Consider the following 56462-nt stretch of genomic DNA (forward strand, 5'->3'; position numbering starts at 1 on the left):
AAAAGGGTTTTGCACACCGGATAAGCCGAAAAGCGGCTTACCTAAATGGCGCGGGGTGGAGCAGCCCGGTAGCTCGTCAGGCTCATAACCTGAAGGCCGCAGGTTCAAATCCTGCCCCCGCAACCAAAAATACCCCCTCCAAAACATATCACAGCCGACCCGTCATCGACCCACCAAGAATGCTTCTTCGTGGGCCAGGTCTGACCCTCCGTAGCACGACCAGAACCTGACGAACCAACGTCAAAGTCTCGCCCAGAAAACAAAATATCCAAGGAAAGCCCCCAGCGAATGGCTTTTGGCGGGCCTGCCCTTCCCAGAAAAAAACTCGACAGGCGAGACGTCAACCTGGCAGCGCAAAGGGGTTGAAGCCCGTGCAGCGGTAGCCCTCTTCTTCCGCCGCGGCGTCGAGAGCCAGACTTGCAAGATCGTCACCCACCACATCCGATTCACGATTACCCGTAAGCGAAACAACCTTCAGATAGCCGTGGGAGATTAACTCGCGCGCCGCGGGGACCAAGCAACAGAATAGAACTCGCAGACTACAGCAGCGCAGCCCATGCGGCCCTGATAGTTCCGTATGGAAGTCGGTGCATTCAGTGACGGAAATTCGACGAGAGCGCATGAAGCTCCGCGCGCCGCCCTTCCAGGCACAGCGCCGCGCGGTTTCTTTCAGATTTCCCGGATCAGTTGTTCGGCGATACGAACGCTGAGCGCTGCCCCGGTGAGTGTGGGGTTCATGCAGGAAGCCGAGGGCATGACACTTGTGCCGGCGATGAACATGTTGGGATGGTCGTGCGTGCGACAGTCGCGATCGACGACGCTGTCCTTCGGGTCGTCGCCCATGCGGGTCGTTCCCATGACGTGCTGGCGGTTCTGCCACTTCACGTCGGTGGAGAGCACTTCCGCGTCGAGCAGTTCGGCGATCCTGTTCAGGTCCTGCAGGCCCCTGTCGCGGCCGGCGTCCCAGTATTCGGTGACGCTGTAGTAGAGAACTGGAACCGGGATGCCGAGCGCGTCGAATTTGGTCTTGGACGGGGTCACGCGGTTTTCCGGGAGCGGCAGGGGTTCGAAGTCGATCGCCCAGTTGAGCGAACGGGCCGAGTATTTCCGGATCTGTTCGTCGAGCTTGGAGCCGAGAATACCCTTCTTGATGAAGCCCTCGGTCATCTGCGCGGTTGGCACGGTGTTGCGTACCTTGATCTTGTAGCTCGGATAGTCCTTGCGGAATTCACCGTCGCGCTGGTTCAGGTAGACCAGAAGCTCGGTCGGGCCCTCGCCCGGCCACATGTCTTCCTTGGTCAGCATGTTCATGCTGATGCCGGTATGGTCCACCAGGTTGCGGCCGACCTGATCGGAGGAATTGGCGATGCCGTTCGGATATTTGTCGGATGTTGAGATCAAGAGCAGCTTTGCCGACTCGATGCCGTAGGCGGCGAGCACGAAATATTTCGCCGTCAGGCGATGCTCGGAGTTGTCCGGCTTCTTGTACCAGATCGCCGTGATCTTGCCGTCGTCACCGGCCTCGATCTTGTAGACTGGCGAGTTGTCCAGAAGCTTGGCGCCGTGGCGCTCGGCTTCGTCGATATGCATCGAGCCGTCATACTTGGCGCCAATCGGACAGACCGGATTGCAGTTGTTGTTGCCGGCGCAGATCGGGCGGTTGCCATAGGGGCGCGAGGCGCGTCCATGGGGCTCGAGAACAGGATTGAAGCCTCCGACGCCGAGCTTTTCCGCCAGAGTCTGGAACATGTAGCTGGAATTGAGCTGTTTCATGGGGAAGGGCATGGTACGGGGCGGCATCGGACCGCCGCCCTGGCCGCTTTCGTCCTGGCCATCGACGCCGGTGACGCCGAGTTCCAGCTCCGCCTTGTTGTAGAAAGGCTCGAGATCGTCATAGCCGATCGGCCAGTCGCGGCCGCGACCATAGAGAGATTGGATCTTGAAGTCGTTCGGGATCATGCGCCACAGGGCCGAGCCGAAGTGCCAGGTCGTACCGCCGACGACGCGAAGGTATGAGGTATTATACTTTACCGGTCCTTCGAACTGCAGATAGTCGCCATAGGTCGACGGAGCGTGCGGCAGGTTAGGGAAGGGCGAGCCGGCGCCCTGAAGCTTGGAGTTGGCGAGCGAGAGCTTCACCGGAGCGTTGCGGAAGGTTTCCACGATCTCGCGGCGGTTAACGCGCGGGCCCGCCTCGAGCACGATGACCCTCTTGCCAGCCTTGGCGAGATTGGCAGCGATGATGCCGCCCATGACGCCCGAGCCGATCACGATAAGGTCGGCATCATATGTATCGTTAGCCATTGTCTTTATTCCTGTCAGATCTTGCTTCCTGGTTTCGGTCCCCAGGCGTTGGGGCCGGGACCGTAGGTCGGAATGGGAAGGAGGCCCTTGGTCGGGCGATACATCAGCGAGTCGGCATAGGTGATGAGTTCCCGATCCTCCGGCTCTCCGACAACGCCGAGATACCAAGCCGAAACGACTTTGGTTGCCGTCTCCATGAGTGCTGGATCCGTGTCGGTCAGGGCAAGGAAGCCATCCATGTTCGGCACGGCGGATTTCCTGATCAGATCGGAAAGCGCGGCAAGGCTGGCATCAAGACCGGCATCGCGTTTTCTCAAGGCGGTGAGAAAACGGCCGCCGAGGACGGGATCGAGCGAATATCCGGTCAGGAACTCCGACAACTGGGTGAAGGATGTCACCGCATCATCCGCCGCGGTCGTCGGCAACGGACCGGCGATGTCGGCAATGAGCGCGAGGCCGGCAATTGCGACGCTGGCGCGCAGCAGGCTGCGACGAGATAGGTGGTGACCGGGAGCGGTCAGGGAGGAGGGGTTGAAAGGCATCAGGATCTCCGGGGAGCGTTCAATGCGAACGGGTTGGGATGCTGCGGTTCAGCCGAGAACCGGACGCTCGCGGCGTCGGGAAACCAGCCAGGAGAGCAGCGCAACGACGGCAAGCGCGAACACGATCGCAACGGGTGCCGCAAACGGTGCAAGTCGAACGATCAGGGGTTTCTCGCCCCCGTCACGAATGCGGGCCACGTCGGCTTCCGTTACCTTGACGGACGGGTTGCCGTAATGGGTCAGCACGTAGTTGCTGACGTCGGCGATATCCCTGTCCGACAGCCGGTCGGCATAGGATGCGTCCGGGCCGAAGGCGGGCATGAAGGCGACATGATCGCCGACCGTGCGATGAAGGCCATAAAGGATGGTCGAGACCAGATTGTCCGGGCGATCGCCACCGGCTGCGGTGTTGTGGAACAGCGAGGGGTAATGGTCGTTGCCCTGGCCTTCGAGCTGATGACAGGCGGCGCAGCTGCCGCTGAAGACGTGGAAACCATTCTGGTTTTCCGACTGTCCCGGCAGGCCGCGTAGCGAAGCTTCCGTCTCGGTGGAGGGTTTGCCGAAATCCGAGCGGGGGTGAATGTCGCCGGACGATATCGCCGACACATCCTTGAGATAGGTGACGATGGCCTTGATGTCGTCATCGGGCAGATATTGCAGGCTGTTTTCGACGGCCTCCGCCATGGGGCCGGCGGCCTGCGCCTTTGCCGGCGACATGACCTGTCTTGAGATAGCGGGTCAGTTCGTCGTCGGACCAACCACCAATGCCGGATACCGCGTCCGAAGTGATGTTGGGGGCGTACTAGGAGCCGACGGGGCCGCGGCAAGTGACTGGCCGCCAGCTTCCGCCATGAAGAGGTTGCGCGGCGTGTGGCAGGTGCTGCAGTGTTCCAGCGCTTCCGAGAGATAATCGCCGCGGTTCCATTCCGCAGACTTGGCCGGGTTGGGCCCGAAACGATCCTTGTCGAGGAAGGGCAGGTTCCACATGGCCATGGAAGCGCGGATCGAGAAGGGGAAGGGCAGCTCCGTCTGCTGCGGCTTGTGCTTGACCGGCTTCACCTCCGGCATGAAATAGGCGTAGAGCGCCTTCATGTCGTCATCGGTGATCTTCGCATAGGCCGTATAGGGCATGGCCGGATAGAGATGGCTGCCGTCCTTTGCGACACCTTCCCGAACAGCACGGGCGAAATCTTCCTCGCTATAGCTGCCGATGCCATCGGTCCTCGACGGCGTGATGTTGGTCGAGAAGATCTTGCCCAGAGGCGTATCTATACCGTAGCCGCCGGCAAAGGGTTCGCCGCCATGGGGAGCGGTATGACGGGCGGCGCAGTCGGCGGCCGTCGCAAGGTAGCGTCCGCGGGCGACGAGATCGGAAGCATCCTCGGCAAACGCTGCGCCGGCCGTTGCGACCAGCGCGGAAAAACAGAGCAGCGAGGCTGAAACCGGCGCGAAAAACGCGCGGCCGAAGGAGGTGTTGGGCTTAACAGGAGGCGTGAGCATAAATCCCATGCTTTCATCAAACGTGAACAACAGGTGCCAGACCCATCCACGCCTCCCACGTGCAGGGCTGATCCGGATCGTCGCAAACCGGAACGGAACATCGCAAGAATGCCGCCCTCTTCAGAGAATTCCTTGCACAAAACGCCTGATTTTAGGATCTCGAGCCAGATTGAGCGGCGAGCCGATGTGGCCACTATGAAGATGGCGCGACTTGATCTGTGTCATAGCGCCGCAGTTGATGACTTGGGTAGCCAGTTTATTCCACAAGCAGATTTCACCAAAGGCGAACTGTTGGGCGCCATGAAATTCGATCTTGCCGATCTCAGAATCTTCCTTTCCGCGGTTGAAGGCGGCAGCCTTACGGCCGCTGCCGCGCAAAACAATCTCGTCGTGGCGGCGGTCAGCGCACGGCTGCGCAAGCTGGAGGAGGCCTTCGATCTATCGCTGTTCGAGCGAACCGGGCGCGGCATTCGTCCGACGCTGACGGGCGACATGCTGGCGCAGCATGCGCGCCGGGTGCTGGACGACGCGCGGCGCATCGAGGTGGAACTCGGCGATTTCGCCTATGGTCGCCGCGGACAGGTGCGCCTTCCGTCCAACACCAACATGCTGGCCGAGCATATGCCGGTGGTGCTGGGGCGGTTTCTGGCGGCCAATCCGGATATCAGTGTTTCGGTCAAGGACAAGCCGAGCCTGGAAGTGGTGTCGCTTCTGAAGAACGGCGACGCTGATATCGGGATCGTTGCTGCTTCGGCTGATATGACAGGGCTCGAGCGCTGGCGTTTCGTGCCCGACAAGCTGGTTCTCGTGGTGCCGCCGGAAAGCGAATTTGGCGAACTGCTTTCCGGTCCGGTGGAGTTTTCCCGTATTCTCGATTTTCGCCTGATCGGTCTGCAGGAGGAGGTGGCGCTCTCGCAGTTCCTGCAGCGGCATGCCGTCGAACTTGGCCGGGACATGAAGCTTCGCATGCGCATGGACGGGTTCGAAGGCGTCTGCCGCATGGTGGAATGCGGGGCCGGTGTTGCGGTCGTGCCGGATAGCGCCGCTCGCCGTTACCGGCGCTTCATGGATTTCCGCGTTCTGGAGATTGGCGACGGCTGGGCCGATCGCGAACTTTATCTTTGCGTGCGTAGCGAGGCGGAGCTACCGCGGTTCGCGCAAAAACTCCTTGCCCATCTGCGAGCCTATGTCGCGGAAATGGCGGGACCCTGATCTTTCGGCCCCGAACGCCGTCAGTCGCAAACCGCCTCGGCCTCGATTTCCACTTCGTATTCGCCGATCAGATTGCCCGCCTCGATTAGTGTGTTGGCGGGCAGGACCTTCGAAAAGACGCGACCGTGGGCGCGCGAAACCGGTTCCCACTGATTTGCATCGCGCAGATAGACGCGGGTACGGATCACGTCGTCCATGCTGCCGCCGAGAGCGGAGATGGAGGCCGCGATCTTGTCGAGAATATAAGTCGCCTGTGCGCCGGGGTTTCCGGGTGCCACGCAGCGGTCCGTCCCATGGGTTGCCGTGGTGCCCGATACGAGAATCCGGTTGCCGATCCTGACCGCGCGGCTGTAGCCGGCGATCGGTTCCCATACGCTGCCGGAAGAAACCCGAAGCCTGTCGGGCCGTCCCGGCACGGATTTGGCAGTGTAGATAGATGGAATGGCGTCGAGGTGATGGCTGAGGTCGCCGGAGGCCGTGAGGAAGGGCGGCTTGCGGTATTCGTCGCCGCAATCGCCCGGAATGGGACTGGTGGCGGCAAAGGCGTCGTCGAGCAAGGCGTGATCCTCGCCGTCGAGGGCGAAGGAGAAGACCTTCAGATTGTCGTCGCGGTGTTCGCTTTCGCCCAGTCGCGCGCCGATGATGGTGGCGGCGACCGCCTCATGCTCCAGCACCCAGCGGCTCGCGACGTTGGAGATCGAGACGCCATGCTTTTTCGCGATCCGGTCCGCGGCTCCAAGGATGCCCTGAAATGCAGCCCAGCCGCCGGCCGTATCGATGAAACGCTTGTATTTCGAACGGCTCCAGTCGGAGATCTCCGTCGGCTCCGGCTTGCCGATCCACTTTTCCGAGAGAAAGCCACCGGAAAGCGTTCCATAGGCGAGCAGCTTGACGCCGCTCCTGGCGCAGAGATCCGAAAGCGCGCCCGCCGCCCTGCGGTCCACCAGTGAGAAGGACACCTGGTTGGTGGCAATCTCGATGCCATCGGCAAGTGCCACGGCAAGATGGGCGGCGTCGAAATTGGTCAGGCCCAGCGCTTCGATCAGGCCTTCCTCGCGCATGCGCTGCATCTCGTGCAAGGCGTCCAGCCAGGCCGGGTGTTCGAACGTCCACCAGTGGAATTGCAGGAGATCGATCTTGTCGACGGCGAGCCGCTGCAGCCGCTCTTCCACGCCCCGACGAACGACATCGCGGGTCATCGGCCCCGGTTCCGGGCACCATTTGGTGAAGGCGGCGGGGCGATTGCGTGCGTCTGGATAACGGGAGAGCAGACGGCCGGTGATCACCTCGGCCGAGCCATAATGGTCGGCCATGTCGAAGCTGTCGAAGCCGGCCTGTGCATAGGCCTGCAAGGCATCGGCGCCTGTTTCCGGATCGATGATCTCGCCGTTCTTTTCCATATCGGCGACCTGCCACAGGCCGCAAACGAGGCGGCTGATCGAAAGATTGCTGGTGAGCGCGATGCGTTCGGGCGACTGGCTCATGGTAGTCATTCCTAGGATTCGGCCTTGGAGTTGGCCTTGGATTTCATTGTGGCGCGTCCGGTGGCCGAAGATCGGCCTTCGCCAAGAATACCACGGGGACGCAGAAGCAGAATGAGGCAAAGACCGATGCCGATGGCGACGATCTGCAACGAGGCGGCGCGCGCCTGCTGTTCGGGCGGAACGACGGCGGATACTGCCGCTGCCGAAAGCGCCCAGAGGCCCCAGACGAGAATGGCGCCGAGGATCGCTCCGCGATTGCTGCCGGAGCCGCCGACGATCAGCATGGCCCAGACCTGGAAGGTCAGGATGGGCAGATAGTTGTCCGGTGCGATGAAGCCGATGAAATGGCCCTGCACCGCACCCGCCAGACCCATGATGGCCCCGCCGATGGTGAAGGCCTGCAGGCGGAAACGGATCGGGCGCTTGCCGAGCGCCTGTGCCGCCGTTTCATCCTCTCTGATCGCGCGCAACACACGGCCCCATGGGCTCTTGGCGAGATGTTCTAGTGCGAGATAGAGCGCCAGTACCACACCAGCCACCAGCGCCAGATTGGCAAGGCCGAAGCCCAGCGGATTGCCGGCGAGGTTTGCGAAGGGTCGCGGTATGAAGCCGATGCCGAAAGCGCCGCCGGTGAGCGGCTGGATATTCAGCACGCAGAGCTGAACTGAGACCGCAACGCCGAAGGTGGCGATGGCGAGATAATCGGACCGAAGCCGAATCGTCAGCGCTCCGACGAGCCATGCGGCAAGGCCGGCAGCAAGGGCGCCGCCAAGCCATCCGATGGCAATCGGGAGGTCGAAGCCGCCGAAGCGGTCGGGCGTTTCGGGCGTGGTCAGCAATGCCGAGACATAGGCGCCGATGGCGACGAAAGCCGCAATGCCGACATTGAACAGGCCCGTCTGGCCCCACTGCACATTGAGGCCGAGACACATGATGGAGTAGGTCAGCGCCATGGTCAGGAAGAAGGCGCCATAGCCGATGATATCGACGCTCATGCCGCTCTCCCGAACAGGCCGCGCGGCCTGAGCAGCAGGACCACGACGAGGATGACGAAGGAGACGGCGGCTCGCCATTCCGCCCCGACCAACTGCACGGCGGCGGCTTCGGAAAGTCCGACGATCAGGCCGGCGAGCATCGCGCCCGGCACGCTGCCGATGCCGCCGAGGATCGTCGCGGCAAACAGGGGCAGCAGCAGGTCATGGCCGAGATAGGGGCGGATCTGCACCAGCAGTCCGGTCATGATGCCGGCGATGCAGGCAAGGGCGGCGCCGAGAAACCAGACCACCATGACGACCTTGCGCACGTCGATGCCGGCAATGCCTGAAAGCGCCGGGTTCTCACTGACCGCCCGCATCGAACGCCCTATGCCGGTGCGCGTCATCATCAGGTGGATGACGATGACGGCGATCAGAGTGACGCCGAGCGAAAGAAGCTGGTCCGGCGTTGCCCGCAGACCTCCGCCGAGCTGCACCGCGATCTGCAGCGCCTTGGTGTAATAAGCTGGCTTGGAGGTGAAGATGAATTCGAGAAGGCTGCGGAGAGCGAGGGATGCGCCGAAACTCGCCATGACCAGAATGATCACGGCGCTGCCGCGTTTCCGCAACCGGCCGAACAGGAGCGCATCGACCGCGAGCGCCAGAAGCCCGGTCAGCAGGATTGCGAGAACGGCTGACAGAGGAAGCGACCAGCCGAACGAGAAGGGTCCGATCGGCTTCAGCAGTCCCGTCGACAACAGGCCGAGAGCGCCGCTGACCGCCATGGCGAGATAGGCGCCCCAGGACAGGAGTTCCCCGTGGGCGAAATTGGCGAAGCGCAGGATCGAATAGGTCAGCGTCACGCCGATGGCGCCGAGGCCGATCATCGCGCCTGCGATCAGGCCATCCATCACAAACTGAGGGTTCATGGATGCTCTGCCTTTTGGGAGTAGCCAGCGGAATGGCCGGTGCCGAGATAGAGCTTGGCGATCAGCGGGTCGCCGAGCAGGTCGGCGGCAGCCCCCTCATGACGGATGCGACCTTCGACGAGGACGACTGCACGGCTGGCAATCGCCAGCGCCGCTTTGACGTTCTGCTCGACCAAGACGACCGTGACGCCCGTGGCGTTGATTTGCCGGAGCATTTCGAACACTTCGGAGACGATCTTCGGCGAAAGACCCGCCGATGGTTCGTCGAGAATGATCACCGGTGGGTCTATGATCAGCGCGCGAGCGACGGCGAGCATCTGCCGCTGGCCGCCGGACAAGGTGCCGGCCTGCCGCGAAGGCTTGGCCGCGAGATCGGGGAAGCGTTCGTAGAGGGCCGCGATCTTCCCGGACCGGACGGGCTTCGGCAACGCTGCCGCGGCAATCTGCAGGTTTTCGTGAATGGAGAGCGTCGCGAAGATGTTTTCCGTCTGCGGCACAAAGGCGAGGCCTTCGGCGATCTTGCGATGGGTGGGAGTGCGGGTGATGTCGCGGCCGGCAAGCATTACGCTGCCGGAATGGATGGGCACCACGCCGGCAATCGCTTTCACCAGCGTCGATTTGCCTGCGCCGTTCGGCCCGAGAAGAACCAGCAGTTCCCCCGGCGCGACGGAAAGATCGACGCCGCGCACGATCGGCAGATCGGGTTCGTAGCCGGCGACGAGGGCCTGCGCTTGCAGGGCAGGTGTCTGCGAGGCCGGGGCCGTCATATCGTCCCCCCGAGATAGGCTTCGATCACGGCGGGATTGGCGGCGACATTGGTGGGAGAGCCTTCGGCCAGCGGCTTGCCGAGCGCCATGGCCACCACGCGGGTGCAGAGCCTTGAGACCATTTCCATGTTGTGTTCGATCAGCAGGATCGATTTGCCCTGCCTATTGAGCGCGATCACCCGCTCCATGATCGTCTCAAGAAGGGCCGGATTGACCCCGGCGGCGGGCTCGTCGAGCAGGATCGCGGCGGGATCGGCCATCAGGATACGGGCGAGTTCGAGGAGTTTCCGCTGGCCGCCGGAAAGCACCCTGGCCGGCTGGCTTTCCAGCCCTGACAGGGTGACGAATTCCAGGAGCGAGCGCGCCTTTTCTATCGCTGCCTTTTCCTGCCGGCGCACATGGCCGGGGCGGAGGAAATTGGTGATCAGTCGCTCGCCATCCTGTGCCTGAGCGCCGGTCAGCACATTGTCCAGCACGCTCATTTCCAGAAAGGGTCGCGGGATCTGGAAAGTGCGCCCGACGCCGCTTGCGATGCGCCTTTCCGGGCTGTCCTGCGACACGTCGCGGCCGGCGATCCAGATTTCACCGGAGGTGGGTTTCAGCGAGCCAGCGATCAGATTGAACAGCGTCGTCTTTCCCGCGCCGTTCGGGCCGATCAGCCCGACCATCTCGCCAGCACCAAGCGTCAGCGACATGCCGGCAACCGCCGTCATGCCGTCGAAGCGCTTGACCAGATTGCGCGCGTCGATGACCGCTCCGGAGGGCCGCGGGGGGATATCGACTGAATTTGTCAGAGGCGGAGACATTGGCGAAAGAAAGGTTCTTGATTTGATGCGTGATGTTTGATCAAACTTTACTGCCCGAGGAAAAGCAACCCGAAAAAGCAGGTTGAAGCGGAGGAAGTTGATGACGGCCCATGCGCGACAGCCGCAGGAAAGCGGTGACGGTCTGACCGGTCGCGGCGCTCTGTCGCCCGTCGGACGCGAGACGCTGCACGAGCGCGTCTATAACCAGCTTCGCCGGTCCCTGATCAATGGCATGTTCGATGCCGGTGACGTGTTGCGCATCGTCGATCTGGCTGAGCGCCTTCAGACCAGCACCATGCCGGTGCGCGAGGCGCTGGGGCGTCTGGTCTCCGAACAGGCGCTCGAGGCCTTGCCGAACCGCTCGGTCCGTGTGCCGCTGATTACCCGCGAACGGCTGGACGATCTTGCCCGGGCGCGCATCCTCATCGAAGGGCAGCTTGTGGCGCTCGCCTTGCCCAATCTGACACGTGAGGATTTCGAGATCCTCAAGCAGATCAACGTCGATTGCGATGCGGCCTTCGAGCGGCATGGCAAGGACATCGGACAGGTCACCTCCGAGTTTAACCAGCGGTTCCATTTCCATATCTATCGCGCCGCGCGGTCGGCGGTGATGATCCCGATCGTCGAAAGCCTTTGGCTGCAATCCGGGGCGATCATCCGCAAGGCGGCGCACATCCATGACGAGCACGGCGGGCTGGCGGCGACCGATCATCACTGGGCACTGATCGATGCGCTGGAACGGCGCGATCCGGCTTCTGCGCTTGAATCGCTGACCAACGATATCAGCCGCTCCTTCGATCTCATTCGCGGCCGGCTCGATCAGGAAGAAAACGCAGCGGGGCAGGCGGATCATGGCTGAGACGAACGACGGCTTCGATCTCTTCGACCTGCGCGTGGACGTGATCATCCCCGAGGGCGGCGCCATCTATTGCGGCGCAAAGCCGGGCGATCATTTCGAACTGCATGGCGAGATGCTGTATTTGCCCCCCGGGCAGGGCATTTCGATCTACTCGCTTTCCTCGGTGCTGCCGCTTCTGGCGGCCAAGCAGCGGCCGACCCATGCCCATGACTGGATGACCACCGATGCGGAGATCGCGTGCCCGGACCCGAATTGCTCGACCCGGCTCCGGATCAGGCGAACGGGACTGCGCCGTTTCAGCCATGCTGCGACCACGGCAGTTCCCCTTAATCTTTCAGCAGACCCGGCGCCTGTCGCAGACATGGTGCCTCCCGTGAATGACGAATAGGCAGAAAGACATGCAGCGTATCACCATCGCACCCGATTATGAGATATCGCGGGTCATCCGCGGCGGCTGGCAGATGGCCGGCGGCCACGGGCCGATCGATGCCGAAGGGGCGGTGGATGACATGGTCGCCTTTGCCGATGCCGGCATCACCACTTTCGACTGCGCCGATATCTATACCGGTGTCGAGGAACTGATCGGCCGCTTCCGGCTGCGCTATGCAAACCTGCGTGGACAGGAGGCGCTGTCGCGCATCCGCGTGCATACCAAGTTCGTGCCGGACCTCACTATTCTCCCGACGATCAGCAAGGCCTATGTCGAGGGCGTCATCGACACCTCCTGCAAGCGGCTCAATCTCGAACGGCTCGATCTGGTCCAGTTCCATTGGTGGGCCTACGACATCGACGGCTGGCTGGAGACTGCCGGCTGGCTGAAGGAGTTGCAGCAGGCCGGCAAGATCGACAAGGTCAGCGGCACCAATTTCGACACCGATCATGTCGAGGCGATCATTGCCACCGGCGTGCCTTTCACATCGCTACAGCTCCAGTATTCGCTGCTCGACCGGCGTCCGGAAAAGCGGATGGTGCAGCTTGCAGCGGAGAAGAATTTCGCGCTGTTCTGCTACGGTACTGTCGCGGGCGGTTTCCTTGGCGACCGTTGGCTCGGCAAGCCGGAGCCGGAACATCCGCTCGAGAACCGTTCGCTCACAAAATACAAGCTGATCATCGACGACATCGGCGGCTGGGACCTGTTTCAGGCGCTTCTCTCGATATTGCGGAAAATCGCGGACCGGCATCAGGTGGATATCGCCACTGTTGCGAGTGCCGCGATGCTGACCCGGCCGGGCGTTGCCGCCGTGATCGTCGGTGCGCGCAACCGCGAGCATCTGGCTTCAAATCTTGCCATTTCCGACATCCGGCTGACTGATACCGATCGGGCCGAGATCGATAACGTATTGTTCGAGGCCTCGCCGCTCGAAGGGGACGTCTACACGCTCGAGCGGGACCGGGAAGGTCGCCACGGCAGCATCATGAAATACAATCTCAACAAAGGGGAATAACGATGAGGACTTCATTTCTGCTTTCAGCCGTGGTCGCAGCGCTTGCTGCGTCCACCGCGCCGACTTTTGCAGCCGATTGCGACATCACCGTCGGTCTCGTGATGGAACTGACCGGCCCGGCCGGTGAATACGGTCAGGCCGGCGCCAAGTCGGTCGCCATGGCTTTCCGTGACTTCAACGAAGCCGGTGGCGTCGACGGCTGCAACATCGTGGCCGATACCCGCGACAGCCAGAGCCAGGGCAACGTTGCCGTCGATCAGGCGACGCAGCTTGTCAACATCAAGAAGGTGCCGGTCATCATCGGCGGTATCATTTCGTCGGTATCTATCCCGATCCTGACCTCGGTGACGGCACCGGCCGGCGTCGTGCAGGTCTCGCCCGCTTCGTCCTCGCCAACGCTGACGTCGCTTGGCCGCGAAGGCAAGACGAATGGCGTGTTCTTCCGCACCATCACCTCGGATGCCCTGCAGGGCACGGCGGCTGCGAAATACGCAATCGATCAGGGTCTGAAGAAGATCGCCATCATCAACGTCAACAACGACTTCGGCGTCAACATGGTGAAGGAGTTCGCCACGGCTTACGAAAAGCTCGGCGGCACCATCACCTCGACCACGCCCTACAACGAAAAGCAGTCGAGCTACACCTCTGAAGCAAGCGCAGCGATGGCGGGCGATCCGGATGCGCTCTATCTCGTCAGCACGCCCGTCGACGGCGCCACCATCGCACGCGCCTGGATTTCGGGCGGCGGCAAGCAGACCTTCCTACTGAACGATGGCATGAACTCCAAGGATTTCATCGAAAGCGTCGGCGCGCAGTATCTCGAAAACGCCTACGGCACCTCTTCGGGCACCAGCCCGACGGCATCGACGGAATATTTTAACGCCAACTACGAAGCCTTCTCGGGCGGCATCTCCGCATCCGCTCCGGCAGCCGACCGCTCCTATGACGCGGGCGCGATCGTGGCGCTTGCTATTGCCAAGGCCGGCAAGGCCGATGCCGCAGCCATCAAGGCCGCAGTGCCCGCCGTGGTCGCCGAAGGCGGCACGCCCATCCATGCTGGCAAGGAAGAATTCGCCAAGGCGCTGGCGCTGATCAAGGAAGGCAAGCCGGTTAAGTATGAAGGCGTCATCGGTCCGGTCAGCTTCGACCAATATGGCGACATCACCGGCCCGTTCCGCCTCTGGAAGATCACCAATGGCGAGGTGACCACCGTCGGCGAGATGAGCGCCGAGGACGTCAGCAAGATCAAGGCTGCCCAGTAAGTGAACCAGCGGGGCGTCGGGGTTTAGAAGCCCCCGATACCTCATCTTCCCCTTTGATCTTCAGTCATTGGCTACGGATTCTGAATGCCGGTTCGCTGAGGATCGGTATATTCGGATCCCGGCAACAAAATATTACGAAAAATTACTTTGAATTACGTTGCGGCCACCACGCCACCATAGTGAAAACGGAGTTTCGGGCTGTCCTCAAATCAAGTGCAAAGGGGCTCTCGACATGAATATTTTCACAAGGGCGTCGGTGGTCGTTATTACCGGCTGCCTGTCTCTCACGACGGCGAATGCCGCACCGTTTCTTCCACTTTCAGCCGCAACCGGTAGTTCTGACCTGACGCTGGTGCAGGAAGCGCCTCCCGGAATGTGGCGTGGCTACAAGGGCGTGCGCCAGCAGCGTCCGGGCTATCGTCGAGGTGACGACGGCTGGTGGTATCCGCTTGCGGCCTTCGCAGCCGGTGCCGTTATCGGCGGTGCCATCGCTGGCTCCGGTAATGGCGGTGATGCTCCTCCCCCGCCGCCGGAAGGCCGTCAGCCGCCACCGCCACCCGGTGGTGGACAAGCTCGCCCCGATCGTCTGAGCCCCGAGCACTACGCATGGTGCGCGAAGCGCTACAAGAGCTACAGTGCAAGAGATAACAGCTATGTGCCGCGGGCCGGTGCTCGCGCCCAGTGCCAGTCGCCCTTCAGCTATTAAGCCAGGCTGACCCGTCTTGCTTCTTTCGCTCTCCACATGCATGTGGTGGGCGAACGGAGTAAGGGATTTCCGTGGCGGCCCGAACCGGCCACGGAATTATCTCCGACGCCGTCAGAGCCGGAAGGTTACGGTCTGCACGAGGCCGTTGGGCTTTCGATTGGCAATCGAGATGCGTCCGCCGAGACGCTCGATGATCTCCTTGGCGATGGCAAGGCCGAGGCCCGCGCCCGGAACGGATTTGCGGCGGGCGGGATCGACGCGGAAGAAGGGTTCGAATACGCGCCCGATCATCTCTTCAGGAATACCCGGCCCCTTGTCCGTAATCACAATCACTGCTTCCGTGGCGTCCAGCCGGAGCACGATCTCCGCGCCTTTCCCATGGGTCACCGCGTTCATTGCGAGGTTGCGCAAGGCCCGTTTCAGGGCGAGGGGTGCTGCCTCGATATGGACCGGCACCGAGGGGCCGGTAAAGGTGACCGCATTGTCGTGACCGATGTCCTGCAACTCGCTGACGATCTCGCTCACCAGCGCATTGAGGTCCACGGTTCCGGTCGCATCGCGATCGACTTCCTCACGCACCAGCCGGATCGCGCTGTCGGCGATGGCGTCGAGTTCTGTCAGGTCCGATAGCCACTTGTCACGCTCTTCGTCATCGGTGATGAATTCCGCCCTGAGCCGCATGCGGGTCATGGGCGTCCTGAGATCGTGGCCGGCGGCCGCGACGACGCGGAGCCGACTTTCCATCGCCGCCTTCAGGCGCGCGGAAAGCCCGTTCAGCGCCCGAGCCGTGGCACGGATTTCAGCCGACCCTGTCTCCGGAATATGGGGCAGAGCGCCATCCGGCCCGAGGCGGGATGCAGCGCTTTCCAGCATGGTGAGCGGGCGGACGATTTTCGTGGCGGTAAAGATGGATACGATCGTGCTGCCGATGACGATGATCGCGATCCAGATCCCGAATATCTTCCAGCCGTCCGGGGGTGGTCCCATGTCCGGCAGGTCGGTCACCAGCCAGCGACCGTTGGAGAGAGTGACCGAAAGGGCGGGGGAGGGGCGCGAGGGATCGCGCGAGACGATGGCCGTCCGGGTGGAGCCGTTGGCGGCAAAGGCCCTCTGGAGAAAATGCGAAAGGCCTTCGTCAACCTTGCCGGCATCAGGCGCGGAGCGAAGCTCCACACCGCTGGCTGCAGCGATGGAGGGATCCTGCTCGACGACCCGTGCCACCAGTTCCAGATGACGCGCCAATGGCTCGACTGTCGCACTTGGCGAAGGCGGCTGAAGCGCCTGCTGCGCGGCAAGCGTTGCAAGCGCCACGACGGAGATGATGGCGACGATCAGAAGCGCGGCAATGCGGTTGCGGAGCGAACTCATGGCACGGACGGGACAGTGCGAACCGCGACAGTCATCTGATAGCCGCCATTGCGTACGGTCTTGAAGATTGCCGCGCCATCCTGTTCTCCAAGCTTCCGGCGCAGGCGGCTCATGAGCACGTCGATCGAGCGGTCGAAGGGATTGCGGTCGCGGCCCTGCGTCAGGTCGAGAAGCTGTTCACGCGACAGAAGCCTGCCGGGGCGATCGAGGAAGACCTTGAGCAGGTCGAACTCGGCGCCGGTCAGGATGACCTCCTGCCCGTCGTCGCGCATGATGCGGCGCAATTGCGGATCGGCGGAGAACCGGTCGAAGGTATAGACATGCTGTTCCGGCGGCGGAGCCTCTCCGGGACCGGCGCGACGTAGTACCGCCTTGATGCGGGCCGTGAGTTCGCGCGGGTTGAAGGGCTTGCCCAGATAGTCGTCCGCGCCGATTTCGAGGCCGACGATACGGTCCACGTCTTCCTTCAGCGCCGTCAGCAGGATGACGGGAATGCGTGGTCGCCGGTCCTGAAGGCTGCGGCAGATATCGAGGCCGGAACCGTCCGGCAGCATCACATCCAGAACGATCAGGTCCGGGTCCGTGGAGGCGATGCGGCTCTCGCATTCGCGCCGGTCAGCGGCAACCGAAACCCGGTAGCCTTGTCCCCCGAGATAGCGGGCGAGCAGGGATCGGATCTCGGGATCGTCGTCGACGATCAGTATATGCGTGGCCTGTTGTGTCATGGCATAACCTGTTTGTGAATGTTTCTTTCTTATCAGGCCGGACGGCTCTTGAGGCGCGTTTTTGGCAACAAAAGGTTGCCACGGGGATTGTGGAAACATTCGTTTACAAAAATGGCTTGCCCGGAAGTGTTCGGCAACATTGGGACCAAGGCCGGCAACAGCAGCCACCTAACTTCCTGTCGCAGCAAAGACAGGAGGGATACCCCCGTGAAATCCTTGACCTTGAAGACTGTCATCGTTTCCACAACCGTGTTTGGCGTATTGGCAGCTACATTGCCTACGGCTCTTTCGCAGCAACCCGCCTCGGATGTGGTCGTACAGGATGATGCCGATCCCCGCGCTCCTCAGCTCCCGGTGGTGGAAGCTGATGCGGACGAAGGCATGCTCGGACCGGGTCCGCATGGTCCGCGACCGGATCGTGAATTCGCGGCGCTTGACCTTTCGACGAAACTCTCTGCGGCGGAAATCTATCTCGGAATTACACCGGACCAGCTCGGCCCGTGGCGTTCCTATGCCAGTGCATTCGTTGCGCTTGCCGATATGGGACCGCCCGGCGCGCCCGAGCCGAAGGGTGGTGCGAAGTCGCCAATGCCGGGTGCAAGGCTTCCCGCTGACGGCAAGGCACAGGAGACAGTGCCGCTCCCCGGTGAACGGCTTGCCGACGGTATTCTGGCTATCGCCGAAAAAGCGAAGGCGTTGAAGGACGCTGCTGATGCCCTCGAGCCGATCCTTACTTCTGAACAGCATGAAAGATTTGGTCGGCTGGAACGGGTGATGATGCCTCCGAAGGGCCCCGGTCCTCATGATCCTGCCGGAGACGTGAGGGGCTGACCAATCCCGGGCTTCCTCTTTACTCACCCCCATTGAAAGAGGAAGGCGCAGCCTCGTCGGCTGCACGCCATGGGTGGCATCCGCCGGTGCCACCCATGGCTGAATTCTTTTAGATTGGAGTTGAAATGAACCAGCTATTTCGCATCGCCGCTGTCGCAGCTTTTGGTTTGGCGGACTTGCAGACCTCCTATGCCGCCCCGGCAACGGAACAGCAGATTCCGGCTCAGAAGCGGGCCGTTCAGGCAGAGACCGTCAAGCCCAAGGCCCAGACAAAGGTCAAGACTCCCGCGAAGCCCACTGTCTGTAAGAAGGGCCAGAAGGACAACAAGAAGAACTGCGTCTTTGAGTGGGCCAAGAGCCGCTGACGGCGCAATGAAACGAGAAGCATGATGAGTAAGGCAAAGGCGACTATCGTCGGCACGATTGCCGTCGCACTGGCGGTGGGCGGATTTCTCTTCTGGCAGCAGCGGGCGGCTTCGCAGACACCCTCCGTTCTGACGTCGGCGGTAGCGCGTGGCGATGTCGAGGTGACGGTGCTCGCCACCGGCATTCTCAAGCCGGTGCGGCTGGTGGCTGTCGGCGCTCAGGCCTCGGGTCGTATCACCGGGATCAAGGTCGTGCTGGGACAGACAGTCAAGGCGGGTGATCTTGTTGCCGAGATCGATTCCATGACGCAGGAGAACAGCCTGCGGACTGCCGAGGCGGCGCTCGCCAACGTCAAGGCGCAGCGCATTGAAAAAGAGGCGACGATGGTGCTCAACCGGCAAAGCCTCGCCCGTCAGCAGGAAATGGTTTCGAAGAATGCTGCATCCCGCGCCGACTATGAAAGCGCGGTCGCCGATCTCGACGTGACAAAGGCGCAGCTATCCGCTCTTGACGCGCAGATCGAGGAGGCGCAGGTGGCTGTGGAGACGGCGAAGATCAACCTTGGCTACACTAGGATCACCGCGCCCATCGATGGCACCGTGCTTTCTATCGTCAGCCAGGAAGGCCAGACGGTGAATGCCAGCCAGTCGGCCCCGACCATCGCCATTCTCGGCCAGCTCGACACGATGACGGTGCGTACCGAGATCTCCGAGGCTGATATCACCAAGGTCTCGCCCGGTCTGCCGGTCTACTTCACCGTTCTTGGCGAACCGGCGAAGCGATACGATGCCAAGCTTGAGTCGATCGAGCCGGCGCCGGAATCGATCCGCAGCGATTCAAGCTTCAGTTCGTCTTCGTCGTCCTCCTCGTCTTCGTCCAGCAGCAGTTCATCCTCTTCCGAGGCGATTTACTACAACGGCATCTTCAACGTGCCGAATGTGGATGGCAGGCTGCGCACCTACATGACCGCCGAAGTGCACGTCGTGCTGGGTGCTGTACATGACGTGCTGACTGTTCCCGCGGCCGCTCTCGGTGCGGCGCAGGCTGATGGCCGTTACACGGTGCGGGTCATTGGAACCGGCGGGGCCATCTCCGAAAAGACGGTGGAAATCGGCCTGAACGACAAGATGATCGCGGAGGTGCGCTCCGGCCTTTCCGAAGGCGAGAGGGTTGTGACCGGTGAGGTGGCCGCTGACGACAGCTCCAGCAGCAATGCCGGCGGTCCTCCCCCCATGGGTTTCTGAGGCCATGAGCGAACCGATTATCGCCCTTTCGGGCATCCGGCGTGAATACCCGTCGGGCGAAGGCACGATTGCCGTCCTGAAGGACGTCGATCTGTCTATCCAGGCAGGGGAAATGGTGGCGATTGTCGGGGCCTCTGGCTCCGGCAAATCGACGCTGATGAACATCCTCGGCTGCCTCGACCGGCCAACATCAGGCAGCTACCGCATATCCGGTGTGGAAACCTCCGCGCTCGATGTCGATGCGCTGGCGGCGCTTCGTCGCGAGCATTTCGGTTTCATCTTTCAGCGCTATCATCTTCTTGGCGAACTCACGGCGCTCGGCAATGTCGAGATCCCCGCGATCTACGCCGGCGTTTCTCCCAACGCCCGGCAGGAGAGGGCAGAAGCGCTTCTGGCTCGCCTCGGCATGGCCGAGCGGGTGGGGCATCGTCCCGGCCAGCTTTCCGGTGGCCAACAGCAACGCGTCTCCATTGCCCGTGCATTGATGAATGACGGTCAGGTCATCCTGGCCGACGAACCGACCGGTGCGCTGGACAGCCACAGCGGCGAGGAAGTGCTGCGAATTCTTGGCGAACTCCATGCCGAGGGCCACACGGTCATCATCGTGACCCATGACATGTCGATCGCCCGCCGGGCGCAGCGCATCATCGAAATCCGCGATGGCAGCATCGTCGCGGACAATCGCAATACCGTGGAGGGCGAAGACGGAGCAACGTCATCGCCGGCTATCGAAGAGAAGCCTCCATCCGAGATCAAGACGAGCCGCCTGCGTGGTTTCCTCTCTTCGCTTCAGGAAGCCTTTCGCATGGCGCTTCTTGCCATGCGGGCGCACAAGCTGCGTACCTTCCTGACCATGCTCGGCATCATCATCGGCATTGCTTCCGTCGTCAGCGTGGTTGCGCTGGGGAAGGGGTCGCAGCAGCGCGTGCTCGAAAACATTGCGAGCCTTGGCACGAACACACTGGAAATCTTCGCCGGCAAGGATTTCGGTGACGTCCGCTCCGGCAAGATCACCACGCTTGTCGTTTCCGATGCGGACGCGCTCGCCAGCCAGCCTTATGTCGCGGCGGTAACGCCGACTGTTTCCACCTCCAGCACCGTTCGCTTCGGCGCGAAGGAGTCGAATGCCATGATCAGCGGAGTGAGCGAACGCTACTTCGTTGCCAAGGGCACCAAGCTTTCCGAAGGTCGTTTCTTCGATGCTTCAAGCGTTCTGGAGAAGACACAGGAAGTCGTGATCGACGAGAACACGCGCAAGGCGCTGTTTGCCGATCTGAACGAGAGCCCTGTCGGCAAGGTTATCCTGATTGGCACGGTGCCGGCACGCGTGGTCGGGGTAACGAAGACGCAGCAGGGCGGCTTCGGCTCCAGCCAGAACCTGTCGCTCTATCTGCCTTACACCACGGTGCAGGCGCGGTTTCTCGGTAGCCTGTCGTTGCGCAGCATCACCGTGCAGGTCAACGACGAAACCAGCACCGCGCTGGCTGAAAAGGCCGTGACACAACTCCTGACGCTTCGTCACGGAACGAAGGATTTCTACATCCTCAATACGGACGATATCCGCGAGACGATCACCAGCACTACGCAGACGATGACCCTGCTGGTCGCGGCGATTGCCGTCATCTCGCTGGTGGTCGGCGGTATCGGGGTGATGAACATCATGCTTGTTTCGGTGTCCGAGCGTGTTTCGGAAATCGGCGTGCGGATGGCGGTCGGTGCGCGGCGGAGCGACATCCTCAGGCAATTCCTCATCGAGGCTGTGCTGGTCTGCCTCGTCGGGGGGCTGGCCGGAATCTCGGTGGCTCTCGGCTTCGGCGGGCTCTTCAGCCTGTTCAGCTCGAACTTCAGCCTGGTCTATTCGACAACCTCTATCGTCGCGGCTTTCGTCTGCTCCAGCCTGATTGGTGTGGTCTTCGGTTACCTGCCGGCGCGCAACGCTTCGCAGCTGGATCCGGTCGCCGCCCTTTCCAAGGGGTGATGATCATAAGGTCGTCGCTAATGCGACCATCGCGGCTTTCGCTTCTCTGCGAAAGCCGCTCGTCCCTCGCGAGCGTCGTCCGTCTCGGCAATTTCGGCGATCCGTCGTTCGGCTAAGGCGAGCATCTCCGGGTTTGTCATGCTTCGCATTTCCCGGAGGGTTCGTTTTCCGGCTGAGATAGCTTCGGCGGAATTCCGTCCGAGTTTTTCCAGAACGTCGGCGATGAGTTCATCGAGGTCACCGACAGGGGCGATGCCGTTGATGAGACCGTATTGCAGGGCGGTTGTCGCGTCGATGCTTTCACCGAGATAGGCCATTTCCTGCAGGTGTCGCAGGGTTATCTTCGGCATCAGCCGAGCGGCAACCATCATCGGGAAGAGGCCGACACGCACTTCCGGCAGGCCGAAGTTCGCGTGTCTGGCGGCATAGGCGAGATCGCAGGCGGCCAACAGGCCCATGCCGCCTGCCAGAACCGAGCCGTTGATCCGCGCGATCACCAGTTTTTCGCAGGTTTCGATTGCATTCAGCACACCAGCGATCGGGTTGCCTCCGTCGTCAGACCGGAACATGCCGCCTGCGCTTTCCTTGAGATCGGCGCCCGAGCAGAAGCTGCGCTCGCCGGTTCCCGTCAGAACTACCGCCCGCAATGTCGGGTCAACGGAGGCCTCTTCAAAGGCTTCGATCAGACTTCTGGTCAGGGCTGAGTTGAGGGCGTTGTGGACTTCCAATCGATTGAGGGTCAGCCACAATACATGCCCACGGCGTTCACGCAGCAGTTCATCGGCCATGCTGTCCTCCGGTCTGTTTTTGGGCGAGCAATGCCCGTCCCGCCCGCGCTTCATTGCGTCGCCCCAGGATATCGCTGATCCATCCGCCCGTTTCCGCGACAGCCTGCAGGTCGGCTCCCGTCGAAATGCCCAGGCCATGCAGCAGGTAGAGCAGGTCTTCCGTTGCGATATTGCCGCTCGCCCCCGGCGCATAGGGGCACCCTCCCAGGCCCGCGACGGAACTGTCGAAGACGGCAATTCCTTCCTCAAGGCTCGCCAGCACATTGGCGATGCCCTGCCCGTAGGTGTCGTGGAAATGCATGGCGATCCGTTCATGCGGTATCGTTGTCGTGACCTCGCCAATGACGTTGCGGATCTGCGCTGCCGTACCCACCCCAATCGTGTCGCCGAGCGAGACTTCGTAACAACCCATGGCGAGCAGTTCGCGCGCCATAACCGCGACCTCGGACGGCGGTACTTCGCCGTCATAGGGGCAGCCGGCGATGCAGGAGACATAGCCGCGAACCCGAATGCCTCTGGTGATGGCGAGATCGCAGACGTCGCGGAGCCGGGCGAGGCTTTCGGCCCGCGAGCAGGCGATGTTCTTCAGGCTGAAGCCTTCCGACGCCGAAACGAAGACCGCGATTTCGCCAACGTCCGCGGCAATCGCGTCTTCCAGACCCTTGAGATTGGGAACGAGGGCCGGATAGATCGTGCCCGGTCGTTTCTGAAGAGTGCGGAAGACCTCGTCGGAATCGGCCATCTGCGGTACCCATTTCGGGGAAACGAACGCGCCTGCCTCCACTGCCGGCAATCCGGCCTTGGCGAGACGTTCGATCAGTTCGACCTTCACGGCGACGGGCACCCGGGCGCTCTCGTTCTGCAGTCCGTCGCGGGGACCGACTTCGACAATCTTCACCCTTTCCGGCATCTTCATGTCAGCCGGCCTCCGCTTCGAAATCCACCAGCACCGTGCCGGCCTCGACCATTGCCCCTTCCGCGCAGTTGAGCCTCACGACCAGCCCGGCGGATGGTGCGCGGATCGTGTGTTCCATCTTCATCGCCTCCATGATGACAAGCGCCTCGCCGGCCTCGACGCGATTGCCCGTATTGGTCAGGATCGCGCGGATCATACCCGGCATCGGTGCTGTCAGCCCGCCGGCTGCTGCCTCGGGCGTTTCGAACCCGGCAAGGTCTGTCGTCGCGACGGGATGGACGGTTCCGTCGATCACCAGATCGAAGGCATCGCCGTTCGGGAGGAAATAGCCGTTGTGTTTCCTCCCGGCGATGGTCGCCGAGAGCTTGCCATCCGCGGCCAGTGAACCCTCGACGGATATCGTTTCACCATCGATGCTGATCTCAAAACCGCGTTGTAGATAAAGGACATCCACTTCCATGGGCTTCCCGGCAATGATGAGCTGTAGTTCCTGCCGTTCGGGGCGGTTGAGTCGGAAGCCATTGGTCATTGCCCATGGAGTGTGCGGATCGGCCGTTGCCATTGCCCGGCGCTGAGTGTTGGCCTTGTTTGCAAGCATGAATCCGAGGGCGGCCATCGTCGTTGTTACGCCATCAGAGCCAATGTCTGGCCGTAGTCTCGGTTCGTTGCGGACGATGAAGCCGGTGTCGAGACGGGCATCCTCGAAATCCACAAGGCCTGCCAGCCGCGCCAGAAAGCCGGTATTGCTGGTCACGCCTGTGATGGCCGTCTCGCGAAGGGCAGCGCGCAGCCTGCGAACGGCCGAGGGACGGTCGGCATCCCACACGATGAACTTCGCGATCATCGGGTCGTAATGCACCGTAATCGCATCGCCGGCCCTCACGCCGCTGTCAATGCGGATATGGTCGTTCTGCTCGGGCAGGACGAGGTGGCCGATCCTGCCGATCGATGGCAGGAAGTCATGGTCCGGATCCTCGGCATAAAGCCGCGCCTCTATCGAATGTCCCCGGATTTTCAGATCGGCCCAATCCTCCGGCAGGCGCTCGCCGGCCGCTACCCGGAATTGCCACTCGACGAGATCGAGGCCGGTGATGAATTCGGTGACGGGATGCTCGACCTGAAGACGGGTGTTCATCTCCATGAAGTAGAATTCACCGCCCGCATCCAGCAGGAATTCCACCGTGCCGGCGCCGGAGTAATCGATGGCGCGGGCACAGGATATGGCAGCCTCGCTCATCTTCTTGCGCAGCGGTTCCGGCAGGCCGGGGGCCGGGGCTTCCTCTATCACCTTCTGATGCCGACGCTGGATCGAGCAATCGCGCTCGAAGAGCGAATGGCAGTTGCCGTGGTTGTCGGCAAAGACCTGTACTTCCACGTGTCGGGGACGGGCGAGATATTTCTCGATCAGCATCCGCTCGTCGCCAAAGGCAGCAAGCGCCTCGCGTTTCGCCGCAGCCAGTTCAGTGGCAAAATCCTCTGCCTGCGCGACGATACGCATGCCCTTGCCACCACCGCCGGCGGAGGGCTTTATGAGCACGGGATAGCCGATATTCATTGCTTCCGCCGCAAGGAGCGCCGGCAACTGGTCGTCGCCGTGATAGCCTGGAACCAGTGGCACGCCTGCCGCTGCCATCAGGGTCTTTGCCGCGCTCTTGCCGCCCATGGCGCGGATCGCTGCGGCCGGCGGGCCGATGAAAACAAGGCCGGCTGCCGAGCATGCTTCGGCGAAGTCGGCGTTTTCAGACAGGAAGCCGTAGCCGGGATGGATCGCCTCGGCTCCGCTTTCCCGAGCGGCCGCAATAATCCTGTCGCCGTCGAGGTAGGATTGGCGGGCCGATGCCGGGCCGATGGCAAGGGCCTCGTCGGCGATGGCGACATGGGCGGCGTCTCGATCCGCCTCCGAATAGACGGCGACCGTCGCAATCCCCATGCGCCTTGCCGTCCGGATGATCCGGACGGCGATTTCTCCGCGATTGGCGATAAGGATTCTGGAAAACATCGCGCCTCACATCCTGAATATGCCGAATTGGGTGCGTTCGACGGGCGCATTCAGAGCCGCGGAAATCCCGAGGGCGAGCACCATCCGCGTGTCCGCAGGGTCGATCAGGCCATCATCCCATAGTCGCGCGCTGGCATGATAGGGATGGCCCTCAGTCTCGTATTTCTTGCGGATCGGCGCCTTGAAGGCTTCTTCCTCTTCGGCTGGCCAGACCTTGCCCTGAGCCTCCATGCCGTCACGTCTGACCTGCGCCAGCACGGAGGTGGCCTGTTCGCCGCCCATCACCGAGATCCGCGCATTCGGCCACATCCAGAGGAAGCGCGGCGAATAGGCCCGACCGCACATGCCGTAATTACCAGCCCCGAAGGAGCCGCCGATGATGACGGTGAATTTTGGCACCCTTGCGCAGGCCACCGCCGTCACCAGCTTCGCGCCGTCCTTGGCGATGCCGCCGGCCTCATACTTCTTACCGACCATGAAGCCGGTGATGTTCTGCAGGAAGACGAGCGGAATTCCGCGCTGGCAGCAGAGTTCGATGAAATGGGCACCCTTCAGCGCCGACTCTGAAAACAGGATGCCGTTATTGGCGACGATACCGACGGGATAGCCGAAGATATGGGCGAAGCCGCAGACCAGCGTGGTGCCGTAGAGCGCCTTGAACTCGTCGAATTCGGAACCGTCGACGATGCGGGCAATGACCTCGCGCACGTCGAAGGGTTTTCTCGTGTCGTCGGGCACGATGCCGTATAGCTCCTCCGCTGGATAAAGCGGCTCGGCAGACTGCCGGATTTCGATGTCGATGCGTTTCGGCCGGTTGAGCGTGCCGACGATCCGGCGTGCCAGCGCCAGCGCGTGGCGGTCGTCATTGGCATAGTGATCGGTCACGCCGGAGGTGCGGGAATGGACGTCGGCTCCGCCCAGTTCCTCGGCGGTCACCACTTCGCCGGTCGCGGCCTTCACGAGCGGCGGGCCGCCGAGAAAGATCGTGCCCTGGTTTTTCACGATGATCGACTGGTCGCTCATGGCAGGCACATAGGCGCCGCCTGCCGTACAGCTTCCCATGACGACGGCGATCTGGGGTATGCCTTCCGCCGACATGGTCGCCTGATTGTAGAAGATACGGCCGAAATGATCGCGGTCGGGAAACACCTCGTCCTGAAGCGGCAGGTACGCGCCGCCGGAATCGACGAGATAGAGGCAGGGCAGGTGGTTCTCCCGGGCGATTTCCTGGGCGCGGAGATGCTTCTTCACCGTCAGCGGATAGTAAGTCCCGCCTTTCACAGTCGGATCGTTGGCGACGATCATGCACTCGCGGCCGGCCACCCGTCCGATGCCGGTGATGATGCCTGCCGCCGGCACCGCTTCGTCATAGACGCCGTAGGCGGCGAACTGCGACAGTTCCAGAAACGGCGTGCCTGGATCGAGAAGCGTGTCTATGCGGTCGCGTGGCAGAAGCTTGCCGCGGGCCGTGTGCCGGTTGCGGGCCGCTTCACCGCCGCCCATGGCGATCTCGGAGACCCTCGCGTTGAGGTCATCGACAAGGCCGCGCATGAAGGCGGTGTTGGCGTGATAGCTGGCGTCGCGGGTGATGTTGGATTTGAGCCTCATCATTCCCTCACGCATTGTTCTTGAACAATTCACGACCGATCAGCATGCGCCTGATTTCGCTGGTGCCGGCGCCGATCTCGTAGAGCTTGGCGTCGCGCAGGAGCCTCCCGGCGGGGCTTTCGTTCATGTAGCCGGTGCCGCCCAGAAGCTGGATGGCATCCAGCGCCACCTGCGTCGCACGCTCGGCGGAAAACAGGATCGCGCCTGCCGCATCCTGCCGAGTGAGGCGAGCGTTATCGCCGGCGCGGGCCACGGCATAAACATAGGCGCGCGAGGCGTTCATCGCGGTATACATGTCGGCAATCTTGCCCTGCACGAGCTGAAATTCGCCGATCGCCTTGCCGAACTGGTGTCGTTCACGGATGTAGCGAAGAACGAGATCGAGCGCCGATTGCATGATGCCGATCGGGCCCGCCGCCAGTACGGCCCGTTCGTAATCGAGGCCACTCATCAGCACGGTGACGCCGTCGTTCACCTTGCCCAGCACGTTTTCCCCCGGGACCTCGCAATCCTCGAAGACGAGTTCGGAGGTTGGAGAGCCACGCATGCCGAGCTTGTCGAGCTTCTGCGCCGGACGGAAGCCCTTGAAGCCCTTCTCGATGAGAAAGGCAGTAATGCCGCGCGGGCCGGCAGCCATGTCCGTCTTGGCGTATACGACCAGCGTATCCGCTTCGTGGCCATTGGTGATCCACATCTTGGAGCCGTTCAGGAGGTAGCGGTCCCCCTTTCGCTCCGCCTTGAGCCGCATGGATACGACGTCGGATCCCGCTTCTGTCTCGCTCATAGCAAGCGAGCCGACATGCGCGCCGGATATGAGGTTCGGCAGGTATCGCTGTTTTTGCTCGGTCGTGCCCCAGCGATGGATCTGGTTGATGCAGAGGTTGGAATGAGCGCCGTAGGAAAGGCCGACGGATGCCGAGGCGCGGCTGATTTCCTCCATCGCGACGCAATGGGCGAGATAGCCCATATCAGCCCCGCCATATTCCTCCGAGACCGTGATGCCATGCAGGCCGAGCGCACCCATCTCCGGCCAGAGATGCCTCGGGAAACAATCCTCCCGGTCAATTTCCGTCGCAAGCGGCGCGATCCTGTCATGAGCAAACTTGCGCACGCTGTCGCGCAGCGCCCCGATCTCCTCCCCGAGACCGGCGTCGAAAACTGCGGCGAGATCCAGGCTCATCGCATACTCCTCCTCTCGACGGTTTTCACGCAGCCGTCTCCTGCGGTGAAAGGTGGGCGGCGTCTCCTCCACACCGCCCGCCTTGTTTTATGTCTCCGTACCTCCGGTGAACGCGGCCGACCGGCGCACGAACGTCTTTATGGCGAAATTGGACTGGATGCGCGCCACGCCCGGAACCGTCGTCAGGAAGTCCAGGAGTTCCTGGTAATGCGGCAGGTCGCGCACCATGGCATGGATCAGATAATCCGAGCTTCCGCTGGTCTGGTAGCCGCCGACCACCTCCGGAATGGAGGCGACGCTATGTTCGAACGTCGTCAGCGCGTCCTTGATCTGGCGTTCCAGCGTAACCGAGATGAATACACCCATCGTGCCCAAGAGCCGGTTTTCGTCGAAGACGGCGGTATAGCCGCGGATTATCCCGGCTTCCTCCAGCTTGCGCACTCGCCTCAGCGTCGGCGTGAACGACAGACCAATCCGGGATGCGAGATCGCGCCAGCTTATCCGCCCGTCCTCGCCGAGAACGTGCAGAATTTTCCGATCGAAGGCATCGAGCGTTTCCATGGATCAAATGATCTACAGTTCCTGAAATCGATGGATCAAAGATATCTTTGTTGCGAAATCTGTCAATCAAATTAGCTTTGAAATGAAAACGCTATGGTGATACCGTTCACTCAATCGGGAATTGGCAGATCGTTTGATCTCATGTCCCGGTCGTGAGCGTCCCGGCTTGGAGGAGCCGTGATGCGGGCAAGGTTCTTTCCGGGGAGGTGGAAAGTGACTGAGCATGATCCTGTCGTTATCGTAGGTTCCGCTCGCACGCCCATGGGCGGTTTTCAGGGCGCACTGAAATCCGTGACAGCTCCGGCTCTCGGTGCGGTGGCTATTCGCGCAGCGCTCGAGCGAACTGGCCTTGCCGAAAATCAGGTCGACGAGATGCTGTTCGGCTGCGTGTTGTCGGCGGGACAAGGACAGGCCCCGGCACGGCAGGCGGCGGTCGCGGCCGGCCTTCCCAATTCGACCGGTGCGACGACCATCAACAAGATGTGCGGCTCGGGCATGAAGGCCGCGATGCTGGCGCACGATCTCATTATCGCCGGCAGTTCCTCCATCGCGGTCGCCGGCGGCATGGAGAGCATGACCAATGCGCCCTATCTGCTCGACCGTGCCCGTAGTGGCTATCGGCTGGGCCATGGCAGGGTCATGGACCACATGTTCCTTGATGGTCTCGAAGACGCCTATGACAGGGGCCGGCTGATGGGCAGTTTTGCAGAGGATTGCGCCGAAGCCTATCAGTTCACACGCGACATGCAGGATTCCTATGCTGTCTGCTCGCTGGAACGTGCCCGCAGGGCAATCGCTGAAGGCCGGTTCGACCGGGAGATCGCACCCGTGGCGGTTCCCGTTGGTCGGGACGAGCAGGTGATCGCCATTGATGAGCAGCCGGGCAAGGCGCGACCGGAAAAGATCCCGACCCTCAAGCCGGCCTTTCGCGAGGGCGGCACGGTTACGGCCGCAAATTCCAGTTCGATTTCCGACGGTGCGGCAGCGTTGGTGCTGATGCGCCGGTCTGAGGCCGAGCGGCGTGGGCTTGCACCCTTGGCCACGATCATGGGGCACGCGACCGATGCACGGGCGCCCGCCCGGTTCACCACCGCTCCCATTGGAGCGCTCGAGCGGCTTTCCGAGAAGGTCGGATGGAAACTCGGGGATGTCGATCTGTTCGAAATCAACGAAGCCTTTGCCGTAGTTGCGATGGCGGCCATGCGTGACCTCGATCTGCCGCATGACAAGGTCAACGTCCATGGCGGCGCCTGCGCGCTTGGCCATCCGATTGGCGCCTCAGGCGCCCGCATCATGGTGACGCTGCTCTCCGCACTGCGGCAGCACGGTCTGAAACGAGGAATGGCGGCGATCTGCATCGGTGGCGGGGAGGCCACCGCGGTCGCTGTCGAACTTTGCTGAAGAGTGGAACTCTTCGGCAAGCCGTCTGGAGGCGGCGGTGAGAGCAGGGAGGAAGCACAAGGCATGACCGCAAACACGCATTTGAGCCTGCATGTGCCGGAGCCGGCCGTTCGGCCGGGCGACCAGCCGGACTTTTCCAACGTCAAGATTCCGAAGGCCGGCTCGGTGCCGCGACCGGAGATCGACGCCGCACCGGAGACCATGCGTGAACTTGCCTATTCGATCATTCGCGTGCTCGATCATGAGGGCAATGCCGTCGGTCCCTGGGCTGGTCTTCTCTCTGACGAGGAGCTTCTTTCCGGGCTCAGGCATATGCTGCTGCTGCGCGCCTTCGATGCGCGCATGCTGATGGCGCAGCGGCAGGGCAAGACGTCCTTCTACATGCAGCATCTCGGTGAGGAAGCGGTAAGCTGCGCCTTTCGCAAGGCGCTCTCCAAGGGCGACATGAACTTCGCTACTTATCGTCAGGCCGGATTGCTGATCGCGGATGGCTATCCGCTGGTGACCATGATGAACCAGATCTTCTCCAACGAGGGAGACCCGCTGCACGGCCGGCAGTTGCCGGTGCTCTATTCGTCGAAGGAGCACGGCTTTTTCACGCTATCCGGCAATCTCGCCACGCAGTTCGTGCAGGCGGTGGGATGGGCAATGGCTTCCGCCATCAAGGGAGACACGAAGATCGCGGCCGGCTGGATCGGTGACGGATCGACGGCGGAATCGGATTTTCATTCGGCCATGGTTTTCGCCTCGACCTACAAGGCGCCGGTCGTGCTCAACGTGGTCAACAACCAGTGGGCCATTTCCACCTTTCAGGGCATTGCCCGGGGCGGGTCCGGCACCTTTGCCGCCCGTGGCCTCGGCTTCGGCATTCCGGCGCTGCGGGTCGATGGAAACGACTATCTCGCCGTCCACGCCGTCGCGCGCTGGGCGGTCGAGCGGGCGCGGCGCAATCTCGGGCCGACCTTGATCGAATACGTCACCTACCGCGTCGGCGCCCATTCGACCTCGGACGATCCGAGCGCCTATCGTCCGAAGACGGAGTCGGAAGCCTGGCCGCTCGGTGATCCCGTGTTGCGGCTGAAGAAGCATCTCATCGCGCGCGGGGTCTGGTCGGAGGAGCGGCACTTGCAGGCTGAAGCAGAGATCATGGACACGGTGATCGAGGCGCAGAAGGAGGCGGAAAGCCACGGTACCCTGCATGCAGGAGGCAAGCCGTCCGTGCGCGATATCTTCGAGGGCGTCTATGCCGTGATGCCGGCCCATCTCCATCGTCAACGCAGGATGGCGGGGTGCTGACATGACCAGAATGACCATGATCGAAGCGGTGCGCAGCGCCATGGATATCTCCATGGCGCGTGACGGCAACGTCGTCGTCTTCGGCGAAGACGTGGGATATTTCGGCGGCGTTTTCCGCGCCACGCAGGGATTGCAGGCGAAATACGGCAAAACGCGCTGCTTCGACACGCCGATCAGTGAATCCGGTATCGTCGGCACGGCCATCGGCATGGCGGCCTATGGGTTGAAGCCGTGCGTCGAAATCCAGTTCGCCGATTACATGTTTCCCGCCTATGACCAGATCACCCAGGAGGCAGCGCGGATCCGCTACCGCTCCAATGGCGATTTCACCTGCCCGATCGTCATCAGGATGCCGACGGGTGGCGGGATCTTCGGCGGCCAGACGCATAGCCAGAGCCCGGAGGCACTGTTCACCCATGTCTGCGGTCTCAAGGTCATTGTTCCGTCGAATCCCTTCGACGCCAAGGGATTGCTGATTTCCTCGATCGAGGACCCGGACCCGGTGATGTTCCTGGAGCCCAAGCGGCTCTACAACGGTCCGTTCGACGGTCATCACGACCGCCCGGTGGTTCCGTGGTCCACCCATCCCCTGGGTGACGTTCCAGAAGGGCACTATACCGTGCCGATCGGCAAGGCCAAGGTCAGGCGGCCGGGCAATGATGTGACCGTGATCGCATATGGAACCATGGTTCATGTGGCGCTCGCCGCCGTCGAGGAGACGGGCGTCGATGCCGAGGTCATCGATCTTCGAAGCCTCCTGCCGCTCGATCTCGATACCATCGTTCAATCCGTCTCGAAGACCGGTCGTTGCATCATGGTGCATGAGGCGACGTTGACCTCGGGCTTCGGCGCGGAGGTGGTCTCGCTCGTTCAGGAACACTGTTTCTATCATTTGGAAGTGCCCGTGATCCGCATCTGCGGATGGGACACCCCTTATCCGCACGCCCAGGAATGGGACTATTTCCCCGGCCCGCAGCGCATCGGCAGGGCGCTCGCAGAAATCATGAAGGCGTGACCCATGAGCGAATATGTTCTCAATATGCCCGATGTCGGCGAAGGTGTCGCAGAAGCCGAGCTGGTGGAATGGCATGTGAAGCCCGGCGATCCGGTCCGTGAAGACATGGTGCTGGCTGCGGTGATGACCGATAAGGCGACGGTCGAGATACCATCACCAGTGGCGGGCATCGTGACATGGCTTGCCGCCGAGGTCGGCGACTCGGTGGCGGTCAGGGCGCCGCTGGTCAGGATCGATATCGCTTCCGGTTCGGTTGCGCCTGCACCGGTTGAAGAAAAGAAGCCGGTGGCGAAGGCTGAAATGCCCGCGCCCTCTGCTCAGATTGCGCCCGCTCAGGAGGTTGTTCCGCCGGAGGTTCCCGAAACGCCGGAAAAGAATGCCCCCCTGCCGGTGCCGACTGGCGAGGTGGGGGCCAAGCCGCTGGCGGCTCCTGCCGTGCGCCATCGGGCACAGATGTCCGGTGTCGATCTGAACAAGGTGAAAGGGACTGGGCCGGAGGGGCGCATCACGCATGAGGATCTTGATGCCTTCCTGTCGAGCGGACCGCATCCGCCGGGCGTGGCCGCAGGCTTCGGCCGGAACATGGCGGTCGAGGAGATCAGGATCACTGGCCTGCGCAGGAAGATTGCCGAGAAGGTGGCCCTTTCCGCCTCGCGCATCCCCCACATCACCTATGTCGAGGAAATCGACGTGACCGATCTGGAGGAGCTTCGGGCCGCGATGAATGGCGGGCGCAAGCCGGATCAGCCGAAACTGACGATCCTGCCGTTTCTGATGCGGGCGCTGGTTCGGGCGGTGGAAGATCAGCCGGCGATGAATGCCACGTTTGACGACGAGACGGGCATCGTCACACGATATGGCGCGGTGCATGTCGGCATTGCGACGCAGACGCCGGCCGGACTTTCCGTGCCGGTGGTGCGTCACGCCGAAGCTCTGGGATTATGGGGGTGCGCGGCTGAACTCGGCCGCGTTGCGGAGGCCGCGCGAACCGGTCGCGCCCCGCGCGAGGAACTGACAGGCTCCACGATCACCATCAGTTCGCTCGGCTCGCTGGGCGGCATCGTCTCGACGCCGATCATCAATCACCCCGAGGTGGCGATCATCGGCGTCAACAAGATCGCCACGCGTCCGGTTTGGGACGGCAGAGGACAGTTCATTCCCCGCAGGATGATGAACCTGTCCTCCAGCTTCGATCACCGCGTGATCGACGGCTGGGATGCGGCAACCTTCGTCCAGCGGCTGAAAACCCTGCTGGAAACGCCAGCGTTGATCTTCATTGAAGATTGAGGGTGACTGGCTAGAGTATTTCCGCCTTTCTCCGAAACGCGAAAATACTCTATCTGTTTGTTTTTACGCATTTCCGAACGCAAAACCGTGGCACACTTTTGCTGGAAATGCTTCAACGGCCAGCCGTCAGGGAAGTATCTTGCCCGGGTTCATGATGCCGGATGGATCGATGGCATGCTTCAGCAGTGCCATGAAATCTACGGCGTCGCCATGTTCCTCGCGCATGTAGGCGATCTTGCCGGTGCCCACGCCGTGTTCACCCGTGCAGGTGCCGCCGACGGAGATTGCCCGCTTGACCATCTGCTTGTTGATCGCAGCGACTTCGGCCATTTCCTCCTTGTTGGAGGGATCGACGGCAAAGGCAACGTGGTAGTTGCCGTCACCGACATGGCCGAGAATGGCGGCCGGCACCTTGCACTCCTTCAGGAGTTCGCGGGTATAGAGAATGCAGCTGCCGAGTTCGGAAACCGGCACGCAGACGTCGGAAGACCAGCCCTTGGCGTCTGTTCGCTGGGAAACGACGGCGTAGAAGGCGTTGTGGCGCGCCTTCCAGAGCCGATTGCGCTCTTCCGGGGAGCTTGCCCATTCGAAGTCCACGCCGTCGTTGTCGCGCACGATGTCGCGAACCATGGCGACCTGTTCCTCGACGCTTGCCGGGGAGCCATGGAATTCGAAGGCCAGCGTGTCTTCCAGTTTGAGGTCCAAGCCGGAATAACGGTTGACGGCGGCGATCAGGCCACGGTCCATGAGTTCCATGCGTGCGACCGGAATTCCGAGTTGCACGATGGCGATGGCCGTGTCGACGGCCTGCGAGACGTCTTCGAAGGAGCAGAGCGCCGCCGAGATCGTTTCGGGAATGCCGTAGAGCCTGACAGTGACTTCGGTGATGATACCGAGCGTGCCTTCCGAGCCGACGAAGAGCCTCGTCAGATCGTAGCCGGCGGAGGATTTGCGGGCCCGGCTGCCGGTGTGGATGATCTTGCCGTCGGGAAGGACAACGGTGAGTGCCAGCACGTTTTCGCGCATGGTGCCGTAACGCACGGCGTTCGTGCCCGAAGCGCGGGTTGAGGCCATGCCGCCAATCGAAGCGTTGGCGCCGGGATCGATCGGGAAGAACAGGCCCAGGTTGCGAAGATCGTTGTTGAGCTGTTCGCGCGTCACACCAGCCTGCACGGTGCAGTCGAGATCGGCGGAGCTGACGCGAAGGATGCTGTTCATGCGGCTGAGGTCGATCGAGATGCCGCCGTTCAGCGCGATGAGGTGTCCCTCGAGCGAGGTGCCGGCGCCAAAGGCGATGACCGGCACCTTGTGCCCGGCGCAAAGGCGGACCGTTTCGGCGACATCCTCGGTGGTTTCAGCGAAGACCACGCCATCGGGAATGGCGGTCGTGTGGTGGGATTCGCCATGGCCGTGCTGCTCGCGCACGGCCTGTGTCAGCGAAAAGCGCTCGCCAAAGCGGCCGGCAAGAGCCTCTGACAGGGTTTCCGGCAGGCCGCTCATGCCTTTTCTCCCGCACCGGCCTTTTCTTCCTCACCCGAAGGACCGGTTGCGACCGGCGTGTCGCCAGGCAGGCCCCATTCCGACCAGGATCCGTCATAGACGGCCACGTTATCATTGCCGATCAGGTGCAGGCTGAAGGCGAGCGCCGAGGCGGTAACGCCTGAACCGCATGTGGCGGCAACCGGTCGCGAGAGGTCGAGGCCGGCATTTTCGAACAGCGTCTTCAGGGTTTCCGGCTTGAGGATTTCTCCGCTCTCGGGGTTGGTCAGACTGGAAGACGGCAGATTGAAGCTGCCGGGGATGTGGCCGGAGCGCAGGCCGGGCCGGGGTTCGTTTTCGGCTGCGGTGAAGCGCGAAGCGGCGCGGGCGTCGATCACCTGCTCGGCCTTCGTCCCGAGGTTATGCAGCATGTCCGCTCTGGAACGCACGAGTTCGGGATGGAAGGCGGCCCGGAACATTCCTTCAGCGGGTGTCGGGATCTCGGCGGTTACCGGACGGCCCTCGGCGCGCCACTTGCGCAGACCACCATCGAGCACGGCAATCTTCTCGTGACCGAAGACCCGAAGCGTCCACCAGACGCGGCCGGCGGAAACGAGGCCGGGGGTGTCGTAGATCACGACCACGCTGTCGTTGGAAAGGCCGAGACGACGAGCGACAGCCTCGAATGCTTCGGCGGAAGGCAGCATGTGCGGCAACGACGAGGCGTGATCGGCGACATTCTCGATGTCGAAGAAGCGCGCATCTGGAATATGCCGCTCGCGATAGTTCTCGGCAGCCGTGGGCGTGACGCCCGGCATGGTGAACGAACCGTCCAGCAATACCAGCCCCGGCGCGTCGAGATGAGCGGCGAGCCATTCGGTGGTGACGAGGGAACCGGGGAGGGTGAGCGACATGATGAACTCCGAAGTGGCCGGGTGGCCGTCTGGTTGGCCGCATCCCGGAGGAGCCTTCATGAGGATGGGGATGGGCGGCAGGAAGGAGACGGGCGGCAGTGTTGCCGCCCGTCCTGTATCAGATCAGTTGGCGATTGCCAGGCCCGCGTCGCGGATCAGTCCGCCGAACTGTTCGGCGTCGTCCTTGGCGCGCTGGGCAACCTGCTCCAGCGTTTCGATGCCGGGGATGAGGCCGAAGCTGATGATCTTCTCGCGGACGTCGGGCTGTTCCAAAACACTGTTGATCAGGGTATTCAGCTGCTGCCTGACGTCATCGGGAACGGAAGCCTGGATGGAGATGGTGTGCCAGCTGCGCGGAGCCCAGCCGGTCAGGCCGCCTTCGGCGGTGCTCTGCAGGTCGGGCAGCTTGTCCCAGCGCTTGTCGCCGAGCACGGCGATGCCGGTCAGGGTGCCGGCAGTGATGTGCTGTGCGGCTTCCGGACCGAAGAAGACCTGGGCTTCGTTGCCGAGAACGGCCTGCAGGGCGGCGGGAGCGCCGTTGTAGGGGATGTGCAGCAGTTCGATGCCGGCGGCCTTCTGCAGCCATTCGCCGCTGAGGTGGCCGACCGTGCCCTTGCCGGAGGTGCCGTAGGCGAGCTTGCCCGGGTTCTCCTTGGCGTACGCGATGAGTTCCGGCAGCGACTTGACCGGCACGGAAGGATTGACGGCGATGACCATCGGCGCGTCACCGATCAGGACCAGGGGCACCAGATCCGTCAGCGGCTTGTACTGAACCTTGGTGACGAAGGGAATGATGCCGTAGAAGCTGTTGGTGGACTGCAGCAGGGTGTAGCCGTCAGCCGGCGTGCCCATGAAGTAGTTGGCGCCGATCGCGCCGCCGGCGCCTGGCTTGTAGTCGTTGATGACCTGCTGGCCGGTCGCGGTCGTCAGTCTTTCCCCGATCAGGCGCGAGAGGTTATCGCTCATGCCGCCGGCGTTGTAGGGGATGATGTAGTCGATCTTGCGCGACGGGAAGGTATCGGCAAAGGCCGAACGTCCGGCAAGGGCGCTACCGGACACCAGCGCGGTTGCGGCAAGGAAGGTCCGTCTTGTCAGGTTGAAGGTCATGTCGAGATCCTTTTCGGCGTTATTCGGCAAAGGCCTTTTGCCGGAATTTCTGGATGAAGGGTAAGAACATGCTGGCGATCAGCAGGACCGTGACGACGAGCATGGTGAGGCTGATCGGGTGCTCGATGAAGATCATCGGGTTGCCGCGTCCGACCAGCATGGAACGGCGGAAATATTCCTCCATCATCGGCCCGAGCACGAAGGCAAGCACCAGCGGGGCCGGTTCGCACTTCCACTTGTGGATGAAATAGCCGAGCAGGCCGAAGATGGCGGTGAGGTAGACATCGAAGGTGGTGAATTCGACGCCGTAGATGCCGACGATGGAGACGACGAGGATCGTCGGGAACATGAACTGGTAGCGGATCTTGAGGAGCTGCACCCAGATGCCGACCAGCGGCAGGTTGATGACGAGCAGCATCAGGTTACCTACCCACATGCTGGCGATCAGGCCCCAGAACAGGTCGGGCTGGCTGGTGATGATCTTGGGGCCGGGAACGATGCCGTGCACCATCATGGCTCCGACCATCAGCGCCATGATGGCGTTTGACGGAATGCCGAGGGTCAGCAGCGGCAGGAAGGCCGTCTGGGCGCCGGCATTGTTGGCCGATTCCGGAGCGGCCACGCCCTGCGGCAGGCCGGTGCCGAAGGCTTCCGGCGTGCGGGAGAACCGCTTCTCGGTGGTATAGGCGAGGAAGGAGGACAGCAATGCGCCGCCGCCCGGAAGAAGGCCGAGAACCATGCCGATGATGGTGCCGCGCACCGTGGCGGGGGTTGCCTGCTTCACTTCTTCACGGGTCGGCCAAAGGCTGCTGATCCGGTTGATGACCGGTGGGGCTTCGTCCCTTGCGACCCGCTCCAGCGTCACAAGGATATCCGCGACGCCGAACAGGCCGACGACGAGGGGCACGAAGGGAACGCCGTTCAGGAGTTCGAAGAAGCCGAAGTCATAGCGATACTGGCCGGAATTGATGTCGGTGCCGGCGAGGCCGAGAAGCAGGCCGAGCACGATCATGGTGACGGCTCTGAGCACCGAACCCTGCGCCAGCACCACCGAGGTGATGAGCCCGAGGAACATCAGCATGAAATATTCCGGCGCACCGAATTTCAGCACGGCGCTCGCAAGAACCGGCGCGAAGGCGGCCATGAAGAAGGTTGCGACGGTGCCGGCGAAGAACGAGGCAACCGCTGCGATGGTGAGAGCAGCCCCGCCACGTCCGTTGCGGGTCATCGCATGACCGTCGAGCGCGGTGACGACCGATGATGCTTCTCCCGGTAGCCTTAGCAGGATCGAGGTGGTCGAACCGCCGTATTGCGCGCCGTAATAGATGCCGGCGAGCGTGATGAGGCCGGTTACCGGATCGAGCCCGAAGGTCATGGGCAGAAGGATCGCGATCGTGGCCGTCGGGCCGAGGCCCGGCAGAACGCCGACCAGCGTACCGACCAGGCAGCCGATCAGGCAGAAGGCGATATTGGTCGGTGTCAGGGCGACGCCGAGCCCGATAGTGATGCCACTGAAGACGTCAACGCCGTCGATCATCTAACGAACTCCGGCAGAACGGGGATTTGCAGCCCAAGGGCCAGCGGGAAAAGCAGCGTGGCGAAGACGGCAAGTGCAACCGCGGCTGCGAGCGTCTGCGCGATGCTTGCCCTCTTGCGGGCGAAGCTTGCAAGAACGACCATGAGGAAGCTTGCGACCGGCAGGCCGAAGGGCTTCAGCGTCAGGCCGAAAATGATGATCGAGCCAGTGACGCAGCCGATCACTCTCAGCACATCGGCGATATTGTGGCCGCGGACTGGCGCGTCCTGCTCGTCATCGGCGGGAAGATCCCGGCCGCCAACGAGAAGAATGAAGGCGCCGAGCGCGATCAGCAGCATGGAAACGGTCTTGGGGAAGAAGCCGGGTCCCATGGCGACGAAGGTGCCGGTCTCATAGTCGCGCGCGATCCACAGGGCGGCGGCGCCAACGATGATGCAGAACGGGCCGAGCTGGCGATGGGTGGTGTCGGTCTGGTGGTTTTCGGCCGTCACGGTCGAGATCCTTCCCTTAATAGCCGCGGCCGGCGACGACGGTATCTTCCAGCGGTTCGCCGGCCAGAAAGCGATCGAGATTGCCGTGCAGCTTGGCTGCGATGCGCGCCGCATTGTCCTCGGAAGTCCAGGAGATATGCGGGGTCAGCCGGATTTTCGGATGGGTGTAGAAGACGTGTCCGGCCGGCAGGGGCTCCGGTGCGGTGACATCGAGTGTCGCGGCCGAGAGCTGCCCGTTGTCGAGCGCTGCGAGCAATGCATCGTCATCGATAACCTCGCCACGGCAGACGTTGACGAGGTGAAGACCGGGGCGCGCTGCGGCCAACACGCCGGCATCGACCGAGCGGCGGGTTTCAGCGGTCAGCGGCACGGCGAGGATGAGATGGTCCACCTCGGCGGCCATGCTGGCGAGGTCGGAGAACCAGCGTATGCCGTCGCCTTCACCGGCGGGGCCTCGCCGGGTGGCTGCGACCTGCATTCCCAGAGCACGGGCCTTCTCCGCGGTACGGCGGGCAATCGCGCCGAAGCCATAGAAGCCGATGGTCTTGCCGGATACGAGATTAAGCGTCCGCCTCTGCCAGGCGTCGGCGGAGCCGACGAGCAGATCATCGAAGAGATGCTTCTCATGGGCGAAGACGGACGCGATGACATATTCGGCGATGGCTTCGGCGGAGATGCCGCGGCCGGTGGTTACCAGCGGCGCCTCGAAGATCCAGTCGGGGAAAGCATCAATACCAGCGGAAGCGATCTGCACCCATTTCAGGCGATGCGGCCAGCCGGCCGGCTTCTGCTTCGGCGCATTTGCCCAGCCCTTGAAGAAGGTGAAGAGGAAATCGGCCTCTTCCGGCACTTCCCACACGGGTACGGTCTCGCTGTAAGGGATGACGACGGGCTGGCTGTGATGCGCGCGAAGTCGTTCGACCTGTTCCGGATCGAGGTTGCAGGCGATCACTGGCCGGAACGATGCGGCAGGGAATGTCATGTCTGGATGCTCCGGCCCTTGGGTGACGTCCTGCTCCCTCCCGGAGGTTCGTCACTCGAAAATATTTTTCCAAAATAGCTATCGGACGGCGCGCTGGAGTTTAAGAAAGCATTTTCCTCCAATCTTGTGATATTAGGAAAATTTCTCCGGTAACTCGATTTGTTTGCTTTTCAGAGCCTTCTTCTGCGGGAGGGCGGGAAAGATGCGCTACCACTGCGGGAAGCGGGCTCTCGCGCATGCCGGGGATGGTGGGCTTGTGCTGCGTCGCACCATCGTATTAGGGTCCGGCCCGCCCCTTGACGCGTGCGAAAAGAGATCGCTCGCCGACCGGGGCTGCCGCTGCCAGGCCGATTGCGGCCGGGGTTCGGAATTATCAGTTTAGGAGATGAGAAATGCGTGTGGTTGCGACCGGTGATGCCCTGTTTTCCGGCGGGAACCTTGCCGAAAGGCTCGATCCGAAACTCCTGTCGATCCTGGAGGAATCCGATGCGACTTTCTCCAATGCGGAATTCATCTGCCCGGCCTATGGTACTGCCCCGGCGCCGCGGCGCTTCATGACCGCGGTCGGCATCGAGGCCGTCGACGAACTGACGTCGATCGGTGTCAACATGCTCTCGTTTGCCAACAACCACACCGGCGATTTCGGACCGCAGGGCGTTCTGGATACGATCGAGGCTTGTGAGGAACGCGGGATCATTCACAGCGGTATCGGCCGCAGCCTCGAAGAGGCACGGCTTCCGCATTTCCTCGATACGTCCGAGGGACGCATCTCGCTGATTTCGACGAGCACGACACGTTCCGCCGAGTTTGCCGCCTCAACGGCCGGTACGGGCATTCCCGCTCGCGCGGGTCTCAACCCGCTGCGCTGGGGCCGGGCCTATGTGCTGCCGGAAGAGGAGTTCCAGCAGCTTCGACGCATCGACGAAATGCTGGGCATCTCCGCCGGCCGCAAGGAAGTGATGGATATCGAGATCATGCCGGATCCGGGTGCGGATCGCCTGCCTTTCGGCTCGGTGTTCGAGGGTTCGCTGCAGTTCGAACGCGGCGACCGCGCCTATATTCGCTACCATTACAACGAGCGGGATGCGAAGGCCATTCTCGCCAACATCCGGGATGCGGCCAACCGTTCTGAATGCGTGCTGCTCAGCCTGCATGCGCATGAGGGAACCGAGGAAAACTGGTATTCGCCGCGCCCTGCGCCGTTCCTTGAGGACTTCGCTCGCCGCGCCATCGACGCCGGTGCAACCATGGTGATCGGGCACGGCCCGCACATGCTGCGCGGCATCGAGTTCTACAAGGGCAAGCCGATCTTCTACTCGCTCGGCAGCCTGCTGATGGAATTCGAGGCCGGCATGCAGAAGATGACGCCGGAAATGTACGAATCCTATGGTTTCACCAAGGATTCCCTGCCGTCCGACCTGCATATGTCACGTGCGCGTGACGCGGACGGCAACGCGATCGGCTTTTATGGCGACCGCCGTTTCTCCAATTCCTGCGTTGCAATCTGCGATGTCGAGAACGACGGTGTGAAGGTTCGGCTGAAGGCGATCGACCTCGATCTAAACCGCAAGCGGCCCTCCGAACGCGGCCTGCCGGCCATTGCCGGCCCCGAACTTGCACGCGAGATCGCGGCGTCCGTGGCGGAGATGAGCAAAGCCTACGGTACGCGGATCGTCTATAACGAAGCCGATGGCTTCATCGACGTTCTGCCGGCCTGATTGCCGGAAAACGGCCCTTCGGCTTGCCGCCGAGGGGCCTTTGCGTCACGGCTCGGGTGTTGTGCCATCGGCCTCGATAAGGCTGTTGACGATATCGAGCGCAACCTGTGCCGCGCCCGGATCGCGGTCGACTGCGATGGTCGCCAGCGCACCCTCATAACAGAGCGCGATGCGCTTCGAGAGGCGTTCCGGCTCCCGCGCAAAATCCCGACAGAGTTCCAGAAGGATCTGCCTGACGACGTTTTTGTGCTCGCGCGCAATGGCGACGACCTCAGGCGTGCCTTCGCTCTCTGCCAGCGCCAGCATGAAGGCGCAGCCCCGGAACGACGGCGTGTCCGCCTTCTCGTGAAGATTACGGAAAATGGCGCGGATGCGCTCTACCGGCGAGGCCTTATCCGCGGTCGCGACCTGGCCCATTGCCTCCAGCACACGCTGGTTGCGCGCCTTGAGATAGGCCGCGACGAGATCCGTCTTCGCAGGGAAATGGCGATAGAGGGTGGCCTTCGCGATATCCGCTTCGGCCACGATGCGATCGATCCCGATTGCCCGGATACCCTCGTCGTAAAATAGTCTTTCGGCGACTTTCAGGATGTGGTTTCGCATGGGCCTCCGAGGTAGAACGGTCTGTCTCATTCTCGCTGAAAGTGCGCGTTCGAATGAAGAAATAAAATACTATCTTCTAGAGGTAATGCGGAAAATAATTCAACTTTGACCCGTGATCGACGTCGCGGAGGCGCCGTCACCCATCCCGTTCGGGTCGGTCAGTTTCCTGCGGGGGAAAGAGCGTCGGCGAGAAGGGGGATGATCCTCTCTAGCACGAAATCGAGCGAAAGCGGTGACTGAAACCAGAGCGCGGCGGAAAGATCGCTGTCGGACTCCAGCCAGATGGAGCGCTTCTCCTTCGAAAGGCGCTGATTGCGATAACTTCTCATGGCCTCGATCCGCTCGCGCTGTCCGTTTGGCCAGATCACCGTATCGAGATCGAGCAGTGGTGCCTGCTCGAGGCTGAGCCTGATCCATCCCGCGTCATCCGCCAATGCAGACAGCCTGTCCGGCAGCACGAAACCGAGATCGGCGAGGAAGCGACCCGGCGAAGTGTTGGCTCCCCAAAGAACGATCTGGCCATTGCGGATATCGGCAAAGCTGCCGGAACTGCTAGAGAACTCCGGATGATCGGCGCGAATTCCGGTGATCTGCCGCTGGATGCCGGCGATGATCGCATCGGCCCTTTCCGTGCTGCCTGACGTGGCCATGTCGAGTTGCCGCAATTGCACCTGCCATGGCGCCCCCCATGGGAGGTAGCCTTCCGGCGAAGCGATGACCGGGGCGATGCGTGAGAGCTTCCGGTAGGTCGTCTCGTCGAGATCGGCATAGGTGGCGACGATCAGGTCGGGCGCAAGCGACAGAACCCATTCCGGATCGATCCTGCGCCCGGTCATTACTTCCGGTGCCGCGCCGAGCTTCCGCCGCAACGGCTCGGCCCAGGGCCATGTCGCGAATGGCTTCCTTCCCCACCATTCCCGCACTCCAACCGGAGAAATGCCGAGGGCATAGAGGAAATCCTGATCGTTGAGGCCGAGGGAGACGATCCGTCTGGGTTGAGAAGTGATCGTTGTTTCGCCGAGCGCGTGGTGCATGGTGACCGGAAAGGACTGGGCCATGACATTGGCCGATGACACCAAGAGGAAAACGAGCAACGCGAGAGCCCGGCGAAACACGGAGGAGCCGGTCATGCGGCATCGGTCCCGTTCATGGGCCGACGGCGACTGCGCGGAATGACGTGCGGCGTGCCGGTAACCGGGTCTGCGATGATCATGCAGGGCAGGTCGAAGACCTTTTCCAGCATCTCTTCCGTCACGACATCCGCCGGCCGACCCTCCGCAACCACGGTGCCTTCGCGCATGGCGATGATGTGGGTCGCATAGCGAAAGGCCTGGTTGAGGTCATGCAGAACGGCAATCACCGTTCGCCCCATGTCGGTGTTCAGGTGCTGCAGGAGATCGAGAAGATCGGCCTGATGAGCCATATCGAGAAAGGTCGTGGGCTCGTCGAGCAGCAGGATCGGCGTTTCCTGGGCGAGCACCATGGCGATCCAGGCCCGCTGGCACTGCCCTCCGGAAAGCGTATCGACCGCCCGGTCCGCCAGTTCGGCAATGCCGGCGGCCTGCATCGCCGCCGCGACCACTGTTTCGTCCTGTCTGCTCCACTGGCGGAAGAAGGTCTGGTGCGGATAACGGCCGCGCGCGACGAGATCGGCAACCGTGATACCCTCGGGTGCTTCCGCGGTCTGGGGCAGGAGGCCTATGCGTCGGGCAATCTCTACCGAGGGGAGCGTGGTTATGGCCTGTCCGTCCAGCAGCACGCTTCCGGTTTCCGGTTTCAGCAGGCGGGCGAGCGCCTTGAGGAGCGTGGATTTGCCGCTGCCATTGGCTCCGACGATGACGGAAAAGGATCCTTCAGCAATCGCGATGTCGAGATCGCGGATGATCGGTCGGTCGCGATAGGCAAGCGTGATCGCGCTTGTGGAGAGGCCACGTTCAGGGATGTTGTCGTTTCCTGCGGTCATGAAATCACTTTCGAGAGTGGCGCCTGCAGGCCAGAAGCCAGAGAAGATAGGCTCCGCCGCCGGAGAAGGTGACCACGCCCACCGGCAGTCGCCCCGGTGCGAAGGCGTTGGCGGCTATGAGATCGCCGATTGTCAGCAGAACCGCTCCCATTGCAGCCGAGAGCGGCAGCGACAGTCCTGGCGTCCCGGCCAGCATGCGTGCGAGTTGCGGCGCGGCGAGTGCGACGAAGCCGATAGGGCCGGCAGATGCGGTGACGATTGTCGTCAGGGCGCCGCCGGTCAGAAGCATGGCGAGCCGGATCGCGTCAACGGGAACGCCGAGGGCGAGTGCCACATCGCCGCCGAGTTCCATGGTGCTAACGGCGCGTTGCAAGGCCATGGCGAGAACGATGAGCGCGCAAAGGGTGAACGCGACCGGAAGCAGCCAGCCGGCTTCGATGCCGTCGAGAGCGCCGGCGCCCCAATCGGCTGCGGACATGGCTGCTTCCAGCCGTGCGGTGGAAAGGAACCATGTGTTTATCGCGGTCAGCGCAATGCCGATGCCGACCCCGGTCAAAATGAACCGCAGCCCCGTGGTCCCGCGGGATACCACGAAAACCGTTCCGGCCGCGGTCACGCTGCCGCACAGGGCTCCGAGTGCGAATTGCCAGGAGGCGGAGCCGAAGAACGTGATGGTGACCAACACCCCGGTGAACGCGCCGGCGTCAATGCCGATCACATCGGGGCTGCCCAGCGGGTTACGGGTCAGGGACTGGAAGATGGCACCGCTGATACCCAGTGCCGCTCCGAAAAGCAGGGCCGCTGCAATTCTCGGCATGCGCCATTCGAAAATCACCATCGTCAGCTTTTCATCTGCCCCTCCGAGTAAGGTATTCAGGACGTGCGGCAGAGGGGTGGAATAGGCTCCCAGCGAAAGATCGATGAGGGCTATTGCAAGGGCCGTCAGGAGGAGCAGGCCACCGATCACGAACGGGCGAATTTCGAGCCTTGCGGAAATCCGCTCTTCAAACAGCCGGAGGGTGATGGTTGGCCGGCGCATGGGGCGGCTGTCGCTCATGACCGCACGCCCTTTTCCCTGCCAACGAGAAGGATAAAAACGGGCACGCCGATGACCGCCATGACGATGCCGGCCGGTATTTCTCCGGATCGAAGAAGCACTCGGCCCAGAATATCCGCGGTAAGCAGGAGGGCGGGGGATAGAACGAGGGCAAAGGCGAACGTCCAGCGCTGATCGGCGCGGGCGACACCACGGACAAGATGGGGAACCATCAGGCCGATGAAGGGGATCGGGCCGGCTCCGGCGGTCGCGGTCGCAGCCAGCAAGGTGGCAGCCAATCCACCGACAAGGCGGGCCGAGGTTACATTCGCACCCATGGCGCGGGCGACATCCTCGCCGAGCGCGAGCGCATTGAGTGAGCGCGTATTAAGGGCCGCAAACAGGAGGCCTGCGGCGATGAAGGGAGCAATCGGCAGCATCACATTGACGTCGGCGCCCGAGAGCGCGCCGGTGTTCCAGCCGCGGATGCGGTCGAATTTCACGGGATCGAGCAGCAGGATGGCGGTGACGATGCCGCCGAGCATCGCGGTGATGGCGACGCCCGCGAGCGTCAGGCGGACGGGCGCCGCTTCCCGCGAGCCGGCAAAGCCTATCGCATGAACGAGGATGGCCGTGAGTGCCGCGCCGGATATGGCGAGCCAGGCCGGGCCGTAGCTGCCGTCAATGCCAAGAAAGCCGGTGCCGAGCACTATGGCGAGGGCCGCTCCCGTATTGATGCCAAGAATGCCGGGGTCGGAGAGGGGGTTGCGTGTTACCGCCTGCATGATGGCACCGGAGACGCCGAGGGCTGCACCCGCCAGTGTCGCAAGCAATGTGCGAGGCACGCGCAGTTCCATCAGGGCTGCTTCGGCATCGGAGAGGTTGGTGGGGGAGAATATGGCGTTCATTGCCATCGACGCCGAAACGCCGCCCTTGCCCACGGCAAGGCTTGCGAAGATGACGATGGCCAGAAACACGATCGCCCCGGCCATGATGCCGGGGCGTCCGATGCGCGAGGGTTTTCGCGTCTGGACGTAGGTCGATGACGCAGGTGTCAAAGATTGAAGGTCTCCAGCTTCGCTTCGACCTCGTCGCGAACCTCTTCGGCGTCGCGCCCGGATTGCCATGCCGCCTCGATCTCCTCACGCACGGCGCTCGGCAAGGCATTCCAGCCTGCGTCCCATTCCTGCTTTGCCTCGATCCAGTAGGCGACCAGCCTGTAGCGCTCGGCCGGCATCTTCAGCGTCTGGCGCACATGCTTGCGGATTGCGCGCACCGGCTTCTGTTCCGCAGCGACCCAGATGTAACCCGGGGTGGATGGCAGGTTCATCGCCCGGAATGCGGCTTCGAGCCGGCTGGGTGAGATGCCATTGCCGCTTGCCTCAAGCCATGTGACGGTTGCTCCCGGATGATCCGGCAGGGGTTGCCGGTGTTCGGCGGCGGCGATCTCGATGACGATCCGGCTGGTGATGTGGGGCGGCGTATCCTCCAGAAGCCGGGCGAGGGCGGGAATGCCGGTGGCATCGGCCATCAGCAGCTGCCATGCGGCGTCCTCCGGGAGTTCGTAGAGCCCGCGCGGCCGGTTGATAGTCATCGGATTGCCCGGTGCTGCGGATTGCGCCCATGTACCCGCCACTCCGCCTTCGTGGACGACGAAGTCGATATCCAGTTCGCGTTCATCCGGGCAAAAGCGCCGGACGGTATAAGTGGCGCACCGGACCGGAGGCTTGCCCTCCTGATAGGTCCAGCGGCCCTCATCGTCGATGATGGGCAGGACGACCTCTCCACTCTCCTCGTTCGGGAAGAAGAGCCGAAGGTATTCGTCGCCGATGCCGGTCGAGGAAAACTCGGAGAGTTCCTCTCCCGCGAACGTGACGCGCACCATGCCGGGGCTCAGGAGCCGGCGCTCCTTGACCGAGAGATTGAAAAACGTCCTGCCCACTAGAGCCTACTCCTCTGCTGCTTACCAGGTGTATTTCAACGTGCCGATGACCGTGCGGCCCGGATCGAGGTAGCAATAGCCCGACGTGCACGTCGTATCGCGACGGTTGAACACGTTGGTCGCGTTCACCTGCAGGCTCAGGCCCTCGTATTTCTGGTCGATGGCTGCGAAGTCGTAGCTCAGCGACGCATCGAACAGAACGCGGGATCCGTTGACGATGGAGTTCTTGTCATCGCCGTAGCTCGTGCCGATGAAGCGCGCGCCGGCGCCTACGGCGAAGCCATAAAACGGGGTGCCCTCGGGCAGCTGATAATGCGCCCAGAGCGAGGCCATATTGAACGGCACGCTGGAGACGAAATTGTCCACCGTTCCTGCCGTGCCCTCGAGAATGCGAAGGTCGGTATAGGTGTAGGACGCCGCAAAGGAGAGGCCGTTGTCGAGGCTCGCCACCGCTTCCAGCTCCACGCCCTGCGAACGCAGCTTGCCGCGCTGGACCTGCGTGTTGACCCCGTCGATGACGGTGTAGAAGAGGCCGTTTCGCTGGTCGATATTGAAGACCGATGCCGACAGCATCACGTTGGTATCGGGCAGGAAATATTTGACGCCGACTTCTTCCTGCGTACTGGTGGTCGACTTGAACGGTGCGTCCGTGGTCGAGTTGTAGCCGATGTTCGGCGAAAACGCGGTGGACAGGCTGGCATAGGGCACGAAGCCGAATTCGGTCTCGTAGGTCAAGCCTACGCGGCCGGAAAACTGTCCTTCATCCTGCTCGGACGAGGATTTGGTGCTGGTCGTCAGATCCGTGTTGTCCGTCTTCGTCGACACCCAGTCGTAGCGTCCGCCGACGGTCAGGGTCCATGCATCGTAGCGAAGCTGGTCCTGAAGGTAGATGCCGGTCTGGAACTGACGCTGGTCGGTCCGTGAGGTCAGGTCGGGCGTGGCGATGTAGCTGCCGTAGTTCGGGACCAGCGTATTCAGCGGATCGACGCTGCCATAACCGGCAAGCAGGCGATACTTGCTCCAGGTGAAATCGACGCCGCCGAGCAGAACGTGGTCGATCGGACCCGTGGAGAACTGCGCCCCCAGCTGGTTGTCGATCACGAAGGCATCGAGACGCTGCTGTTCATTGCCAGAGCCGCGGTCGACGAGTGCGGAGTCCAGTGCATGCTGCGCACCATTATAGGCATAGACATACTTGGCGTCGATATCCTGCCAGGAATAGCGGGCGTTTTGGCGGAAGGTGAAGACTTCATCGAAGGAATGTTCGAATTCCCAGCCGATGCGGGCCTGCTGGTGATCGAGCGCGTTGAAGGCCGGATCGCCGGCTTCGAATTCGCTCACATGGCCGTAGGTGTCGTTGTAATAGGCTGGGTTGCCGCCGCTCTTCGAGCGGGAATATTCGCCGAGAACGGTGAGCTTGGTATCCTCGTCCGGCTTCCAGGTGAAGGCCGGGGCGATATAGGTCCGGTCGTCGGAAACAGCATCGAATTCCGTATCGCCGACGCGACCGAGACCGGTGAGGCGGTAATAGAACGGATCTTCGTCATTCACCGGGCTGGAGAAGTCGAACTGGCCCTGGTAGCGCTGGTCGGTGCCGAGCTGGAACTGAACCTCGTGCTCGGCCTCTTCGGTCGGCCGCTTGGTGATGACGTTGTAAAGACCGCCGGCGCCGGTTGCGCCGTAAAGCGCGGAGGACGGGCCGCGCAGGATGGATACGCCCTCAAGGCCATAGGGCTCCGTGATGAAGATGCCGTAACCGCTGGCGGGTTGCCTCAGGTTGTCGCGAAAGACGCCGGTATTCGTCACGTTGAAGCCGCGCACGAAGAAGGAATCGAAGCGCGGGTCGGTGCCGTAAGCGTTGACGCGTGCGCCGGGCGTATAGGAAATGGCGTCGAGCAGGTTTTGCGGATTGCGGTCCTGCAATTGCTTTTCGGTGACGGAAGAGATGGACTGGGGCGTCTCGACAAAAGGCGTGTCCGTCTTGGCTCCGGTCGCGCTGCTGGTGCCGACATAACCGTCCGCCTGGATGACGCCGCCGCTGCCGCCGTTGACGACGATCGCCTCAAGCTCGGTGCTGCTGCCGCTCGACAGATTGTTCGTGCTGTCCGGTGTTGCCGCAGCGCTGACGGTGACGGTTTTCGGATTGGTGAAGCGGTAGATCAGCCCGGTTCCGGCGAGAAGGGAACCGAGTGCGTTTTCCGCCGAGTACTGGCCCTTGAGGTCGGCGGTCGTTGTCCCCTCGACCGCCGAACTCTCGAAGCCGATATGAAGTCCGCTCTGCGCGGCAACCCTGTTGAGCGCTGTGGAAAGCGGCCCGGCCGGAATATCGAAGGCGCTTGCGGCTTCCTGCGCTATCGCCGGCTGTGGTGTTGCGGAAACGCCACCCATGGCGAGACCAGATGCGACAAGAAATGCGAGCGCGCTTGAACCCGACATATTTGGACGACGCGCCGCGCCGGACTTTCCTTGCATGAACTTCCCTCTCCTGTTCGACACCCCCCGGCCGGCATGGCCGTAAGGGGGCTTCGAATGGAAAGACGAACGGGGGTGTCATTCGAGGCTGTCGATACCTGAGTTTTTTTGTCAGTAAATCAGTGTCATCAGATTTCCGGCCTTCACGATCCGAACGCCGAAGATTTCTCCGAAGCTTGCAAGTGCTTCCTGCGGGTTCGATATGTCGAAGGAGCCGCTGATCCTTTTCTCGGCCACCGACCTGCGGGCAACCACCACCTTGCCCGGAATGTGACGGAAGATTTCCTCCACCACGGTCGCCAGCGGCCGGTTTTCGAAGATCAGGCGGCCGGAACGCCACGGCACTTCAAGGCCGGATGGCACGGCCTCGACCGATCCGACAACACCACTGCGGTCATAGAAGAGCTTCTGGCCGGCCTCGATGCGGGTCGGCCGTCCGGATGCCTTACCGGCCACGGCGACGGTGTGATCCGTGACCACCACCTCGGTGCCGCCGTCAAGCAGGTTGACGTTGAATGCGGTTCCCGTCACTTCGATGCGTCCTGCGCCGGCTTCGACGATAAAGGGCCGCGTGGCATCCTTTTCCACCTCGAAGAAGACCTCACCTTCCAGGAGCACGATGCGCCGATCCGTGGCGGTGAAATGCTCCGCGATGGCGCTCTTGCCGTTCAGGTGGACGCGCGAGCCATCGGGAAGCCTGACCACGGGCATTTCGTTGCTCGCCGAAATCACATCGGCCTGAAGCATCAGCGGACCGCCGCCAAGGAAAAAGCCGCCGCCCGCGAGCGCGGCGACAAAGGCAAGAGCAATAATCGTACGACCGGACTTGCGCGTTGAACGGACAAGGCGGCGGGTGAAATCCGGGTCGTCTGCCAGGGCGCGACCGGCATCGCCCATGAGCTCCCGGGCGACGTCCAGCGCCCTGGCGTGATCGGGGCAGCGGTCTAGCCATTGGTCGAGCGCCTGCCGCTCGGCATCGGAGAGATCGCCGTCATGCAGCCGGATCGCCCAGTCGACTGCCTGTTCCCGAATATCTTCCGGCATGTCTCTATCTCCCCGCAGTACAAGCGCTTCCAAATGCTCGCCTATTTTCATAGACGATTGACGGAGCCGTTGCGGTCCATCAGTCCAGCGATTGCGTTTTTTCGAGGCATGACAGCAGGGCGTTGCGGATGTGGCGGTCGACCATGCGACGCTTGATGCCGAGGCTTGATGCGATTTCATCCTTGCTCAATCCGCCGATGCGATAGGCGATGAAGACGATGCGGCACTGGTGCGGCAGTTCGGCGATCGCGTTCTTCAATACGAGGATGCGCTTGCGGAGATCGATGCGGCTGTAGACCGTGAACGACCGCATGGGCACGGCAAGCGCCTGTGCATCCAGCAGGGTGAAAAGGCGGTTTTCGAAGGCGACGCGACGGCCGCGGTCGATACAGAGGTTGACGGCGGCGCGGATCAGGAATGCGCGAAGGGAAGTCTTGCCTTCCAGGCTTTCAGGGTGTCGCGACAGCGCCACATAAAGGTCGTGCACGACTTCCGTCGCGTGAACCTGTGGTATGCCGCGTTTGCCGACGGCGTTTCGCAGGTCGTCGTAATAGGCTTCGATGGCGCGATCGAGCAGATCCTTGCCGGATGTCTCGCTCCCCGACGTCAAAGCACCTTCTCCACGCTCTACAACCCCCTTGCCACCGCGTCCGCGCGTTCCTGCGGTGGCTGGACACTGGCATATGTGGAGCCATCGGCGCAAGATAAGGTGAGTATATTTATCATATTATATTGCGCTGCGTTGGATGCGACATGCGGAAACGCCGATCGTGGTCTGCATGGGCAAATTCGTAATAATGGAAGCCCTGTGGAGCGACGGGACAGCGCCCGCCGGAAATCTCTGCCACATGTGCTGTTAGTTGCGGAAAATCATTTCGGCTTTCGCCGAACACGCGACCTGTTATCGCCTCGTTTTGCCTTCTCCCGGCCGATACCTTTGTTTCAGCATCAACATTTTGCCGGGGTTTGTTTCATGAAGCGTATTTTCAGGCTTTCGATTGCGGTGGCGGCAGTGCTTGCAGGCACGTCGCTCGCGCGGGCCGAAGACAAGATTCTCAACGCGTCCTACGATATCTCGCGTGAACTGTTTGTCGCCGTGAATGAGGCCTTCGTGCCGAAGTACAAGGCTGATACCGGCAAGGATGTGGTTGTAGATCAGTCGCATGCTGGCTCTTCCAAGCAGGCGCGCTCGATCCTCGAAGGTCTTGAAGCCGATGTCGTCACGTTCAATCAGGTGACGGACGTCGAAACGCTGGCCAAGGGTGGTTTCGTTTCCACCGATTGGCAGAGGAATTTCCCAAACAACGCTTCGCCTTATTACTCCTTCCCGGCCTTCGTCGTCCGTGCGGGTAACCCGAAGAACATCAAGAACTGGGACGATCTCGTCCGTGACGACGTCAAGGTGATCTTCCCGAACCCGAAAACGTCAGGCAACGCCCGCTACACCTATCTGGCCGCGACCGCCTTCGCGAAGAAGGCCTATGGTGGCGACGAGGCCAAGGTGAAGGAATTCATCACCAAGCTGTTAAATAATGTTCCGGTGTTCGACACCGGGGGACGCGCCGCCACCACGACCTTTGTGGAGCGTAATGTCGGCGACGTGCTCGTCACCTTCGAAGCCGAGACGCGCGGCATCGTGAAGGAATTCGGCAAGGACAAGCTCGAAGCCGTAACCCCGCCTTCCAGCCTGCTGGCCGAGTTTCCGGTCGCCATCGTCGACAAGGTTGTCGATGCGCGTGGAACGCGTGATCTGGCCAAGGCCTATCTCGACTTCCTCTACACGCCGGAAGGTCAGCGCATCCTTGCCGAAAACGGCAACCGGGTGAACGATCCCGAGGTCAGCGCGGCATTCAAGAGCGAGTTCCCGCCGGTCGAACTTGCCAAGGTCGAGGATGTCTTCGGTTCCTGGAGCGATATCCAGAAAACGCATTTCGCCTCGGGCGGCCTGCTGGACGAGCTTTACGGGCAGCGTTAAGGAAAACGCCAAACCTTTTATTCACCCGGCGGCTTCGGCCGCCGGGCTTATTTTATGTTCGAAGAGGCTGTCGTTTGAAACATCGCGTCCTGCCCGGTTTCCATCTGTCGCTCGGCGTGACGCTGTTCTATGTCGCGCTGATCATCGTCCTGCCGCTGATTGCGCTGGTCTTCAAGGCGGCGAGCCTTGGCCCGTATGACTACTGGGCAATCATCTCGTCTCCGCGGGCCGTTGCCAGCTATCGCGTCACTGTTCTCTGTGCGGCGGTGGCGACCACCTTCAACCTGTTCTTCGGACTGGCGCTTGCCTGGGTGTTGTCGCGCTACCGGTTTCCCGGACGCCGGATCGTCGATGCGATTGTCGACCTGCCCTTCGCGCTTCCGACCGCCGTTGCCGGCATTTCGCTGACGACGCTGTTTGCGCCGGGCGGCTGGTTCGGAGGCTTTCTCGATCCGCTCGGGATACAGGTCGCCTACACGCCTATCGGTATCGTGATTGCCATGGCCTTCACCAGCCTGCCGTTCATCGTCCGCACGGTCCAGCCGGTGCTGGAAGAGATCGATCCGGCACTTGAAGAAGCTGCCCAGTCGCTTGGCGGGACGGACAGGGAAGTGTTTTCCTGCGTCATCCTGCCGTTGCTGAAGCCGGCGCTGCTAGCCGGCGTGTCGCTTTCCTTCGCCCGTAGCCTTGGCGAGTTCGGCGCGATCATCTTCATCGCCGGCAACCAGCCGTTCCATACCGAAATCACCGCGCTGCTCGTCTTCATCCGCCTCGAGGAATATGATTATCAGGCGGCGGCGGCGATTGCCTCAGTCCTTCTCATCACGGCATTCGTCATGCTTGCCGTCACCAATGCGCTGCAGAACCGTGCATTGCGCTATGCCGAGAGGGGCTGAGCGATGTCACACTCTCCCAACGCCCGTCCCACACGCGTCGGCGACACACCTGCGGTTCGCCGGACCCTGATCGGTATCGTGCTCGTCATCGGTGCTTTCTTCATCCTCGCGCCGCTGATCGTGATCGGCATGGAGGCTTTCTCGAAGGGGGCCGGTGTCTACTGGGCTGCCGTCAATCATCCGGATACGCGCAGCGCCATCATGATGACCGTCCTGACAGCCCTGATCGCAGTGCCGTTGAATACGGCCTTCGGTGTCTGTGCGGCATGGGCGATTACCAAGTTCGATTTCCGGCTGCGCCGCCTGCTGATCGTGGTGATTGAGATACCCTTCTCCATTTCCCCGATCGTCGCCGGCGTCTGCTATCTCTTCGTCTACGGTCTTCAGGGACTGTTCGGGCCGATGCTTCAGGATGCCGGCATCAAGGTGCTTTTCGCGCTTCCGGGCATCGTGCTGGCCTCGATGTTTGTGACGGCGCCGTTTGTCGCGCGCGAGTTGATCCCGTTGATGCAGGCGCAGGGACGGGATCTCGAGGAGGCCGCGACGTCGCTCGGCGCTTCCGGTTTCCGAACCTTTCTACGGGTGACGCTTCCCAACGTGAAATGGGCGCTGCTCTATGGCGTCGTGCTGTGCAACGCGCGCGTCGTGGGCGAGTTCGGCGCGGTATCGGTGGTGTCGGGCAATATCCGCGGCCAGACGAACACGCTGCCGCTGCATATCGAACTGCTCTATCACGATTACCAGACAGCCGGTGCATTCGCCGCCGCCTCCATTCTGGCCGTCATCGCCGTCATCACCATCATTGCCAAGGCTCTGCTTGAGCGTCATGGCGCAAGCCGCAGGGGTGTTGCCGCTCCCGCTGCCGAAACCGTCAAGGAGCAGAGCGCGTGAGAATTCAGCTCGATAACATCGTCAAGACCTTCGACACCTTCCGCGCCGTGCACGGTGTCTCGCTGGATATCGCCAGCGGCGAACTCGTGGCGTTGCTCGGTCCCTCCGGTTCCGGCAAGACCACGATCCTGCGCATGGTCGCGGGCCTCGAATTTGCCGATGGCGGCACCATCCATTTCGGCGATCAGGATGCGACGGGCATCCCGGTTCGCGACCGTGGCGTCGGCTTCGTTTTCCAGCACTACGCGCTCTTCCCGCATATGACGCTTGCCGAGAACATTGCGTTCGGCATGACGACGGCGCGGGCGAAGAAGCGCAGCCGGCGGGAGATCGATGCCCGGGTCGAGGAACTCCTGGGACTGGTGCGGCTCAAGGGGTTGGGCGGCCGCTTTCCGAGCCAGATTTCCGGTGGCCAGCGTCAGCGCGTGGCGCTAGCCCGCGCGCTCGCCGTCGATCCGAAGGTGCTGCTGCTCGACGAGCCGTTCGGGGCGCTCGATGCCAAGGTGCGCCGCGATCTCAGGAAATGGCTTCGTGAAATCCACGACCAGCTCGGTATCACCACCCTTTTCGTTACGCATGATCAGGAAGAGGCGCTCGATCTTGCTGACCGGGTGGTCATCCTGAACGAAGGCCGGATCGTGCAGGAGGCAAGCCCGACGGATATCTGCCGAAGCCCGAATTCGGCATTCGTCATGCGGTTCCTCGGCGATACCAACGTGTTTACGGCAGAGGTCGCCGGCGGTGTGGTGCTGAAAGGCACGACTTCGCTGGAGGCCGCAGGCGTACCGGATGGTCCGGCGGAGGTGTTCTTCCGTCCCTCCGATGCCACCTGGTCTTCCTCTGAAACTGACGGCATTCCGGTCACCGTCAACCGGGTCATGGACAGGCCGGGCGAGCGCAATCTTCTCGTCAGCACGCCGACAGGCGAACACTTCGAAGTGCGCGTTCCCTCGATGACCGATGTCGCGCAGGGGCAAAACGGCTCGATCCGCATCGCCAATCACCGTGTTTTCCCGGTCGCCGTTCGCGGTTAGGTCTGTTGGCCGAGCAGAAATGACGCCCGGTTTCGGGCGTCGCCGGAGCGTCAAGGCCATCAGAAGCGGTGGATCCTGAGGCCGAGGAACTTCTCCGTCACCACCACGACGACCAGCGTCAGCACGACCGAGATTGTGGAGACCGCGGCTGCTTCCGGCGTGAAGTTGGTGCGCAGGTAGTCGTAAAGCTGGATCGGCAGCGTCGCCGTCCCGACGCTCTTCAGCATGAACGAGATGGTGAAGATGTCGAAGGAGATGATGAAGGCGAAGAGGCAGCCGCCGATGACGCCCGGCTTGATGAGCGGCAGCATGATGCGGCGGAAGCGGGTGAACGCTCCGGCGCCAAGGCTGCGGGCCGCCATGCTCCATGCCGTATCATAGCTTTCAAGCGATGTGGAAACGTTGATGAACACGAAGGGCAGGGTAATCAGCACGTGCCCGACGATCATGGCGAACATGGTCTGGGTTCCGATGCCGATCGTATAGACGAAGAACAGCAGTGCAATGGCGGTCAGCACTTCGGGAAGAAGCAGCGGCGCCATCATGGTAATCCGCACCACTTCCTTCAGCCGGCCGGCGAACTGCACGAAATAGATCGCCGCCATGGTGCCGATGACGCCGGAGATCACCGTCGACACGGCGGCTACCCACAGTGACGTCTTGATCGCCCGGAGGAAGACCTCGTTATGGAAGAAGACGTTGTACCATTTCAGCGACAGGCCCTGCGGCGGAAAGGTGAGAAAGGCGCCGGCGTTGAACGAGGCGCCGACGACCACGAGGATCGGCGCCAGCAGGAAGACGTAGATGAACAGGCAATAGACGGTGAAGAAGCGCTTGGACATGTCAGTTCGCCTTCCATTTCATGCGGGTCGCCAGCGAGAAGGCAACGACGATCAGGCCGCCGGTGACGGCGAGGCCAAGGGCCAGTGCAGAGCCGAAGGGCCACTGGAAGGTGTCGACCAGCGCATCGACGACCGAGACCGCCATGGTCTTCACCTTGGAGCCGCCAATCAGGGAAGGCGTCA

General features: G+C 62.2%; 54 protein-coding genes and 1 tRNA gene (1 of these 55 running past the window's edge). 20 read left to right on the plus strand and 35 right to left on the minus strand.

The genetic code is table 11. The features are described 5' to 3' along the window. The first annotated feature begins 49 nt into the window (after nt 1–49). A tRNA-Met gene (locus tag NBH21_RS21545) sits at nt 50–126 on the plus strand. A gap of 214 nt (nt 127–340) precedes the next feature. On the opposite strand, the gene NBH21_RS26290 is transcribed toward NBH21_RS21545, so the two are convergent. The 5 genes from NBH21_RS26290 to NBH21_RS21565 are packed head-to-tail and all read right to left on the minus strand — an operon-like array spanning nt 341 to nt 4355. Then, the gene (locus NBH21_RS26290; protein WP_425340463.1) at nt 341–622 is read right to left on the minus strand and encodes a formate dehydrogenase accessory protein FdhE domain-containing protein; all 282 of its coding nucleotides are present in this window, start codon (nt 620–622) and stop codon (nt 341–343) included. 47 nt (nt 623–669) lie between these two features. Beyond that, on the minus strand, nt 670–2304 hold the full coding sequence (locus NBH21_RS21550; protein ID WP_250915002.1) for a GMC family oxidoreductase: 1635 nt from the start codon (nt 2302–2304) through the stop codon (nt 670–672). A gap of 14 nt (nt 2305–2318) precedes the next feature. Further along, nucleotides 2319–2846, minus strand: coding sequence for a sorbitol dehydrogenase family protein (locus tag NBH21_RS21555; RefSeq protein ID WP_250915003.1), 528 nt, complete (start codon nt 2844–2846; stop codon nt 2319–2321). Between the two features lie 48 nt (nt 2847–2894). Then, nucleotides 2895–3563, minus strand: coding sequence for a c-type cytochrome (locus NBH21_RS21560; RefSeq protein WP_250915004.1), 669 nt, complete (start codon nt 3561–3563; stop codon nt 2895–2897). Nucleotides 3564–3584: 21 nt separating this feature from the next. Then, nucleotides 3585–4355: a cytochrome c gene (locus tag NBH21_RS21565; protein WP_250915005.1), complete on the minus strand. Its 771-nt coding sequence runs from the start codon at nt 4353–4355 to the stop codon at nt 3585–3587. 291 nt (nt 4356–4646) lie between these two features. Between NBH21_RS21565 and NBH21_RS21570 the strand changes: the two genes are divergently transcribed. Next, a complete protein-coding gene (locus NBH21_RS21570) occupies nt 4647–5558 on the plus strand; it encodes a LysR family transcriptional regulator (protein ID WP_250915006.1) in 912 nt (303 codons plus the stop codon). 20 nt (nt 5559–5578) lie between these two features. Here NBH21_RS21570 and NBH21_RS21575 read toward each other — a convergent pair whose 3' ends face one another. From NBH21_RS21575 to NBH21_RS21595, 5 genes are read right to left on the minus strand one after another with little or no spacing between them, the layout of a single operon-like run. Then, nucleotides 5579–7042, minus strand: a complete 1464-nt coding sequence (locus tag NBH21_RS21575; RefSeq protein ID WP_425340464.1) for an aldo/keto reductase — start codon at nt 7040–7042, stop codon at nt 5579–5581. Between the two features lie 11 nt (nt 7043–7053). Continuing rightward, complete coding sequence (locus NBH21_RS21580) at nt 7054–8037, minus strand: branched-chain amino acid ABC transporter permease (protein ID WP_250915008.1); 984 nt, start codon at nt 8035–8037, stop codon at nt 7054–7056. Beyond that, the gene (locus NBH21_RS21585) at nt 8034–8945 is read right to left on the minus strand and encodes a branched-chain amino acid ABC transporter permease (RefSeq protein ID WP_250915009.1); all 912 of its coding nucleotides are present in this window, start codon (nt 8943–8945) and stop codon (nt 8034–8036) included. Before NBH21_RS21585 ends, NBH21_RS21580 begins: the two co-directional genes overlap by 4 nt. Further along, on the minus strand, nt 8942–9712 hold the full coding sequence (locus tag NBH21_RS21590; RefSeq protein ID WP_250915010.1) for an ABC transporter ATP-binding protein: 771 nt from the start codon (nt 9710–9712) through the stop codon (nt 8942–8944). Before NBH21_RS21590 ends, NBH21_RS21585 begins: the two co-directional genes overlap by 4 nt. After that, complete coding sequence (locus tag NBH21_RS21595) at nt 9709–10518, minus strand: ABC transporter ATP-binding protein (protein ID WP_250915011.1); 810 nt, start codon at nt 10516–10518, stop codon at nt 9709–9711. Before NBH21_RS21595 ends, NBH21_RS21590 begins: the two co-directional genes overlap by 4 nt. Before the next feature lie 100 nt (nt 10519–10618). Between NBH21_RS21595 and NBH21_RS21600 the strand changes: the two genes are divergently transcribed. The 5 genes from NBH21_RS21600 (at nt 10619) to NBH21_RS21620 (ending at nt 14790) form a co-directional block, all read left to right on the plus strand. Next, entirely contained in the window at nt 10619–11377 is a 759-nt protein-coding gene (locus tag NBH21_RS21600; RefSeq protein ID WP_250915012.1) for a GntR family transcriptional regulator, read from the plus strand. After that, nucleotides 11370–11765 carry a TIGR04076 family protein gene (locus NBH21_RS21605; protein ID WP_250915013.1) on the plus strand — a complete coding sequence of 132 codons (396 nt, stop codon included), beginning with the start codon at nt 11370–11372 and terminating at the stop codon, nt 11763–11765. Before NBH21_RS21600 ends, NBH21_RS21605 begins: the two co-directional genes overlap by 8 nt. 10 nt (nt 11766–11775) lie before the next feature. Continuing rightward, nucleotides 11776–12822 carry an aldo/keto reductase gene (locus NBH21_RS21610; RefSeq protein ID WP_250915014.1) on the plus strand — a complete coding sequence of 349 codons (1047 nt, stop codon included), beginning with the start codon at nt 11776–11778 and terminating at the stop codon, nt 12820–12822. 2 nt (nt 12823–12824) lie between these two features. Further along, the gene (locus tag NBH21_RS21615) at nt 12825–14084 is read left to right on the plus strand and encodes an ABC transporter substrate-binding protein (RefSeq protein ID WP_250915015.1); all 1260 of its coding nucleotides are present in this window, start codon (nt 12825–12827) and stop codon (nt 14082–14084) included. Nucleotides 14085–14316: 232 nt separating this feature from the next. Continuing rightward, on the plus strand, nt 14317–14790 hold the full coding sequence (locus NBH21_RS21620; protein ID WP_250915016.1) for a BA14K family protein: 474 nt from the start codon (nt 14317–14319) through the stop codon (nt 14788–14790). Nucleotides 14791–14901: 111 nt separating this feature from the next. On the opposite strand, the gene NBH21_RS21625 is transcribed toward NBH21_RS21620, so the two are convergent. Then, nucleotides 14902–16158, minus strand: a complete 1257-nt coding sequence (locus NBH21_RS21625) for an ATP-binding protein (protein ID WP_250915017.1) — start codon at nt 16156–16158, stop codon at nt 14902–14904. After that, nucleotides 16155–16883 (minus strand): response regulator, encoded by a 729-nt coding sequence (locus NBH21_RS21630; RefSeq protein WP_250915018.1) that lies wholly within the window; start codon nt 16881–16883, stop codon nt 16155–16157. The genes NBH21_RS21625 and NBH21_RS21630 overlap by 4 nt, the downstream gene beginning before the upstream one ends. A gap of 207 nt (nt 16884–17090) precedes the next feature. Here NBH21_RS21630 and NBH21_RS21635 point away from each other — a divergent pair, with 207 nt between their 5' ends. From NBH21_RS21635 to NBH21_RS21650, 4 genes are all read left to right on the plus strand, one after another. Beyond that, nucleotides 17091–17714, plus strand: a complete 624-nt coding sequence (locus NBH21_RS21635) for a hypothetical protein (protein ID WP_250915019.1) — start codon at nt 17091–17093, stop codon at nt 17712–17714. Nucleotides 17715–17839: 125 nt separating this feature from the next. Further along, complete coding sequence (locus NBH21_RS21640) at nt 17840–18079, plus strand: hypothetical protein (protein ID WP_250915020.1); 240 nt, start codon at nt 17840–17842, stop codon at nt 18077–18079. A 24-nt stretch (nt 18080–18103) separates the two neighbouring features. Then, on the plus strand, nt 18104–19324 hold the full coding sequence (locus NBH21_RS21645; RefSeq protein WP_425340465.1) for an efflux RND transporter periplasmic adaptor subunit: 1221 nt from the start codon (nt 18104–18106) through the stop codon (nt 19322–19324). A gap of 4 nt (nt 19325–19328) precedes the next feature. Beyond that, nucleotides 19329–21302, plus strand: a complete 1974-nt coding sequence (locus tag NBH21_RS21650; RefSeq protein WP_250915022.1) for a MacB family efflux pump subunit — start codon at nt 19329–19331, stop codon at nt 21300–21302. A gap of 17 nt (nt 21303–21319) precedes the next feature. Here NBH21_RS21650 and NBH21_RS21655 read toward each other — a convergent pair whose 3' ends face one another. From NBH21_RS21655 to NBH21_RS21680, 6 genes are all read right to left on the minus strand, one after another. Further along, nucleotides 21320–22090, minus strand: a complete 771-nt coding sequence (locus NBH21_RS21655) for an enoyl-CoA hydratase-related protein (protein WP_250915023.1) — start codon at nt 22088–22090, stop codon at nt 21320–21322. Beyond that, nucleotides 22080–23006, minus strand: coding sequence for a hydroxymethylglutaryl-CoA lyase (locus NBH21_RS21660; protein ID WP_250915024.1), 927 nt, complete (start codon nt 23004–23006; stop codon nt 22080–22082). The genes NBH21_RS21655 and NBH21_RS21660 overlap by 11 nt, the downstream gene beginning before the upstream one ends. A 1-nt stretch (nt 23007) precedes the next feature. Then, complete coding sequence (locus NBH21_RS21665; RefSeq protein ID WP_250915025.1) at nt 23008–25005, minus strand: acetyl/propionyl/methylcrotonyl-CoA carboxylase subunit alpha; 1998 nt, start codon at nt 25003–25005, stop codon at nt 23008–23010. Between the two features lie 6 nt (nt 25006–25011). After that, complete coding sequence (locus NBH21_RS21670) at nt 25012–26613, minus strand: carboxyl transferase domain-containing protein (protein WP_280924988.1); 1602 nt, start codon at nt 26611–26613, stop codon at nt 25012–25014. 7 nt (nt 26614–26620) lie between these two features. Then, entirely contained in the window at nt 26621–27793 is a 1173-nt protein-coding gene (locus NBH21_RS21675) for an isovaleryl-CoA dehydrogenase (RefSeq protein WP_250915026.1), read from the minus strand. Between the two features lie 87 nt (nt 27794–27880). Further along, nucleotides 27881–28354, minus strand: a complete 474-nt coding sequence (locus NBH21_RS21680; protein WP_099059197.1) for an Lrp/AsnC family transcriptional regulator — start codon at nt 28352–28354, stop codon at nt 27881–27883. A 213-nt stretch (nt 28355–28567) separates the two neighbouring features. Between NBH21_RS21680 and NBH21_RS21685 the strand changes: the two genes are divergently transcribed. The 4 genes from NBH21_RS21685 to NBH21_RS21700 all read left to right on the plus strand — a co-directional run bounded on the left by NBH21_RS21685 (nt 28568) and on the right by NBH21_RS21700 (nt 33353). After that, a complete protein-coding gene (locus NBH21_RS21685) occupies nt 28568–29755 on the plus strand; it encodes an acetyl-CoA C-acyltransferase (protein ID WP_250915027.1) in 1188 nt (395 codons plus the stop codon). Nucleotides 29756–29818: 63 nt separating this feature from the next. After that, on the plus strand, nt 29819–31051 hold the full coding sequence (locus NBH21_RS21690; protein WP_250915028.1) for a 3-methyl-2-oxobutanoate dehydrogenase (2-methylpropanoyl-transferring) subunit alpha: 1233 nt from the start codon (nt 29819–29821) through the stop codon (nt 31049–31051). Nucleotide 31052: 1 nt separating this feature from the next. After that, nucleotides 31053–32066, plus strand: a complete 1014-nt coding sequence (locus NBH21_RS21695; RefSeq protein ID WP_250915029.1) for an alpha-ketoacid dehydrogenase subunit beta — start codon at nt 31053–31055, stop codon at nt 32064–32066. A gap of 3 nt (nt 32067–32069) precedes the next feature. Beyond that, nucleotides 32070–33353: a dihydrolipoamide acetyltransferase family protein gene (locus NBH21_RS21700; RefSeq protein ID WP_250915030.1), complete on the plus strand. Its 1284-nt coding sequence runs from the start codon at nt 32070–32072 to the stop codon at nt 33351–33353. Nucleotides 33354–33479: 126 nt separating this feature from the next. Here NBH21_RS21700 and NBH21_RS21705 read toward each other — a convergent pair whose 3' ends face one another. The 6 genes from NBH21_RS21705 to NBH21_RS21730 form a co-directional block, all read right to left on the minus strand. Continuing rightward, a complete protein-coding gene (locus NBH21_RS21705) occupies nt 33480–34853 on the minus strand; it encodes an FAD-binding oxidoreductase (protein ID WP_250915031.1) in 1374 nt (457 codons plus the stop codon). Further along, on the minus strand, nt 34850–35746 hold the full coding sequence (sseA, locus tag NBH21_RS21710) for a 3-mercaptopyruvate sulfurtransferase (RefSeq protein ID WP_250915032.1): 897 nt from the start codon (nt 35744–35746) through the stop codon (nt 34850–34852). The genes NBH21_RS21705 and sseA overlap by 4 nt, the downstream gene beginning before the upstream one ends. A 123-nt stretch (nt 35747–35869) precedes the next feature. Next, nucleotides 35870–36853: a Bug family tripartite tricarboxylate transporter substrate binding protein gene (locus NBH21_RS21715; protein ID WP_250915033.1), complete on the minus strand. Its 984-nt coding sequence runs from the start codon at nt 36851–36853 to the stop codon at nt 35870–35872. Between the two features lie 19 nt (nt 36854–36872). Further along, the gene (locus NBH21_RS21720) at nt 36873–38390 is read right to left on the minus strand and encodes a tripartite tricarboxylate transporter permease (RefSeq protein WP_250915034.1); all 1518 of its coding nucleotides are present in this window, start codon (nt 38388–38390) and stop codon (nt 36873–36875) included. After that, entirely contained in the window at nt 38387–38881 is a 495-nt protein-coding gene (locus tag NBH21_RS21725; RefSeq protein WP_250915035.1) for a tripartite tricarboxylate transporter TctB family protein, read from the minus strand. Before NBH21_RS21725 ends, NBH21_RS21720 begins: the two co-directional genes overlap by 4 nt. A gap of 16 nt (nt 38882–38897) precedes the next feature. Then, entirely contained in the window at nt 38898–39863 is a 966-nt protein-coding gene (locus tag NBH21_RS21730) for an NAD(P)-dependent oxidoreductase (protein WP_250915036.1), read from the minus strand. 392 nt (nt 39864–40255) lie between these two features. Here NBH21_RS21730 and NBH21_RS21735 point away from each other — a divergent pair, with 392 nt between their 5' ends. Beyond that, entirely contained in the window at nt 40256–41581 is a 1326-nt protein-coding gene (locus NBH21_RS21735; protein ID WP_250915037.1) for a CapA family protein, read from the plus strand. A gap of 45 nt (nt 41582–41626) precedes the next feature. Here NBH21_RS21735 and NBH21_RS21740 read toward each other — a convergent pair whose 3' ends face one another. The 9 genes from NBH21_RS21740 to NBH21_RS21780 form a co-directional block, all read right to left on the minus strand. Beyond that, the gene (locus NBH21_RS21740) at nt 41627–42184 is read right to left on the minus strand and encodes a TetR/AcrR family transcriptional regulator (RefSeq protein ID WP_250915038.1); all 558 of its coding nucleotides are present in this window, start codon (nt 42182–42184) and stop codon (nt 41627–41629) included. A gap of 158 nt (nt 42185–42342) precedes the next feature. Beyond that, on the minus strand, nt 42343–43314 hold the full coding sequence (locus NBH21_RS21745; protein ID WP_250915039.1) for an ABC transporter substrate-binding protein: 972 nt from the start codon (nt 43312–43314) through the stop codon (nt 42343–42345). After that, entirely contained in the window at nt 43311–44147 is an 837-nt protein-coding gene (locus tag NBH21_RS21750) for an ABC transporter ATP-binding protein (protein ID WP_250915040.1), read from the minus strand. Before NBH21_RS21750 ends, NBH21_RS21745 begins: the two co-directional genes overlap by 4 nt. A gap of 4 nt (nt 44148–44151) precedes the next feature. Beyond that, nucleotides 44152–45204 carry a FecCD family ABC transporter permease gene (locus NBH21_RS21755; RefSeq protein WP_250915041.1) on the minus strand — a complete coding sequence of 351 codons (1053 nt, stop codon included), beginning with the start codon at nt 45202–45204 and terminating at the stop codon, nt 44152–44154. Further along, entirely contained in the window at nt 45201–46241 is a 1041-nt protein-coding gene (locus NBH21_RS21760; protein ID WP_250915042.1) for a FecCD family ABC transporter permease, read from the minus strand. Before NBH21_RS21760 ends, NBH21_RS21755 begins: the two co-directional genes overlap by 4 nt. Then, entirely contained in the window at nt 46238–47125 is an 888-nt protein-coding gene (locus NBH21_RS26185) for a siderophore-interacting protein (protein ID WP_250915043.1), read from the minus strand. The genes NBH21_RS21760 and NBH21_RS26185 overlap by 4 nt, the downstream gene beginning before the upstream one ends. Before the next feature lie 21 nt (nt 47126–47146). Further along, on the minus strand, nt 47147–49597 hold the full coding sequence (locus tag NBH21_RS21770) for a TonB-dependent siderophore receptor (protein WP_250915044.1): 2451 nt from the start codon (nt 49595–49597) through the stop codon (nt 47147–47149). Nucleotides 49598–49708: 111 nt separating this feature from the next. Then, a complete protein-coding gene (locus NBH21_RS21775) occupies nt 49709–50641 on the minus strand; it encodes a FecR family protein (RefSeq protein ID WP_250915045.1) in 933 nt (310 codons plus the stop codon). A 79-nt stretch (nt 50642–50720) separates the two neighbouring features. After that, a complete protein-coding gene (locus NBH21_RS21780) occupies nt 50721–51251 on the minus strand; it encodes an RNA polymerase sigma factor (RefSeq protein ID WP_250915046.1) in 531 nt (176 codons plus the stop codon). A 363-nt stretch (nt 51252–51614) separates the two neighbouring features. Between NBH21_RS21780 and cysP the strand changes: the two genes are divergently transcribed. The 4 genes from cysP to NBH21_RS21800 all read left to right on the plus strand — a co-directional run bounded on the left by cysP (nt 51615) and on the right by NBH21_RS21800 (nt 55437). Continuing rightward, nucleotides 51615–52616 (plus strand): thiosulfate ABC transporter substrate-binding protein CysP, encoded by a 1002-nt coding sequence (gene cysP, locus NBH21_RS21785; protein WP_250915047.1) that lies wholly within the window; start codon nt 51615–51617, stop codon nt 52614–52616. 74 nt (nt 52617–52690) lie between these two features. Further along, the gene (gene cysT, locus NBH21_RS21790) at nt 52691–53512 is read left to right on the plus strand and encodes a sulfate ABC transporter permease subunit CysT (protein WP_250915048.1); all 822 of its coding nucleotides are present in this window, start codon (nt 52691–52693) and stop codon (nt 53510–53512) included. A 3-nt stretch (nt 53513–53515) separates the two neighbouring features. Next, on the plus strand, nt 53516–54403 hold the full coding sequence (cysW, locus tag NBH21_RS21795; protein ID WP_250915049.1) for a sulfate ABC transporter permease subunit CysW: 888 nt from the start codon (nt 53516–53518) through the stop codon (nt 54401–54403). After that, on the plus strand, nt 54400–55437 hold the full coding sequence (locus tag NBH21_RS21800) for a sulfate/molybdate ABC transporter ATP-binding protein (RefSeq protein ID WP_250915050.1): 1038 nt from the start codon (nt 54400–54402) through the stop codon (nt 55435–55437). Before cysW ends, NBH21_RS21800 begins: the two co-directional genes overlap by 4 nt. A gap of 59 nt (nt 55438–55496) precedes the next feature. On the opposite strand, the gene NBH21_RS21805 is transcribed toward NBH21_RS21800, so the two are convergent. Further along, on the minus strand, nt 55497–56279 hold the full coding sequence (locus NBH21_RS21805) for an ABC transporter permease (protein WP_250915051.1): 783 nt from the start codon (nt 56277–56279) through the stop codon (nt 55497–55499). A gap of 1 nt (nt 56280) precedes the next feature. After that, a protein-coding gene (locus NBH21_RS21810) for an ABC transporter permease (RefSeq protein ID WP_250915052.1) crosses the window boundary here: on the minus strand, nt 56281–56462 show its end. The gene runs 679 nt beyond the window's last position; 182 of the gene's 861 nt are visible here — the last part of the coding sequence; the start codon falls outside the window, past its right edge — the gene reads right to left on this strand; the stop codon is at nt 56281–56283.

This window comes from Ciceribacter sichuanensis (genome assembly GCF_024055605.1).
GTDB lineage: Bacteria > Pseudomonadota > Alphaproteobacteria > Rhizobiales > Rhizobiaceae > Allorhizobium > Allorhizobium sichuanense.

Coding starts and splice junctions, on each gene's coding strand:
- NBH21_RS26290 (WP_425340463.1), bottom strand. CDS start 622: ATGCGCTCTCGTCGAATTTCCGTCACTGAATGCACCGACTTCCATACG.
- NBH21_RS21550 (WP_250915002.1), bottom strand. CDS start 2,304: ATGGCTAACGATACATATGATGCCGACCTTATCGTGATCGGCTCGGGC.
- NBH21_RS21555 (WP_250915003.1), bottom strand. CDS start 2,846: ATGCCTTTCAACCCCTCCTCCCTGACCGCTCCCGGTCACCACCTATCT.
- NBH21_RS21560 (WP_250915004.1), bottom strand. CDS start 3,563: ATGTCGCCGGCAAAGGCGCAGGCCGCCGGCCCCATGGCGGAGGCCGTC.
- NBH21_RS21565 (WP_250915005.1), bottom strand. CDS start 4,355: ATGGGATTTATGCTCACGCCTCCTGTTAAGCCCAACACCTCCTTCGGC.
- NBH21_RS21570 (WP_250915006.1), top strand. CDS start 4,647: ATGAAATTCGATCTTGCCGATCTCAGAATCTTCCTTTCCGCGGTTGAA.
- NBH21_RS21575 (WP_425340464.1), bottom strand. CDS start 7,042: ATGAGCCAGTCGCCCGAACGCATCGCGCTCACCAGCAATCTTTCGATC.
- NBH21_RS21580 (WP_250915008.1), bottom strand. CDS start 8,037: ATGAGCGTCGATATCATCGGCTATGGCGCCTTCTTCCTGACCATGGCG.
- NBH21_RS21585 (WP_250915009.1), bottom strand. CDS start 8,945: ATGAACCCTCAGTTTGTGATGGATGGCCTGATCGCAGGCGCGATGATC.
- NBH21_RS21590 (WP_250915010.1), bottom strand. CDS start 9,712: ATGACGGCCCCGGCCTCGCAGACACCTGCCCTGCAAGCGCAGGCCCTC.
- NBH21_RS21595 (WP_250915011.1), bottom strand. CDS start 10,518: ATGTCTCCGCCTCTGACAAATTCAGTCGATATCCCCCCGCGGCCCTCC.
- NBH21_RS21600 (WP_250915012.1), top strand. CDS start 10,619: ATGACGGCCCATGCGCGACAGCCGCAGGAAAGCGGTGACGGTCTGACC.
- NBH21_RS21605 (WP_250915013.1), top strand. CDS start 11,370: ATGGCTGAGACGAACGACGGCTTCGATCTCTTCGACCTGCGCGTGGAC.
- NBH21_RS21610 (WP_250915014.1), top strand. CDS start 11,776: ATGCAGCGTATCACCATCGCACCCGATTATGAGATATCGCGGGTCATC.
- NBH21_RS21615 (WP_250915015.1), top strand. CDS start 12,825: ATGAGGACTTCATTTCTGCTTTCAGCCGTGGTCGCAGCGCTTGCTGCG.
- NBH21_RS21620 (WP_250915016.1), top strand. CDS start 14,317: ATGAATATTTTCACAAGGGCGTCGGTGGTCGTTATTACCGGCTGCCTG.
- NBH21_RS21625 (WP_250915017.1), bottom strand. CDS start 16,158: ATGAGTTCGCTCCGCAACCGCATTGCCGCGCTTCTGATCGTCGCCATC.
- NBH21_RS21630 (WP_250915018.1), bottom strand. CDS start 16,883: ATGACACAACAGGCCACGCATATACTGATCGTCGACGACGATCCCGAG.
- NBH21_RS21640 (WP_250915020.1), top strand. CDS start 17,840: ATGAACCAGCTATTTCGCATCGCCGCTGTCGCAGCTTTTGGTTTGGCG.
- NBH21_RS21645 (WP_425340465.1), top strand. CDS start 18,104: ATGAGTAAGGCAAAGGCGACTATCGTCGGCACGATTGCCGTCGCACTG.
- NBH21_RS21650 (WP_250915022.1), top strand. CDS start 19,329: ATGAGCGAACCGATTATCGCCCTTTCGGGCATCCGGCGTGAATACCCG.
- NBH21_RS21655 (WP_250915023.1), bottom strand. CDS start 22,090: ATGGCCGATGAACTGCTGCGTGAACGCCGTGGGCATGTATTGTGGCTG.
- NBH21_RS21660 (WP_250915024.1), bottom strand. CDS start 23,006: ATGAAGATGCCGGAAAGGGTGAAGATTGTCGAAGTCGGTCCCCGCGAC.
- NBH21_RS21665 (WP_250915025.1), bottom strand. CDS start 25,005: ATGTTTTCCAGAATCCTTATCGCCAATCGCGGAGAAATCGCCGTCCGG.
- NBH21_RS21670 (WP_280924988.1), bottom strand. CDS start 26,613: ATGAGGCTCAAATCCAACATCACCCGCGACGCCAGCTATCACGCCAAC.
- NBH21_RS21675 (WP_250915026.1), bottom strand. CDS start 27,793: ATGAGCCTGGATCTCGCCGCAGTTTTCGACGCCGGTCTCGGGGAGGAG.
- NBH21_RS21680 (WP_099059197.1), bottom strand. CDS start 28,354: ATGGAAACGCTCGATGCCTTCGATCGGAAAATTCTGCACGTTCTCGGC.
- NBH21_RS21690 (WP_250915028.1), top strand. CDS start 29,819: ATGACCGCAAACACGCATTTGAGCCTGCATGTGCCGGAGCCGGCCGTT.
- NBH21_RS21695 (WP_250915029.1), top strand. CDS start 31,053: ATGACCAGAATGACCATGATCGAAGCGGTGCGCAGCGCCATGGATATC.
- NBH21_RS21700 (WP_250915030.1), top strand. CDS start 32,070: ATGAGCGAATATGTTCTCAATATGCCCGATGTCGGCGAAGGTGTCGCA.
- NBH21_RS21705 (WP_250915031.1), bottom strand. CDS start 34,853: ATGAGCGGCCTGCCGGAAACCCTGTCAGAGGCTCTTGCCGGCCGCTTT.
- sseA (WP_250915032.1), bottom strand. CDS start 35,746: ATGTCGCTCACCCTCCCCGGTTCCCTCGTCACCACCGAATGGCTCGCC.
- NBH21_RS21715 (WP_250915033.1), bottom strand. CDS start 36,853: ATGACCTTCAACCTGACAAGACGGACCTTCCTTGCCGCAACCGCGCTG.
- NBH21_RS21720 (WP_250915034.1), bottom strand. CDS start 38,390: ATGATCGACGGCGTTGACGTCTTCAGTGGCATCACTATCGGGCTCGGC.
- NBH21_RS21730 (WP_250915036.1), bottom strand. CDS start 39,863: ATGACATTCCCTGCCGCATCGTTCCGGCCAGTGATCGCCTGCAACCTC.
- NBH21_RS21735 (WP_250915037.1), top strand. CDS start 40,256: ATGCGTGTGGTTGCGACCGGTGATGCCCTGTTTTCCGGCGGGAACCTT.
- NBH21_RS21740 (WP_250915038.1), bottom strand. CDS start 42,184: ATGCGAAACCACATCCTGAAAGTCGCCGAAAGACTATTTTACGACGAG.
- NBH21_RS21745 (WP_250915039.1), bottom strand. CDS start 43,314: ATGACCGGCTCCTCCGTGTTTCGCCGGGCTCTCGCGTTGCTCGTTTTC.
- NBH21_RS21750 (WP_250915040.1), bottom strand. CDS start 44,147: ATGACCGCAGGAAACGACAACATCCCTGAACGTGGCCTCTCCACAAGC.
- NBH21_RS21755 (WP_250915041.1), bottom strand. CDS start 45,204: ATGAGCGACAGCCGCCCCATGCGCCGGCCAACCATCACCCTCCGGCTG.
- NBH21_RS21770 (WP_250915044.1), bottom strand. CDS start 49,597: ATGCAAGGAAAGTCCGGCGCGGCGCGTCGTCCAAATATGTCGGGTTCA.
- NBH21_RS21775 (WP_250915045.1), bottom strand. CDS start 50,641: ATGCCGGAAGATATTCGGGAACAGGCAGTCGACTGGGCGATCCGGCTG.
- cysP (WP_250915047.1), top strand. CDS start 51,615: ATGAAGCGTATTTTCAGGCTTTCGATTGCGGTGGCGGCAGTGCTTGCA.
- cysW (WP_250915049.1), top strand. CDS start 53,516: ATGTCACACTCTCCCAACGCCCGTCCCACACGCGTCGGCGACACACCT.
- NBH21_RS21805 (WP_250915051.1), bottom strand. CDS start 56,279: ATGTCCAAGCGCTTCTTCACCGTCTATTGCCTGTTCATCTACGTCTTC.